The organism is Ancylobacter koreensis (assembly GCF_023016525.1).
Taxonomy (GTDB): domain Bacteria; phylum Pseudomonadota; class Alphaproteobacteria; order Rhizobiales; family Xanthobacteraceae; genus Ancylobacter; species Ancylobacter koreensis.
In genome coordinates this window covers 1-55562 of record NZ_JALKCG010000010.1, presented here as the reverse complement: position 1 = coordinate 55562, position 55562 = coordinate 1, and the positions used below count along the sequence as shown (strand labels likewise).

Below are 55562 nucleotides of genomic sequence, written 5' to 3'. Positions count from 1 at the left end.
CATGCTGGAGAGCATGGGCTTCGAGACCGGTATCGACCTCGACGGGCTTTTCCGCGCGCGGGAGGTGCTCAAGCGCGGCTTGCCGGGGGCGGCGCTGCTCGGCAATGTGAACAAGGCCGGCATTCCGCGCACCTACCGGCAGGCGGCGTGAGGCGTCCGCCCGGGCCGGCGACGCCTTTCGCGTCCGGGCGCATTCTCAGGAGGAATGCCCGTGCAGGCCACCATCGCTTATCTCACGACCATCGAGTTCGGGGAGGGCGCCAGCGCTCGCCTGGGCGAGCACCTCGCGGCGGCCGGCATCCGCCGCCCGCTCATCGTCTCCGACCGCGGGCTTGCCGCGACGGGGCTGGTGGAGCGCATCGCCGCGCTCTGCCCGCCGGGGACGTCGGTCGTCCTCGATGTTCCGTCGAATCCGACCGAGGCGGCCGTTCTAGCTGCCCTCGCCGCCTATCGCGACAGCGGCGCCGACGGCATCGTGGCGCTGGGCGGGGGATCGCCGATTGATCTCGCCAAGGGCGTCGCCCTGCTCGCCACCCATGAGGGCCCGCTGGAGCGCTACGCCGTCATCTATGGCGGGCTGGCGCGCATCACGCCGGCCGTGGCTCCTGTCATCGCTGTGCCGACGACGGCGGGAACCGGCGCCGAGGTCGGGCGCGCGGCGCTGCTGACGCTGGCCGATGGACGCAAGCTCGGCTTCATCAGCCCGCATCTCATTCCGCGCAAGGCGGTGTGCGATCCCGAACTGACCTATGGGCTGCCGCCCTTCCTCACCGCCGCGACCGCTCTCGACGCGCTGTCGCATTGCGTCGAAACCTTCCTGTCACCGCGCTACAACCCGCCCGCCGAGGCCATCGCCCTCGACGGTGCCGGGCGTATCTGGCGCCATATCGAGCGCGCCTTCCAGGACGGAGGCGACGCACAGGCGCGGCGCGAGCTAATGATGGGTTCGTTGCAGGGCGGGCTCAGCTTCCAGAAGGGGCTTGGCGCCGTGCATTCGCTGTCCCATGCGCTGGGCGGGCTCGGCGAGCCGAACCTGCATCATGGCACGCTCAACGCGCTGCTGATGCCCGAGGTGCTGCGCTTCAACCTGCCCCATGTCGGCGACAAGGCGGAGAGGCTGAACCGCGCGCTGGGGCTCGACCCGGCGGCCGATCTTGCCGGCGAACTGGACGCGCTGAACCGCCGGCTCGGCATCCCGGCCGACCTGACCTCGCTCGGCGTGAGGCGCGACAGCCATGACTGGATTGTCGAGCGCGCGCTCGCCGACCACAGCAGCGCGACCAACCCGCGCGCCCTGACGGCCGACGATCTCCATTCACTGCTTGAGCGCGTCTCGCGCGTGGAACAGCCCGCCGGAGCGCCGTAGCGCCCCGGCGGTAGGACCTCAGGCTCCGACGACGCCATCCTTCACGACGACGCGGTAGCCCTTCAGCTCGGTCTGCGCGAACAGGCCGGCCTTGCTGTAGGGGTCCTGCGCGACGAGCGCTTCCGCCGCCGCGCGGTCTTCCGCTTCATAGACCATCACCGAGCCGCAGGGCTTGCCGTCCTCGTCCAGCATCGGGCCGGCGAAGACGAGGCTGCCGGCGATGGCGCGCAGATAGTCGAGATGTGCCGGGCGGGTCTCCAGTCGCAGGGCAAGCGCGCCGGGGCGGTCATGGGCGGTGAGAACGAACTGCATCGGGAGGCGTCCTGAACGGGAAAGGGAGGGAACCGATAAGCCATCGTCCCGGCGAAGCCAACCGGCGCGCGGATCGCTTCGGCCGGCTCGCGTCCATCCCGGCGTTTTCGCTTGAGCGCGCGAAGTTCGTCTGCAACTCTTCCGTTGGTTGAGGAGGCGTTGGCATGGCTCGGCAGCTCAACTCCGAAGCATTGGCGAAGTCGATCGACGCGATCTACGAGGCCGTCCTGCTGCCGGATCGCTGGCGCTCCGCGCTGAAGGCGATGGCGGAGGCGACCGGCAGCGAGGGTGTCGGCCTGCTGCGCTTCGGCAACAACGGAAACGCCAGCCTGATCTCGGAGGGGTTGGACGTACATATCGAACCTTTCGCCCGCGACAGGTGGTTCGAGCGCAACGACCGGGCGAACCGCATCCTGCCTCTGAAACCCAAGGGTTTCATCACCGAGGCCGACGTGTTCACGCGGGAGGAACTGGACCGCCTGCCGATGTATCAGGAACTGCTGATACCGACGCGGTTCATGTGGTTCGCCGGAGCGGTCGCGGCCGGCCCCAATGGCAGCACCATCGCCATCACCTGCGAACGGCGGCTCGTCGACGAGCCCTTCACGCGCGCCGAGGTCACGGTGCTCGACGGCGTGCTGGCGCATCTGCGGCGCGCCATCGAGATTTCCGTGGCGCTGGAAGGCGAGCGCGACCTCGGCGGCCTTGACATGCTGGAGGCCATGGGCCGGGCGGCGGCGCTGGTCAGCCCGAAGGGACGGCTCGTCCGCTTCAATGCGCGCTTCGAGGCGCTCGTCGGAGCGGGTGTCCAGATTCGCGAAGGCCGGCTGGCGGCGACCGACAGGGCGAGCGACGACCGATTCCAGGCGCTCGTCCGGGCCGTAGCCGGCGGCACCTTGCCGCTGATGCGCGACGAGCCAGCGCGCATCGCGCTGAGCCGGGGCACCGGACGCCTGCCGCTGTTCGCCTCTGCCATACCGCTGCGGGGCGGCGGCGAGGAAATCTTCAGCGCCAGCGGCGCGCTCATCCTGTTCGAGGACCCGCAGGCCATCCGCCTGCCGGCCGAGGCGCTGCTGCAGGCCAGCTTTGCGCTGACCCTCGCGGAGGCGCGACTGGTGCTGGCCATCGTCGGCGGCGAAACCCCCGCCGAGGCGGCGCGAAGGCTCGGCTACCGCGCGGACACCGCCCGCAAATACCTGCAATCGGCCTTCGCCAAGACCGGCACGCGCCGTCAGGCGGAGCTGGCGGCGCTGGTGATGCGGCTCGCCTGAACGCAGGCGGGTTCGAACGCGATGTCCGGTGCCGTCTCCTGGTCCTCCGGCATGGCCCGGCGGATATCGGCCTCCATGATCTCGGCGAGGATGGAAACGGCGATGGCCTGCGCGCTGCGGGCGCCGTGGAACAGGCCGGCGGGACCGCGCAGGCGGGCGATCTGCGCCTCGTTCGTGCCGGCCTCGCGCAGCAGGCGCAGCCGGTTCGCCTGCGTGCGGCGGCTACCCAGCGCGCCGATATAGAAGGCGGGCGTTTCCAGCGCGGCGGGCAGCAGAAGGCGCTCCCATTCATGGTCATGGAACATGAAGGCGATGGCGGTGCGCGCATCCGCCGGAATGCCGTTTGCCGGTGCCGACATGCCGAGTGGGAGAAGGGCGACGCCTTCCGCCGCAGCGCGGGTGGCGGCATCGGGCGAGCCGAGCAGCGTGTCGAGCCCGGCGGCGCGGGCGAGCCGGGCGAGGCAGACCGCCGCCGGGCCGACACCGAGAACGACGAGACGCAGGCGTGGCGGATAGGCGCGCGGCTCGCCGGTCTCACAGGCGAGCGACGGCGCGCCGTCGGTTTCGAGGAAGGCCGTGTGCCGGTTACGCACGCGATGGTCGATGGCCTCCAGCGCGCGCTCGCCCAGCGTCACGTCGAAATCGAGCTCGATGGCGCTGCCGCAGGGCAGGCGGATGTCCATGTATTTCGAGCCGCGCCCGTAGCGCACGCGCCGGTTCTCGCCGGCGCGGATCGCTGCGATGGCCTCCTCCACCACCGCGCGCTCGACACAGCCGCCCGAGAGATAGCCCACCCATTCTCCGGCCTCGGTCACGGCCATCTGCGCGCCGAGCGGGCGCGGCGAGGAGCCCTCAATGGCGGCCAGCGTGACGAGGGCGACGCGCTGGCCGGCGCGCATGCGCTCCAGCGCGAAGTCGATGACATAGTCGTCGAAGGGATCCCAGCGTCCATCCGGCATCCGCATGCGTTCATCCTCGGCAAGTATGGAATGGAAGGAGAGCGCCGCCGCCTCGCGGCGGCGGCGCGGCTGGCGGCGAGCCGTCAGCTCATGTTGAGGTCGGCGTTCTTCAGCGGCAGGTTGCGCACCCGCTTGCCGGTGGCGGCAAACACCGCGTTGAGCACGGCGGGCGCCGCGACCGCGATGGTCGGCTCGCCGACGCCGCCCCAGAAGCCGCCGGACGGCATGGAGATGACCTCGACGTCAGGCATCTCGTCGAGCCGCATCACGGTGTAGCTGTCGAAGTTCTCCTGCTCGATGCGCCCGTCCTTCACCGTGCATTCTCCATGCAGCATCGCCGAGAGGCCGTAGACGAACGAGCCGGAAATCTGCGCGTCGACCTGCTGCGGGTTCACCACATAGCCGGGATTGGTCGCCGCCACGATGCGGTGGATGCGCAGCTCGCCGTTGGTGACGGACACCTCGGCGGCGGCAGCGACATAGCTGCCGAAGCCCATGATCTGGGCGAGGCCGCGCGCACGTCCCTTTTCGGGCGGCGTGTCCCAGCCGATGCCCTTGGCCGCCGCCTCCAGCACCGCGAGGTGCTTGGGGTGGTTCTTCATTAGCTTGCGCCGCAGGGCGAGCGGGTCCTGTCCCGTGGCGGCGGCGATCTCGTCGATGAAGCATTCGAGATAGACGGCGTTCTGGTTGAGGTTCACCCCGCGCCAGGGGCCGGGCCGCACATGCGGGTTGCGCATGGCGTGGTCGATCAGCAGGTTCGGGAAGCTGTAGCCGATCGCCATCTCGGCGCCGCCGGGCATCAGGCCCTGGAACATGATCGGATCGCCGTTCTCCGTCATGATGTTGGGGCGCATATAGGCCATGATCGACTGGCCGGAGATGCGCATGTGCAGTGCCTCCACCTCGCCGTCGGCGTCGAGCGCGGCGCGCAGGCGGCACTGCGTGACCGGGTGGAACCGGCCCTGCACCATGTCCTCCTCGCGGGTCCACATCATCTTCACGGGAGCGCCGGGCACCTGCTTGGCGATCAGCGTCGCCATGCGCACGTAGTCGGTGAAGAGGCGGCGGCCGAAGCTGCCGCCGATACGCATGACATGGACCTCGCACTTTTCAGGCGGCAGCCCGGCCGCGCTTGCCAGGGTGTCGAGCGCGGCGTCGGGCACCTGAGTCGGTCCCCACATCTCGCAGCGCTCGGGCGTCCAGCGGACGGTGGCCGAGAGCACCTCCATCGGTGCATGATTCTGATAGGGGAAGCTGTAATCCGCCTCGATCACCCGCGCCGCGCCGCCGAGGGTGGCCTTCGCGTCGCCGACGCGGTTGCCGACATAGGGCGTGTCGGCGGTCAGCCCCTCGCGCAGCATCTTTGCGATGTCCGCGCTGGAGACCCTGGCGTTCTCGCCCTCATCCCACTCGATGGGCAGCGCGTCGAGCGCGGTCTTCGCGCGCCAGAAGGTGTCGGCGACCACGGCGACGGTCTCGTCATCGACCTTGATGACGTGCTTCACCCCGCGCATGCCGGAGACGGCGGCGGCGTCGAAGCTCTTCAGCTTGCCGCCATGAACCGGGCAGGCCTTGGGTATGGCCACCAGCATGTCGGGCATGCTTATGTCCATGCCGTAGACGAGAGAGCCGTTCAGCTTGTCCATCGTGTCGATGCGCTTGAGCGGCTGGCCGGCGATGGTCCAGTCCTCCGGGTCCTTCAACGTGATGTCGGTGGGCGGGATGATGGCATTGGCCGCGCCGGCGACCGCGCCGTAGGTCGTGGAACGGCTGCTGGCGGGATGGCTGATCACGCCCTTCGAGACCCGGCACTCCGAGGCCGGCACGCCCCAGCCCTGCGCTGCCGCCTCCACGAGCATGGCGCGCGCGGTGGCGCCGCCCATGCGCACATAGTCCTGCGAGCCGCGAATGGCGCGCGAGCCGCCGGTCGACAGGTCCTTCCAGACCTTGTCGCGGCTGCGGTTGGCCATCGGCTTGACGAGCTCGAAGCGCACCTTGTCCCAGTCGCAGTCGAGTTCCTCGGCTGCGAGCTGGGCAAGGCCGGTGAGCGAGCCCTGACCCATCTCGACACGGGCAATGCGGATGATCACCGTCTCGTCGGGCTGGATCACCACCCAGGCATTGACCTCGCGGGCGGCTTGCTGCGCCACGGCGCGGCCGGGCAACGGAAAGGAAAAGCCGAAGGCGAAGGCGCCGGCCATGGCCGCGCCGCCGCCGAGAAAGCCGCGACGCGAAACGGCGGGGAGGGAAGAGATCGTGCTCATAGATGGGTCCCCCCTCAACCGCGCATGCGCTCGGCGGCGAGCTTCACGCCGGCCAGAACGCGCCCATAGGTGCCGCAGCGGCAGATGTTGGTCATCTCGGCGCGGATGTCCGCGTCGCTCGGATTCGGGTTCTGCGCGAGCAGGGAAGAGGCGGCCATGATCATGCCGACCTGGCAGTAGCCGCACTGCGCAACGTCGAGTTCAGCCCAGGCCTGCTGCACCGGATGCGGCTTCTCCGCCCCCAGCCCCTCGATGGTGACGATCTTCTCGCTTTCCTCGACCGCGCTGATCGGCAACACGCAGGAGCGGGTCGCCACGCCGTCGACATGCACGGTGCAGGCGCCGCACTGGGCGACACCGCAGCCATATTTGGTGCCGGTCAGGCCGACATGCTCCCTTATGACCCACAGAAGAGGCGTGTCGTCCTCGACATCCACCTCGACGATCCTGCCATTGATGTTCAGCTTGGCCATCTCGCGCTCCCGGCTTGAGGTTTCGGCTCGCGCGGGCGGCTCGGCACGGATGATCGCCGCCGTTCTTCGCCCGTCGCTCTTGGTGGTGGGACGCTAACGGTGGGTAAGAGCCGTGTTTACCGGCTCCCGGCCGCATGGGCTTATGTCGGTCATTCATGAATCGCGCGCCAGGGCGGGCGGCGGGCGCGGAAGGCCGGGAAAGGTTGGGTTTGTGCTATATTTCATGAGATATAGAACAAATGACGGGCGTCGTGCGCCGGTGTTTTCACACGCAGTCGTGATTCCGGCGCCGGCTATTCATGAATGTCGGGCATGAGGTTTCGGCGTCTGCACTCGCCCGTCCCCGCTCATCGCGCGGGCAAGGTCGAGGAAGGCGCGGATTGTCTTGGCCTCGCGGCGCTCGCTGAGGCAGATCAGCGTTTCCTCCATCAGCACCGGCTCGCCCCGGATCGGGATCGTGACCAGCCGGGGATCGAGCCCGAACTCGGCCTCGGAGACGAAGCCGACGCCGAGGCCGGAGGCGACGATCTCGCGCACCGCCTCGCGGCCCTCCGCCTCGATGACATAGGTCAGTTCCACGCCGACCTGCGCCGCGCTCTCTTCCAGCCGCCGCCGCGTCTTGGAGCCACCCTCCCGGCCGACCAGCGGGAGCCGCGCCAGCTCGGCCAGCGACAGCGGCGGCGACGCGGCGAGCGGGCTGTCGCGCCCGACAAAGGCGGTGATCGGCGTCGCGTTGAGCCGCATCACCTCGAACTCCCGACTCGGATTGGGATCGCCCAGCACGCCGATATCGGCGTCATAGCTCATGAGGTTCGCGACCACGCTCTCGGTGTTGCCGGCGCGGATCGAGATCGTGACTCCGGGATAGCGCTCGCGAAAGGCGTGCAGGATGTCGACGATGTGGTGGGCGGCGTCGGCGACGATGCGCAGCGTGCCGGAGCGCAGGGCGCGCGATTCCGCAAGGAACTCCAGCGCCTGACTCTCGGCGTCGAACAACCGCCGGGTGATCGCCAATAGCTTCTCGCCGTCGGGCGTCAGCGTCACCTGTCGGCGCTCGCGGCTGAACAGCAGGACGTCGTATTCGGCCTCCAACTTACGGACCTGATCGGAGATCGCCGGCTGGGTGAGGAAGAGCTCCGCCGCCGCGCGCGAGAAGCCGCCGGAGATTGCGACATGGTGGAAGGCGCGGAGCTGGACGTAGCGCATCCGTGGAGGCCTCTCTCGCCAAGCTATAAGTAGGAGCTATAGATAAATACGAAATAGCGATTTCTCAAATGGTTTGAACGGGCGTCTTATGCGGTGCGATCATCCCGTGAGGAACCCCATGCCAGCGCGAGAGAACGAGGCCTCCCCCTTGGGCTTCGAACGGCCCCTGCTCGGCGAGCCCTATCTGCTGACGCCGGGGCCGCTCACCACCTCGCTGGCGACCAAGCAGGCGATGCTGCGTGACTGGGGATCGTGGGACGCCGATTTCCGCGCCCTTACCGCCGAACTGCGCCGCCGGCTGCTGGCGATGATCGGCGATGTCGACGGCGCGTTCGAATGCGTACCCATGCAGGGCAGCGGCACCTTCTGCGTCGAGGCGATGCTGGGCACGCTGGTGCCGCGCCAGGGCAAGGTGCTGGTGCTCGCCAATGGCGCCTATGGCCTGCGGGCGGCGCAGACGCTGCGCGCGCTCGGCCGGGCTCATACGGTGATCGACAAGGGCGACTACCTGCCCCCGCGCGGCGAGGAAGTCGGCGCCGCCCTCGATGCCGACCCGGCGATCACCCATGTGTTGGCGATCCATTGCGAGACCAGCTCGGGTATTCTCAATCCGGTCGAGGAAATCGCGCAGGCGACGTACGCGCGCGGCCGCAAGCTGCTGATCGATTCGATGAGCGCGTTCGGCGCCGTGCCGACCGACCTGCGCACGCTGCGCTACGAGGCCATCGTTTCCTCGGCCAACAAGTGCATCGAAGGCGTGCCCGGCTTCGGCTTCGTGCTGGTCCGCCGCAGCGAGCTGGAGGCCGCGAAGGGCAACAGCCATTCGCTGAGCCTCGACCTGCACGACCAATGGACGGTGATGGAGAAGACCGGCCAGTGGCGCTTCACCCCGCCCACCCACGTGGTCGCCGCCTTCATCGAGGCCCTGCACCAGCACGCGGCCGAGGGCGGTGTCGCCGGGCGCGGCGCGCGCTACGCCAATAATCGCGACGTGCTGGTGGCCGGCATGCGCGCAGCGGGATTCGAGACGCTGCTGGACGAGCGCTGGCTGTCGCCGATCATCGTCACCTTCTTCTGCCCGGCCGATCCGAACTTCTCCTTCCCCGCCTTCTACGAGCTGATGAAGGAGAAGGGCTTCCTGATCTATCCCGGCAAGCTGACGGCGGTGGAGAGCTTCCGGGTCGGCTGCATCGGCCATCTCGACGCCGATGTGATGCGCGCCGTCGTCGCGGCGGCCACGCGTTCGCTTGCCGAGATGAAGGTCGCCTCGGCGGCGCCGGCGCCGCACGTTCTGGGCGAGCGGGCGAAGCTCGTCGCCTGAGGCGGGTTTTCCTCCGGTGGTGGCGCGGGTGTCATCCGCGCGTTGGATCACACGTTCATTGCCGGGCGATGCCTCGCCGGGAGACAGCCATGCCCGCCACATCGTCCATGCCGGTCCATACGGAAGGCGAATCCAACACCTCCGCCGCGCGTGCCGCCTGGGCGGCACGCCAGCCGGACGGTTTCACGCGCGAACTCCTTAAGCGCGACGCCGACGCCTTCCTGCACCAGAGCCTGTCCAGCCCCTGCCTCAGCGCCATCGCCAAGGCCGAGGGCATCTGGATCGAGGACACCACCGGCCGGCGCTGCATGGATTTCCATGGCAACAGCGTCCACCACATCGGCTACGGCCATCCCCGGCTGAAGGAGGCGATCAAGGCGCAGCTCGACGAACTCTGCTTCGCCCCGCGCCGCTTCACCTGCGAGCCGGCGGTGGAACTGGCCGAGACGCTCGGCCGTCTTGCGCCCGGGGCGCTCGACAAGGTGCTGTTCACCACCGGCGGCTCGGACGCGGTGGAGGTGGCGCTGAAGATCGCCCGTGCCGCCACCGGCCGCTTCAAGACGCTCTCCTTCTGGGACGCCTTCCACGGTGCCGGCTTCGGCGCGGCGAGCGTGGGCGGGGAGGCGACGTTCCGTTCCGGCATTGCCGGGCCGCTGCTTCCCGGCGCCGAGCATGTCGCGCCCTGGGCGCCGCATGGCTGCGCCTATGGGCAGGACAATCTGGAAGATTCCGCCCGCGCCTGCGCTGCCATGATCGCCTATGTGCTGGAGCGGGAAGGCGACTTCGCCGCCTTCATCGCCGAGCCGATGCGGGCGACGCCGCTGGTGCCGGCGCCGGGCTTCTGGCAATCCGTGCGCGCGGCCTGCGACCGTCACGGCACGCTGCTGATCTTCGACGAGATTCCGACCGGCCTCGGCAAGACCGGCCGTTTCTTCGCCAGCGAGCATGACGGGGTGACGCCGGACATCATCGTGCTCGGCAAGGCACTGGGCGGGGGCATACTTCCCATCGCCTCGGTCATCGCCCGGCACGACCTCGACGTCGCCGGCGACTACGCCATCGGCCATTACACGCATGAGAAGAACCCCGTCACCGCGCGCGCCGCGCTGACCACCATCGCCATCATCCGCGAGGAGGGACTTGCCGAGCGCGCCGCCGAGCTGGGCGCCCACGCCATGGGGCGTATGCGCGATCTGATGGCGCGCTCGCCCCATGTCGGCGACGTGCGCGGGCGCGGGCTGCTGTTCGGCGTCGAGATCGTCGCCGGCAGGGACGACCGCTCGCCGGACCGTGCGCGTGCCGAGACGGTATATTATCGCTGCCTCGAAGCCGGGCTGAGCTTCAAGATCAGCCAGGGCAACGTGCTCACCCTCTCGCCGCCGCTGGTCATCTCTCGCGAGGAGCTCGACCGGGCGCTCGATATCGTCGAAGCCGCGATCCTCGCCGGCTGAACCTCCGCCCCCCGAAACCGGATGAACGCCATGTCACTGTCTCACCTCAAGGCCGTCGTCTTCGACTGGGCCGGCACCGTGGTCGATTTCGGCTCGCTGGCGCCGATGGGCGCCTTCGTCGAGGCCTTCGCCGAATTCGATGTCGCCGTGACCATCGACGAGGCACGCGTGCCGATGGGCATGGCCAAGCGCCCGCATGTCGCCGCGCTCATGGCGATGCCGCGCATCGCCGCCGAATGGCAGCGCGTGCACGGCCACGCGCCGGACGAGGCGGATATCGACGCGGTGTATGACGTGTTCGTGCCGAAGAACATCGCGGTGGCCGAGAGCTTCGCCGACCTCATCCCCGGTGCCGCAGAAACCGCCGCCGCCCTGCGCGAGCGCGGGCTGAAGATCGGCAGCACCACCGGCTACACACGCGAGATCATGGCGAAGATCACCCCCCGCGCCGCCGAGCAGGGCTTCGTCGCCGACGCGATGGCCTGCACCGGCGACGTGCCGGACGGGCGCCCGACGCCCTTCCTGATGTGGAAGGTGCTGACCGAGCTGCAGATCCATCCCGCCTGGTCGGTGGTGAAGGTCGACGACACCGAGGTGGGCATCGGCGAAGGGCTGAACGGCGGCGCCTGGACCGTCGGCGTCGCCGTCACCGGCAATGTGTTCGGCCTGTCGCGCGCCGACACGGCGGCGCTGCCGGTGGACGCCTTCGCCGAGCGGCGCCGGCGCGCCGCCGAGAAGCTGGCGGCGGCGGGCGCGCATTATGTGATCGACGGCGTCGGGGACCTGCTTCCGGTGCTCGCCGCCATCAATGGCCGCCTCGCACGCGGCGAGCGTCCCTAGGGTGCACGAGCGGCGTGAGTCGTCGATAATAAAGGCATAGTTATGACTTCTGACCATGCTGACGTTGCGGCAGTCGGTGTCAAGTGTTCGTGCCGGCCGAGAAGTGGAATATCGTACCTCAGGCATGAAGTATTTATCAGGCGTGTCTTCCGATAAGGTATCATCGCGCTGAATGCATCTTCATATGTGGATTTGGCGCAATGAGATCCCGATGGTAGAGAATTTTACCATGGAACCACCATTGCGCGTTCCTTGTTGTCGGGGTGTCTGAGGGGCAAACCAATGGAGATGATGATGGCTAACGAGCAGCATCGTGGTGGTTCCGGCAACTTCGCCGATGATCGCCAGCGCGCCAGCGAAGCCGGCCGAAAGGGTGGTGAAAATTCCCGCGGCGAGCATTCTCACGGCGGTCAGCAGAACCAGTCCGGCGGCGAGAATCGCCAGCAGGCCGGCCAGCCCGGCCAGAACAACCCGGGCAATTTCGCCAACGACCCGGAGCGCGCTAGCGAAGCGGGCCGCAAGGGCGGCCAGCGATAGTCGGAATTCAGGCCCGCCTCGGATCATCCGGGGCGGGCCGGCCTTTCGACCGGCGGAAAAGCAGGGCGCGGCCCTGCTTTTTTGTCAGTTATTGGAGGTAATATGAAACCCCAGTCGGCCCGGGCCCGCGCGTCTTTACGGCTCCCTTATGCCCGGCGCCCGCATTCCGGATCGAACCCTTATCGGCACCGGCTTACATCCCGGCCAGCTCAACAAAAAGGAGCTGGTTATGCTCGATCTTCTCTATCTCGCCATCGCCCTCGGCTTCTTCCTGCTGATGGCGGTCTATGCGCGCGCCGTGTCGAAGGGGTGAGCCGATGTTCGACCTTCTTCTCGGCAGCACCGTAGCCCTCGCGCTCGCCGTCTATCTCGTCGCCGCGCTGCTGCGGCCCGAGCGGTTCTGACGCGCCCCGTCCCCTTCCTGAAAGCGATTTTGCCATGACCGTTCTCGGCTGGCTTCAGATAGCCATCATCCTCGCGCTCGTCCTCGCCGCGGCCGTGCCGCTCGGCGGCTACATGGCGCGCGTCTATGCCGGCGAGCGCACCGTGCTCTCGGCCGTTCTCGCTCCGGTGGAGCGGGGCCTCTATCGTCTGGCCGGCGTCGATCCGGCGCGCGAGCAGGGCGCGCTGGCCTATACGCTCGGCATGCTTGCCTTCAACCTTGCCGGCGTCGTGCTGCTCTACGCGCTGCTCCGGCTGCAGGGCCTGCTGCCGTTCAATCCGCTGGGCTTCGGCGCGCTCTCGCCCGATCTCGCCTTCAACACGGCGGTGAGCTTCGTCTCCAATACCAACTGGCAGTCCTATGGCGGCGAGACCACCATGAGCCTGTTCAGCCAGATGGCCGGGCTCACGGTGCAGAACTTCCTCTCCGCCGCCACCGGCCTTGCTTTGGCGGTGGCGCTGACGCGGGCCTTCGCCCGCTCGAACGCCTCGACCGTCGGCAATTTCTTCGTCGATATGACGCGCTCGGTGCTCTACGTGCTGTTGCCGCTCGCCATCCTCACCGCGCTGGTGCAGGTGGCGATGGGCGTGCCGCAAACGCTGGACGCCGCCGTCGCCGCCACCACTCTGGAAGGCGCCTCGCAGACCATCGCGGTCGGCCCGGTGGCGACGCAAATGGCGATCAAGCAGCTCGGCACCAATGGCGGCGGCTTCTTCAACGTGAACGCCGCGCACCCTTTCGAGAACCCCAGCCCGTTCGCCAATGCGCTGGAGATCTGGCAGATGCTGGTGATCTCCACCGCACTGGTGTTCGCCTTCGGCCGGATGATCGGCGACCGCCGGCAGGCCCGCGCGCTGCTCGCGGCCATCGCCGTCATCCTCGTTGCCGGCATCGCCGTCACCTACTGGGCGGAGGCGGCCGGTACGCCCTCGCTGCTGGCTGCCGGCATCGATCCGGCCGGCGGCAACATGGAAGGCAAGGAGGTCCGCTTCGGCCTCGCCGCCTCCTCGATGTTCGCGGCGGTGACGACGGGTCTGTCGGACGGCGCAGTGAACGCCATGCACGGTTCCTTCACGCCGCTGGGCGGCCTCGCGCCGATGTTCCTCATCCAGCTCGGCGAGATTCTTCCCGGCGGAAATGGCTCGGGCCTCTACGGCCTGCTGGTGATGGCCATCATCGCGGTCTTCGTCGCCGGGCTGATGGTCGGGCGCACGCCGGAATATCTCGGCAAGAAGATCGAGGTGGCCGAGGTGAAGATGGCGATCCTCGCCGTGCTGATCCTGCCCTGCGCGATCCTCGGTTTCTCGGCGGTGGCGGCCGTGCTGCCCGATGCGCTGGCCGGGCTCGGCAATGCCGGTCCGCACGGGCTGTCGGAGATCATCTACGCCTATTCCTCGGCCGCGGGTAACAACGGCTCGGCTTTCGGCGGCCTGTCCGCCAACTCGCCCTGGTGGAACACCACGCTGGGCCTCGCCATGCTGCTCGGCCGCTTCGCCTACATCGTTCCGATGATGGCGATTGCCGGCTCGCTCGCGGGCAAGACGCGGCTCACCGCCTCGTCCGGCACCTTCCCGACCCATGGCCTGCTCTTCGTCGGCCTGCTGGTCGGCGTCATCCTCATCCTCGGCGGTCTGCAGTTCTTCCCCGCTCTCGCCCTCGGCCCCATCGCCGAGCAGGTGCAGATGCTGGCGGGCAAGACCTTCTGAGCGCGCACGGGAGACACCTCCATGACCACCCATACCCCCGCCAGGAGCGGTTCCGCCTTCGCCTCGCCCGAGTTGATCGGCCGGGCGATCCGCGATGCCTTCCTCAAGCTCAACCCGGTGGCGCTGATGCGCAACCCGGTCATCTTCGTCACCGAGGTGGTGGCGGCGCTCGTCACCGTGCTGTTCGTGCGCGATTTCCTCGTCGGCAATCCGCTCGCCTTCACCGGCCAGATCATGGCCTGGCTGTGGTTCACTGTGCTGTTCGCCAATTTCGCCGAGGCGGTCGCGGAGGGCAGGGGGCGCGCGCAGGCGGATTCCCTGCGCAAGGCGCGCACCGACACGGTGGCCAAGCGCCTGAAGGACCCGGCGGCCCGCACCCGCTTCGAGCGCGTCTCGGCGCTCGACCTCAGGCTCGGCGATCATGTGCTCGTCGAGGCCGGCGACCTCATCCCCGGCGATGGTGAGATCGTCGAGGGCATCGCTTCGGTCAACGAGGCGGCGATCACCGGAGAGAGCGCGCCCGTCATCCGCGAATCCGGCGGCGACCGTTCCGCCGTGACGGGCGGCACCACGGTCATCTCCGACTGGCTCGTCGTGCGCATCACCGCGGCGCCCGGCTCCTCCTTTCTCGACCGCATGATCGCGTTGGTGGAAGGCGCCGAGCGGCAGAAGACGCCGAATGAGCTGGCGCTCTCCGTGCTGCTGGTCGGCATGACGCTGATCTTCCTGATCGCCGTCGTCTCGCTGGCCGGGCTGGGCCGCTATTCGGCCGCCGACGTGCCGGTGCCGATCCTCGTCGCGCTGCTGGTCACGCTGATCCCGACCACCATCGGCGGCCTGCTCTCGGCCATCGGCATCGCCGGCATGGACCGCCTCATCCGCCACAACGTGCTCGCCATGTCGGGCCGCGCGGTGGAGGCGGCGGGCGACGTTGACACGCTGCTGCTCGACAAGACCGGCACCATTACCTTCGGCAACCGCATGGCGAGCGAGATCATCCCCGTGCCGGGCATCACCGAGCACGAGGCGGCGCTGATCGCCGTGCAGGCGAGCCTTGCCGACGAGACTGCCGAGGGCCGCTCCATCCTGGCGCTGGCTCGCGACAAATACGGCATCGCCTCCGAGCGGGTCGGGCTGGAGGGGGCGAGCTTCGTGCCGTTCTCGGCCGCCACGCGCCTTTCCGGTGTCGATGTCGCCGGCCGGCGCATCCGCAAGGGTGCGGTGGACGCGGTGAAGCGCTTCGTCCATTCGGTCGATCCGCAGGCCAGCACCGGCATCGCCGCCTTCGACGCGGCGGTGGAGAAGATCGCCCGTTCCGGCGGCACGCCGCTCGGCCTTGCCGAGAACGGCCGCCTGCTCGGCGTCATCCAACTGAAGGATGTGGTGAAGCCGGACATCAAGGAGCGCTTCGCGGAGCTGCGCCGCATGGGCATCCGCACGGTCATGGTGACCGGCGACAACCCGGTGACCGCCGCCGCCATCGCCTCGGAGGCCGGCGTCGACGACTTCATCGCCGAGGCCACCCCGCAGGACAAGCTCGCCTATATCCGCACCGAGCAGCGCCAGGGCCGGCTGGTCGCCATGTGCGGCGACGGTACCAACGACGCGCCCGCTCTGGCGCAGGCCGATGTCGGCGTCGCCATGCAGTCCGGCACGCAGGCGGCGCGCGAGGCCGGCAACATGGTCGACCTCGACAGCGACCCGACCAAGCTCATCGAGATCGTCGGCATCGGCAAGCAGTTGCTGATGACCCGCGGCGCGCTGACGACCTTCTCCATCGCCAACGACGTCGCGAAGTATTTCGCCATCATCCCGGCGCTGTTCATCGCCGCCATCCCCGAGCTCGGCCTGCTCAACGTGATGGGGCTGTCGACGCCGCAGAGCGCCATCCTGTCGGCGGTGATCTTCAACGCGCTGATCATCATCGCGCTGATCCCGCTGGCGCTGCGCGGCGTGACGTACCGCGCGCAGGAGGCGGGGGCGGTGCTCGCCCGCAACCTGCTGATCTACGGCCTCGGCGGCATCGTGCTGCCCTTCGCCGGCATAAAGCTGATCGACCTCGCCATCACGGCGATGGGGCTCGCCTAGGACCCTCCGGCGTCATCCCGGCCAAGCGAAGCGCGAGCCGGGATCGTATGCCGAATTGGAAAGCGATCCCGGATCGGCCTCCGGCCGTCCGGGATGACGACGAACACACAGGGAATTCACCCATGCTCACTTTCCTCCGCCCGGCGGCGACCCTGCTCGTCGCCTTCACCCTGATCACCGGCATCGCCTATCCGCTGGCGATGACCGAACTGGCGCAGGCCCTCTTTCCCACGCAGGCGCGCGGCTCGCTCGTCGAGCGGGACGGGCAGGTGATAGGCTCGTCGCTGATCGGCCAGAACTTCGCCGCCGAGCGCTATTTCCATCCGCGCCCCTCGGCGGCCGGCAACGGTTACGACGCGGCCGCCTCGTCCGGCACCAACCTTGGTCCTACCAGCGCCAAGCTGGCCGACCGGCTGAAGGCCGACGCGGCGGCGCTGCGGGCGGCGGGCGTCACCGGGCCGATTCCCGCCGACGCGATCACCACCTCGGGCAGCGGGCTCGATCCCGACATCTCGCCGGCCAACGCGCTTGCCCAGGCGGCCCGCGTGGCCGGTGCGCGCGGGGTGGACGAGGCCCTTGTGCGCGATCTGATCGCGGCTCACATAAGCGGACCGCAGCTTCGCGTGTTCGGCGATGCGCGTGTCAACGTGCTTGCCCTGAACCTCGCGCTCGACGCGGCGGCGCCGGCCGCCACCGCGCCCGCGCCGGGTTCGTGACGGAAAGGCTCCATGAGCATAGACGACCCATCGCGGGCCGATCCGGAAGCCCTGCTGGCGGCGGCGGAACGCGAGACGCGCGGCCGGCTGCGCATCTATCTCGGCGCCGCTCCCGGCGTCGGCAAGACCTATGCGATGCTCTCCGCCGCCCGCGCCGTGAAGGCGTCGGGCGGCGACGTCGTGGCCGGCATCGTCGAGACGCACGGGCGCGCCGAAACCGAGGCGCTGGTCGCGGATCTGGAGATGCTGCCGCGCAAGGGCGTGCCGTATCGCGGCCGGCTGGTGCCCGAATTCGACCTGGAGGCGGCGCTTGTCCGCCGTCCGGGCCTCTTGCTGGTCGACGAATACGCCCATTCCAACGTCGACGGCAGCCGCCACCCAAAGCGGTGGCAGGACGTGCAGGAACTGCTCGCCGCCGGCATCGACGTGTGGACCACGCTCAACATTCAGCATGTCGAGAGCCTCAACGACGTCGTGCAGCGCATCACCGGCGTCAGGGTTCGCGAGACCGTGCCCGACACGGCGTTGCAGAAGGCCGACGAGATGATCCTCGTCGATCTGCCTTCGGACGAACTGATCAAGCGGTTGGCGGACGGCAAGGTCTATATCGAGGACACCGCGACGCGGGCGGTGCAGAGCTTCTTCAAGCCCTCCAACCTCACCGCGCTGCGCGAGCTGGCGCTGCGGCGGGTCGCGGCCCGGGTGGACAGCGACCTCGTCGAGCGCATGCAGGGGTCCGCCATCAAGGGGCCGTGGGCGGCCGGCGAGCGGCTGCTGGTCTGCGTCGGTCCCGACATCGCCGCCGAACGCGTCGTACGGGAAGCCAAGCGCCTCGCCGACCTGATGGGCGCCACCTGGTTTGCGGTGACGGTCGAGCGGCCCGGACACGTCATGTCGGGGCCAGACCGCAAGCGGCTGGAGGCCGGCATGAGGCTCGCACAGACGCTGGGTGCCGAGACGCGCTCGCTGGTCGCGCCCGACGTCGCCGCCGAGCTGCTGCGCTTCGCGCGCTTCGAGAACATCACCCAGATCATCATCGGCAAGGCCCGGCGGCGCCGTCCCGTGGCGTGGCTGCGCGGTTCGCTGGCCGATGCTCTGGTGACGGCGGCGGATGGCGTCGCCGTGCATGTGGTGACGGCGGAGGCGGACGAGGCCGGCGGCCGGCGGTTCGACCTGCCGCCGCTGGGCACGCTGCCCGGCTATGCGGCGGCGACGCTTGGCGTGGCGATCGCCACCGGCGTCGGCCTGTTCCTGTCGCGCTTCGTGGCGCTGCCCAACGTCTCGATGCTCTATCTGCTCGCCGTGCTGCTGCCGGCGCTGCTCTACGGCGTGTGGCCGGCCATCGCGGCCTCGGCCCTGTCCTTCCTGGCCTACAACTTCTTCTTCATCGATCCGGTGGACACCTTCACCGTGGCGCGCCCGCACGAATTGCTGGCGCTGCTGGTGTTCCTGATCGTCGCGGTGCTCATCTCGGCGCTGGCGGGGCGGGCGCGCGAGCAGACCCGCATCGCCGCCCAGCGCATGCGGGCGACGCGGCGGCTCTACGAATTCTCCCGCAAGCTCTCCGCGCTCGCCGACCGGGGCGCGGTGGCGGAAGCCGCCGCCGTCGAGTTGCACGCCACGCTGGGACGCCCGAGCGTGATCTTGCTCTCCGACCAGGGCGCGCTCTCCATCGGCGCCGCCTGGCCGCCGGAGGACCGGCTCGACACCGCCTCGATGACCGCCGCCGCCTGGGCCTTCGACCATGGCGAGCCGGCGGGCGCTGGCACCGGCACGCTGCCGAGCGTCGCCTGGCTGTTCCGCCCACTCGGAGGCAGCGAAGGCGGCGCGCGCATCGGCGTGGTCGGCGTCGAGCGCAGCCTCGATAGCCCGCTGCTGGACACCGAAAGCGAGCGTATCGTCGGCTCGCTCTGCGACCAGACCGCCGCCGCACTGGTGCGCACCATGCTTTCCGCCGAGGTGACGCGGGCGCGCACCGCCGCCGAGACCGAGCGCGTGCGCAACATATTGCTGGCCTCGATCAGCCATGACTTCCGCACCCCGCTCGCCTCCATCCTCGGCGCCGCCACCAGCCTGATCGACTACGGCCCGGAGATTCCCGCCGCGACGCGCCGCGACCTGCTGCTGCAGATGCGCGAGGAGGCGGAGAACCTCGACCAGATGGTGCGCAACCTGCTGTCCATGACGCGGCTGGAGTCCGGCGCGCTGGAGCTGCATCAGGACTGGGTGGACGTGGTCGAACTGATGAACCGCGCGGTCTCGGCGGTGCGCCGGCGCGGCGCCACGCAGCGCTTCGTCGTGACCTCGGCGCCGAGCCTGCCGCTGGTGAAGGCCGACCAGAGCCTTATGGACCAGGCGCTCGGCAACGTTGTGGCCAATGCCGTGCGCTATGCCGGGCGTGAGGCCCGCATCGGACTGTCCGCCACCGTCATCGACGGGCAACTGGTGATCGCCGTGACCGATGACGGGCCCGGCATTCCCGCCGAGGCGCTGCCTCATGTATTCGAGAAGTTCGTGCGCGCCTCGCGCGGCACGGGCGACGGCGGCGACGGCTCCGGGCTCGGCCTTGCCATCACGCGCGGTATCGTCGAGGCCCATGGCGGTAGCGTCTCGGCCCGCAGTCCGGCGCCGGGCCAGCGCAACGGCACGCGCGTCGCCCTGCGGCTCCCGCTGGCGCCCCAGCCTGAGACGGAACCGGCGGCGGAGGAGGGGGCATGACCGGAGTCAGCGTTCTGGTGGTCGACGACGAACCGGCGATCCACCGCTTCATGGCGCCGGCGCTCGCCGCCAACGGTTACACGGCGCTGAGGGCCGACACGGGCGCGCAGGCGCTGGCGCTGGCGGTGAACCGGCGGCCGGACATCGTCGTGCTCGACCTCGGCCTGCCCGACATGGACGGCAAGGAGGTCATCCGGCGACTGCGCGAATGGTCGGATATCCCGGTCGTGGTGCTGTCCGCGCGCGACCGCGAGATCGAGAAGATCGAGGCGCTGGACCTCGGCGCCGACGATTTCGTCAACAAGCCTTTCGGCATCGGCGAATTGATGGCGCGGCTGCGCGCGGCGCTGCGCCACCGCATGCAGGAAAAGGGCGAGACGCCGGTGCTGCGGCTTGGCCCCATCGAGATCGACATTCCCCGCCATCGCGTGCTGCGCGAGGGCGTGGAGATAAAGCTGACGCCGAAGGAGTTCGACCTCGTTGCCTTCCTCGTCCGCCATGCCGGGCGGGTGCTGACGCATCGCCAGATCCTGCGCGAGGTGTGGGGTCCCGCCCACGAACACGACACGCAGTATCTCAGGGTCTATGTCGGCCAGCTCCGCACCAAGCTGGAGGCCGATCCCGCCAATCCCGCGCTGATCCTCACCGAGCCCGGCATCGGCTACCGGGCCGGCGAGTAGGCGCGCTCACGCGTCGATGTCGACGTCGCGCGTCTCGTGGCCGAGCAGCAGCGCGATGAGCGTGAGCACGGCCATGGAGGAGAGATAGACGCCGACCCAGAACGGGCTTCCGGCACCGTAGCTCCACAAAGCCACGGCGATGAAGGGCGCGACGGCGGCGCCGAGGATCGAGGAGACGTTGTAGGCGATCCCCGAGCCGGTGTAGCGCACATTGGCCGGGAACAGCTCCGGCAGCAGCGCGCCCATCGGACCGAAGGTCATGCCCATCAGGCTGAATCCGAGGATCAGCCACGCCATGACGCCGACCGGCCCGGCGGCCAGCATCGGCACCCAGACGAGGCCGAAGGCGATGATGCCGAGCGTTACCGCGATCAGCGTGCGGCGGCGGCCCCACCGGTCCGCCCAGGGACCGGACAGCATGGTGAAGATGCCGAAGAACACCACGCCGATGATCATCATCAGCACGAAGGTCGTGTAGTCGTAGCCGAGCCCGGGCAGCTTCGCGGCGACGGCGGCGCGGCCATAGCTGAGCGAGAAGGTCGTCATCAGGTAGAACAGCACATAGGTCGCGAGCATGTAGAAGGTGCCGAGCACCAGCTCGCGGCCATGGGTGCGGAACACCGAGGCGAGCGGCAGCTTGCGCACCTTGCCGGACTTCACCGTCTTCTCGAAGGCGGCGCTTTCCACGAGGTTGAGCCGCACCCACAGGCCGATCGCCACCATCACGATGGAGAACAGGAAGGGGATGCGCCATCCCCAGTTCAGGAAGGCGTCGGAGGGCCGGCTCGGGTCCTCGGAGGGCATCAGCGCGGCGATGATGAGGAACAGGCCGTTGGCGAGAATGAAGCCGAGGGGCGCGCCGAGCTGCGGGAAGGTGCCGAACACGGCGCGCTTGCCGGGCGGGGCGTTCTCGGTCGCCACCAGCGCGGCGCCGCTCCATTCGCCGCCGAGCGCGAAGCCCTGCGCGAGCCGCATCACCACCAGCAGCGCCGGCGCCAGCCATCCCGCCTGATGGAAGGTCGGCAACACACCGATCAGGAAGGTCGCGATGCCCATGGTCAGCAGCGCGCCGACCAGCGTCACCTTGCGCCCGCTGCGGTCGCCGAGATGCCCGAAGAAGATCGCCCCGAGCGGACGGGCCACCATGGCGGCGCCGAAGATGGCAAAGGAGGCGAGCAGCGCCGCCGTGTCGTTGCCGGCCGGAAAGAACAGGTGCGGGAACACCAGCACGGCGGCGGTGGCGTAGACGTAGAAATCGTAGAACTCGATGGTCGTGCCGATCAGGCTGGCGAGGATGACGCGCGAGCGCGGATTGGCAACAGCGCCGGCGGGCGCGGCGGCGAGGGTGGAGGACATTGCGGGCTCCGAAACGGTCGGCCGGCCGGGCGCAGCGGGCGCGGGGCGGCGGATGTGGAGGCCCTTTTAGACCACGAGGCCGGCAAATGCAGCGTGCCGGCCTCATACTTTCGAAAGGACGTGCGTTTTCGCAACGGATCGGTGCCCCGGCTCAGCCCGGCGGATCGACCTTCACGCCCTGCGGACCCACCTCGATCTGCAGCGAGTTCCGGTCGCGCTCATAGGCCTGATAGGCGAAGAAGGCCGCGACGCCGGCGAGGACCAGCACGACGACGGTGAGCAAGGTGCGACTCATGGGTGTTCTCCTGCGTTCGATGTGCGCCGCTCCGGCCCGGGAAGCCGGGGGCGATGCTCTGTCGAGCGGTAACAGAACGCCGGGCGCGCCCGGCGGTTCCCTTGCACCGGAACGGCGGGGCGCCGCCTTACTCTGGGGATGACGCAGGATACCGCGTGGCCGGTCGACAGGCGCGAGCGCAGGACGTGGCTGAAGAGCGGCGGTAGAGCGGAAAAGCGCGGGACGGAACCGCTGCGTCAGATGTCGCGCTCCGCTGCGTCCCGCGCCACCGGTCGAACACGAAAGAAAGGCGCGCCGAGCAGACTTATTGTCGAAGTTGTCGCGACATCTTGATGGTTTGCCTGGTGGAAAATGTGTCGCGATAAGGTGTCGTTGCGTAAACATACCTTGGTATATTTCATATTGAACGGCAGAAAAGACATGTTATTTCTAATGTCCAAGTCGATAACGATGTATTCGCAGCATTGCACGAATGACGGAACGGCAAGTATTGACGTTCGGTAAGTAGGAATGAGGCGGAATTATCCGCTCTTCTTCCCGGCGCTGACGATGCACGGACTGCCGCGCCACGGCGCGGAACGCGACACCCGAAGCGGCCGGCAAGAGCTGCGCGGAATTCCAACAGGTCAAGGAAACGTCAATGGAAGCGAGCACCACGAGCACGCGCGCCTGGGAACCCTGGTTCCAGCTCGCCTGCGGCATCCTCTGCATGGCGATGATCGCCAATCTTCAATATGGCTGGACGCTGTTCGTCGATCCGATCGACCACGCCCATGGCTGGGGCCGGGCGGCGATCCAGACCGCCTTCACCCTCTTCGTGCTGACCGAGACCTGGCTGGTGCCGGTCGAGGCGTGGTTCGTGGATCGCTACGGCCCGCGCATCGTCCTGTCCTTCGGCGCGGTGATGATCGCGCTGGCGTGGATCATCAATTCCTACGCCGCCTCGCTCACCATGCTCTATGTCGGCGCGGTGTTCGGCGGCATCGGCGCCGGCTCGGTGTACGGCACCTGCGTCGGCAACGCGCTGAAGTGGTTCCCCTACCGCCGCGGCCTCGCCGCCGGCGCCACCGCCGCCGGATTCGGTGCCGGCGCGGCCCTGACCGTGGTGCCGATCGCCAACACCATCGCGGCGCACGGCTACCAGACGGCGTTCTTCTGGTTCGGCATCGGGCAGGGCATCGTCGTCCTGATCGCCGCGCAGTTCCTCTATCCCCCGAAGTTCAAGATCGCGGCGCCGAAGAAGGCGCTGGGCCTGCCGCAGAGCAAGGTCGACTACCAGCCCAACCAGACGCTGACCAAGCCGGTGTTCTGGCTGCTCTACCTCATGTTCGTCATGGTCGCCTCGGGTGGCCTGATGGCGGCGGCGCAGATCGGCCCCATCGCCCACGATCTCGGCGTCGCCGACACGCCGGTGAGCATCCTCGGCATCTCGGCGGCGGCGCTGACGTTCGCCATCTCGCTCGACCGCATCTTCGACGGCTTCGGCCGCCCGGTCTTCGGCTATGTCTCGGACCGTATCGGCCGCGAGAACACTATGTTCATCGCCTTCGGCACGGCAGCCGTCATGCTTCTGCTGCTCGTCTATCACGGCTCGAACCCGGTCGTGTTCGTGCTGGCGACGGCCTGCTTCTTCGGCGTGTTCGGCGAGATCTATTCGCTGTTCCCGGCGACCTGCGGCGACACCTTCGGCTCGAAGTTCGCCGCGACCAATGCGGGCATGCTCTACACCGCCAAGGGCACGGCGGCGCTGCTGGTGCCGCTCGCCAGCGTCGTCGCCGCCATCTACGGCTGGTACGCGGTGTTCGCCATCGCCGTCGGGCTCAATGCCACGGCGGCCTTCCTTGCCCTGTTCGTGCTGAAGCCGCTACGCGCGCGCTTCATCGCCCGCAGCGCGGTGGAAGCCGAGGCGCCGGTTGCGCTGGCCGGCGGGCGCCAGTCGCCTGCGCATTGAGGCTGACAGGACGGACGTCATCCCGGACGGCCGCAAGGCCGATCCGGGATCGCTTCGTGAAATGGAAAACGATCCCGGCTCGACGGCTTTGCCGTCGGCCGGGATGACGCTTAACGGTTCAGCCGTTCATAAACGTCCGGCCGGCGGTCCGGCACATGGGTGTTGATGGCGCGCGCCGCCTTCAACCGATCGGGCAGGAGATCGGCGAAGACCAGTTCCTCGCCCTCGCCGGCGAGCACCAGATTGCCGCCATTGGGATCGCCGACGCAGCTCAGCCCCATATAGTCGAGCTCGCCTTCCTGCCCGCAGCGATTGGCATAGGCGACGAACAGCTCGTTCTCGAAGGCGCGGGAGGGCACCACGAAGTGGGACACCGCGTCATAGGGCTTCATGTTGGCGGTCGGCACCAGCACGAGGTCGGCCCCGGCGAGCGCGAGGGCGCGCACCGCCTCGGGGAACTCGACATCGTAGCAGATCAGCATACCGACCTTGAAACCCTCCACCTCCGCGAGCGCCGCCGAGCCCTCGCCGGGCGCGAACATGGCGCGGTCCAGCGCGGCGAACAGGTGTGTCTTGCGGAAGTTGAGCAGCACTGTGCCGTCGCGGCCGACGAGCAGGCAGGAATTATAGACCGCGCCGCCTTCGCCCAGCTCGGGATAGCCGTAGCAGAGCCCGATGTCGTGGGCGCGCGCGATCTCGCGGGCGCGCTGCGCGGCCGGTCCGTCCGCCGGTTCGGCGACGGCGAGCGCCGCCTCGCGGCCGATATTGTAGCCGGAGAGAAACATCTCCGGCGCCAGCAGCAGGTCCGCGCCGCCCGCCTTTGCGCGGGCGGCGGCCGCTTCCAGCAGGTCGAGATTGGCAGCGGGACGGTTGGCGGAATCGCCCGCCGTCTGGAGCATGGCGAGCCGCATCACGCGCCCCGCCGCGCCTTGAGCGCCGTCACCGAAAGGCAGAAGATTTCGAACAGCACCTGCGCCGCCGCGTGGGCGGTGTTGGACGTTGCGTCGTACTGGGGTGCGATCTCCACCACGTCGCCGCCGATCACGTCGAGCCCGTTGAGGCCGCGGATGATCTCCAGTACTTCGCGCGTGGTCAGCCCGCCGATCTCCGGCGTGCCGGTGCCCGGCGCGAAGGCGGGGTCGAGGCTGTCGACGTCGAAGGACACATAGACCGGCCCGTCGCCCAGCACCTGCTTCGCCCGCTCGATGATCGCCGGCACGCCGAGGCCCGTGACCTCCTCGGCATGGATCACCGTCATGCCGCTCTCATAGGAGAATTCCCACAGGAACTCGGCGCCGCCGCGAATGCCGATCTGGATCGTGCGCGCGGGGTCGAGCACGCCGTCGAGCACCGCGTTGCGGAACGGCCCGCCATGGTGGAACTTGGCGCCCTCATAGGTGCCCGAGGTGTCGCAATGGGCGTCGATGTGCAGCATGCCGACCGGCCGCTTCTCGCCGACGGCGCGCAGGATCGAGCCGGTGATGGAATGATCGCCGCCGACCGAGAGCGGAATGACACCCGCCGCGACGATCTTCTTGTAGAAGGCCTCGATGTCCTCGTGGCAGCTGTCGAGGCTGAAGCGCGAGCGGAACGGCACGTCGCCGATATCGGCGGCCTTGACCTCGGCAGCAGGCACCATGTTCAGCACGTGCTCATAGGGTCCGATGCGCTCGATGGCGCGCACCGCGCGCGGTCCAAGGCGGCAGCCGGCCCGGTTGGTGACGCCGAGATCCATCGGAACGCCGATCAGCGCCATGTCGAGCCCGCCGAAATCGGCGAGTTCCTGTGCATCCGGACGATAGGGCGCGTCGAGCAGGGTCGCGGCGCCGGCCCATGGCCAGACGCGCTTCTCGCCGTCCTTGAACTGGAGCTCGGCGACGCGCTTGAAGGTTTCGTCATAGACGACGCCACCGCCGACGCCGGCATATTTCGCGCGCAGCTTCGCGAGCTTCTCGTGATCGGACATTCGTGCCTCGTGCTGGCCTTCTGGCTCTGGAAGAGCGGTCAGGCTAGCCGGTGCCGGCGCGGACGGGGAGGGGGCACGCGCCGCTCCTTCGTCGGATGCGGCGAGGTGTGGCGCTGCGGGCTCAGCGGATGTTCAACAATATCTCTGCCACCGCTTCCGGCGCGCTCAGGAAGGGCGAATGGCCGGTGTCGAGCTGGTGCACATGCGCGCCCGGCACCGCCGCCTGCATTTCGCGCTGCACGGCGAGCGGCAGGCCGCGATCCTGAAGGCACTCGATATAGTGCCGGCGCAGCCGGCCGAAGCGGTGCGGCGTGATGGCCGAGACGGCGGCGAAGGGCGCGTGCGGGGTGACGCGCACGAGATTCGGCAGGGCGCGCTCGATGTCATGCTCCGTGCAATCGGAATAGAGCGAACGGGCGATGAGGTCGCGGCGCGAGAGGTCGAGGCCCAGCCCTTCCTTGCCGAGCCGCAGCATGCCCTGCGTCTCCACGATGGCGGGGTCCTTCAGATAGGTCGGCGTCATGACGAAGTCGCGCGCGGTCTTGCCGGCGGGCGCCATAAAGCCGGTGAGATAGACCAGCGCCTCGACCCGCTCCGTCATCTCCTCGCCGAGCCAGGTGCAGGTCGCCCCGCCCACCGAATGGCCGACGAGGATCGCCTTGCCGTCCACCTCCTCCAGCGCAGCGCGCACCGGCGCGGCATAGATCGCGATATCCGTGACGGCGGCGGTCGGCGTGGTGTCGAAGCCGTGGCTGGCGAGGTCCGGCGCGATCACCGCATGGCCGGCGGCGCCGAGAATGTTCGCCACCTTCTGGAAGCAGCCGCCCCAGTGCCAGGAGCCGTGGATGAGAATGTAGGTGGCCATGGCGTGTCTCCCCTGCCGTCTGGCGCGGTCCTAGCCGCTGCGGCGGCGCCCGTCCAGCATTGGCATGGGGTCGACCATCGAGCCGAGCATTGCACGTCGCGCTTCCCGCCGCCGATGCGTCGGGATACATTTTGCCCATGGCGCCGAAACAAGCAGACTACGGCGCGAAAGGGTATCCATCATGCCGTATCGCCACGTCGTCGGGCCGCAGACCTACGCCTTCGCTGACCTGAAGGACCTGATGGCGAAGGCGACGCCGCTCCGCTCCGGCGACATGCTGGCCGGCGTCGCTGCCGCCTCGGCGGAGGAGAACGTCGCCGCCCGCATGTGTCTCGCCGAGGTGCCGCTCACCGCCTTCCTCAGTGAGGCGCTGGTGCCCTATGAGGCGGACGAGGTGACACGTCTGATCATCGACACGCACGACGCCGCCGCCTTCCGGCCGGTCTCCCACATGACGGTGGGCGACTTCCGCGATTTCCTGCTCTCGGCGTCCGCCACTTCGGAGGCGCTGGCGGCGCTGGCGCCCGGCGTGACGCCGGAGATGGCGGCAGCCGTCTCCAAGCTGATGCGCAACCAGGACCTGATCGCCGTCGCCCGCAAGTGTCGCGTCGTGACGAAGTTCCGCAACACCATCGGCCTGCCCGGCACCATGGCGGTGCGCTTGCAGCCCAACCACCCGACCGACGATGCGGCCGGCATTACCGCCTCCATACTCGACGGTCTGCTCTATGGCTGCGGCGACGCGGTGATCGGCATCAACCCGGCTTCGGACAGCATTCCTGCGCTGAGCGAACTGCTGAAGCTCACCGACGGCATCATCCAGCGCTTCGAGATTCCGACGCAGGCCTGCGTGCTCACCCATGTCACCACCTCGACGGAAGTGATCAATCGCGGCGTGCCGGTGGACCTCGTGTTCCAGTCCGTGGCAGGCACGCAAGCGGCCAACGCCTCCTTCGGCATCGACCTCGCCGTGCTGAAGGAGGGGCGTGAGGCGGCGCTTTCGCTCAAGCGCGGCACGCTGGGCGACAATGTGATGTATTTCGAGACCGGGCAGGGCTCGGCGCTCTCCGCCAACGCCCATCACGGGGTCGACCAGCAGACGCTGGAAGCGCGCGCCTATGCCGTGTGCCGGCCGTTCGAGCCGCTGCTGGTGAATACCGTCGTCGGCTTCATCGGGCCGGAATATCTCTATGACGGCAAGCAGATCATCCGCGCCGGGCTGGAGGACCATTTCTGCGGCAAGCTGATGGGCGTGCCGCTCGGCTGCGACGTCTGCTACACCAACCACGCCGAGGCCGACCAGGACGACATGGACACGCTGATGACGCTGCTCGGCGCGGCGGGCGTCACCTACATCATGGGCATTCCCGGCTCGGACGACGTGATGCTGAACTACCAGTCCACCTCCTTCCACGATCAGCTCTACCTGCGCGAGGTGCTCGGCCTGAAGCGGGCGCCGGAATTCGAGGCATGGCTCCAGCGCATGGGCATCACCGGGCCGGACGGGCGGCTGAAGGCGCATCGCGGCAACCATCCGCTGCTGGCTGCGGCGCCGGAGCTGGCGGCATGAGCGAAGACAAACCGACCCACGCGCACGCATCCGATTACGTGATCCACGACGTGTGGGAAAAGCTGGCCGGCATCACCCCCGCGCGCATCGCGCTCGGGCGCGCCGGCACCGGCCTGCCGACCCGCGAGGTGCTGCGCTTCGCGCTCGCCCATGCGCAGGCGCGCGACGCGGTGCATACCCCGTTCGATTCCGCGCAGGTGACGGCGGACATCGCCGCGCTCGGCTTCGAGACGGTCGAGGTCGCCTCGGCCGCGCCGGCGCGCGACGTTTATCTGCGCCGCCCCGATCTCGGCCGTCGGTTGTCGGAGGAGGGACGCGCGGCCCTGCGGGAGCGGGCGGGCGAGCCCGTCGACATCGCCATCGTGGTGGCGGACGGCCTGTCCTCCACCGCCATTCACGCGCAGGCGGTGCCTTTCCTCGCGGCCTTCAAGGCGCGCGTGGCGGAGGCGGGCTGGAGCCTCGCACCAGTCGTCGTCGCCAGCCAGGCGCGGGTGGCGTTGGGCGACGAGGCGGGCGAGATCCTGAAGGCGCAGGCCGTGGTGGTGCTGGTCGGCGAGCGGCCGGGTCTCTCCTCACCCGACAGCCTCGGCCTCTACCTTACCTTCGCGCCGCGCGTCGGGCGTTCGGACGCCGAGCGCAACTGCATCTCCAACGTGCGTGGCGAGGGTCTTTCGCACGAGCACGCCGCGTTCAAGCTGGCATGGCTGCTGAAGGAAGCGCTGGCGCGTCGCCTCACCGGCGTAAGCCTCAAGGACGAAAGCGACCTGCTGCTCGTCGCCGGCCACCCGCCGGCGCCGCGCTTGCGTTAGCGGCCCCGATCTCACGGCTTGAAAGTGAAAGTGCCGATCTCGCAGACATTGACCTTGCGCTTGATCGCGACGTCGCCGTCCGAAAACACCGCCTTGAAGTCGTAGATGCAGGCATCGGTGCCGTCGTCGATCTCGGCTTCCAGGGTCTCGCCGTCCTTCAGCGTGTCGTTGTCCAGCATGTCTTCCTCCCAGGTGTCTTCGTCGACGGCGGAGGCGTAGAAGCTGGTGATGGTGAAGCCGGACTCGTTCACGATGTCGACGTTGCGGTCCTTCGCCAGCGCGGGCGTCGCGACGAGGACGGCAAGCGAGGCGGCGACAAGCGAGGCGGCGGCGAGCATCGAGCGCGCGGCGAACATGGCGGAAATCCCCCCTGATGCAGCCGCAGGAGCGCGAGCCGCGCGCGAATCTATCGCGCCGCCCCCGAATGAAAGCAATCGGGCGGAAACGCCGTTCAGAGCTTTATGGCGCCTTGTCCGGAAACGTCAGTGCTTGCGGCCATATTCCGTGTCGAGCCAGCTGTCGGTCGCGACGAGACGCTGGAACACATAGGTGACGGCGCGCAGCCGGTTGACCCGCGGGCCCTTCTCCCAGATCTCGCCGTGCTCGAAGCCCATATAGATGGTGTAGCGCGGCAGGGAGAGGCCGAAGGGCAGGCGCAGTCGCGCCGACTTCACCACCACGAACTCCATATGGAGCTGCGACGCCACCATGTAGCAGAAGCCGTTCTCCGGCTCGAACTTGGCGGAGAGCTTGGGCGCCACGGCGGGCGTGGCCTGCCGGATCGCGGCGAGTTCGGCGGCGGTGAAGGGCAGGCGGGAAAGCCGGCCGACCTCCGCCTGCATCTGGTTCAAACTTACGCGCGCGGCCATCGTGTCCCGACCTGTTGTTTCCTCGCGGCCCTTGTGCCGCAAGCGGAAGGCGCGGGAAAGCCCCCCGCGCGCCGCCATGTGGGGAAACCGCGCTACGGCGTGTCCGTCTCGGGAGGCTCGTCGCCCTTGTAGGGGTCGGCGAGGGCGGCTTCGGGCGCGCTCACCGGCACCTTGTCGGCCGAAGTCATCGCGGCCAGCTTCTGCGGGCCGGAGCGGCGCAGGATGTCACGGAAGCTCGGATGCATGCCGCCGTCGACATAGGTCCATGTGGCCGCCCCGCGCGAGGCGGCGAGCTGCGCGATCGTCTGCTCGTCATTGGCCTGCTTGCTGGCCACCGCCTCGACCGCCGGATCGGGAGCCGCCATCGGGCAGGGCGCGAGCGGATCGCCGGCGGGCGGCGCCGGCTCGTTGCCCGGCGTGAATCGGTAGCGTCCCCCGCAGGCGGAGACGTTCGGCGGCACCTTCGTCACCGCGAACAGGTCCGTGCCCTGCTTCAGGTTGCGCCAGTACGGCATGTTGGGATCGTTGCGGTGTTCGGCGAAATTGGCCGGCGTCATGCGGAAGGGCAGTGACTGCACCTGGAAGCCCGGCTGCCCGGCGGCCAGCGCCTCGCGCGCCACCGCATAGACTTCGCCCACCCCGTCATTGGTCATGGCGAAGCAGCCGGCCGAGGTGCAGGCGCCGTGCACCATCAGCGCGCTGCCGCTGTAGCCGAGCGCCCGTTCCAGCTGGTTGGGGTAGCCGAGATTGAAGGAGAGGTAATATTGCGAGCGCGGGTTCATCTGCCCGCGCGTGATCGTGTAGAAGCCCTCGGGTGCCTGACGGTCGCCTTCGCGGGTCTTCGGCCCGAGCTTGCCGGACCAGCGGCACAGCGGATAGGTCTTGAGCAGGGCGTAGCGGCCGGAGCTGGTGCGCTTCCACACCTCCAGCTCGCTCTCCTTCTTGTAGATGCGCACCATGATCGGATCGTCGGGGCTCATGCCCTTCGCCGCCATCTCCTGCATGAGCTTGGCGGGGATCGGCAGCGAGCCGCGATCATCGTAGTCGCCGCCCGCGCAGCCGGCGAGCAGCGCCGCGAGGCAGGCAAGAATGGCGGTACGCAACAGATTCATCGCAAGGCGCCCTGGGTCTGCCGGGATTGTCGGTCGACCGACTGTCTTCCCGTGACGAACAAAGGTGGCGTGGTGGTGGCGCCGCCTGCGGCGGGACGGCGCAGCATCCACAGCTAGCGCCAACATGGTATCCAAAGCGTTACCCGGCCTATCCGCCGCCTGTCGGGATGTGCGCGGGCGGCGGCGGTGCTAGGAGAAGCGCGGCAATATTCGCGGGAGCCCGCCATGTCGAAGGCAACGCGCGCCACGCGGGCGCTTGAGGAGGCCGGCATCGCCTTCACGGTGCACAGTTACGACTATGATCCGGATGCCGAACATATCGGCCTTCAGGCGGCGGCCGCGCTCGGGGAGGACCCCGCCCGCGTGCTCAAGACGCTGATGACGCTGGTGGACGGCAGGCCCGCCTGCGTCATCGTGCCGTCCGACCGCGAGGTGTCGATGAAGAAGCTCGCGGCGGCGCTGGGGGCCAAGTCGGCGCAGATGATGAGGCCCGCCGATGCCGAGCGCGCCACCGGCTATAAGGTCGGCGGCATCAGCCCCTTCGGCCAGATGCGGAAAGTCCCGACGGTCATCGAGGCGGCCGCGCTGGAGCATGAGGCGGTCTACATCAATGGCGGCCAGCGCGGGCTGCAAGTCCGGCTCGCGCCGCGCGACGCGCAGGCCGCCCTCGCCGCCGTCGTCGCGCCGGTGGTGGCTTAAGGCGGCGCGCCCTATGGCGCCGGCGTGAACCACGGCCCAAGCATCATCTTCGGGACGATCAGACCCATGGTCATTCCGAGGACGATCAGCGCCGCCTGCGTCAGGTTCGCCGCCGCCGCGACGAGGAGCGCGGGCGGGGCGGACGGGCCGGCGGCGCAGAGCTCCACGAGCGCGGCGGCGCCGTCGAACAGGAACACGCCCGGCATCATCGAGACGACCGAGGCGAAGGCGAGCGCGGCAAAGGGATAGTGGAGGCGCTCGGCGACCGGCGTGGCGCAGATGCCGACCGCGAGGCACGCGGCGAAGCTCGCCAGCGGCTGGCTGAAGCCGAGCGACAGCAGCAGCCAGTGCAGGCTGTGCGCCAGCATGCCGGCGAGGATCGGAACCGGCAGCATGCGCCAGGGCATGTTGAAGAAGGTGCCATAGGCGGCTACGGCGACGCCGGCCGCCAGCACGTCCCATATCCATGGCACGGCGACAGGCGGCGTCGTCAGCGGCAGGTCGACCCGCGCCAGCGCGAGGCCGAGCAACAGGCCCGTGCTGATCGCCAGCACGACCATGCCGGCGAAGACAATCCGCGCGGCACCGATGGCGATGCGGCTGCGCACGAGGTCGATGGTGCCGTTAAGAACATGTGGGCCGGGTACCAACACCATGCAGGGGCACAGGAGCACCAGTCGCGTGTCGACGCCGAGGCCCATCCGGATGGCAAGTGGTCCGACCAGCCCGGCGAACGCCGCAGCCGCGAAGGGCTGGAGCAGCGCATTGCCGGAAATCCGCGCCGCCCCGCGCCGCAGCAGCGCGCCGCCTCCCGCGCTGAGGGCGATGACCGCGAGCGTGCCGAGATTGCCGGCGCCGAAGATGATGCCCAGCGCCGCCGCCCCCAGAGCGGCGAACAGTACGAGCCGCATCAGGGATACGGGCGGGACGCTGGCGATGGCATCGAGGGCGCGGGCCGCGCCGTGCCTGTCGAGCCTGCCGGCATGGACCTCTTCGACCAGCCCGAGGGTGGCCGTCACGCGGCTCATGTCCACGCCGGTCGGCGTGGCAGCGACAATGGTCGGTGCCTCGCGTACGCCGGTCAGCAGCACGATTTCGCCCCAGCGCGGCAGAATGCCGACCTCGACGCCCAGCCCACGACCCAGCCGGCGAAGTGCCGTCTCCGCGCTTTCCGAGGCGAGGCCGTTGACGAACATGAGGCGCGCCGCCGCAGACAGCAGTCCGGCGGCTGAGGGGCCGTTTTCGGGTGGGAAGGGCTGCAAGGCGGGTTCCTCGCGGCATGGCGGCTCAGCGCGATGGCCACGAAGATAGGCGCATCCGGGCGCGCGCGGAACAGGCCCATGCGGGGCGGCCGTGCCATCGCGGAACGGGCGACCAGTCGTTTCAGCGCCGGGCGCGCGTGAGGATCAGGAAGGGGCGGGGCGGGTCGGTGGCATCGCGCCGCCCGACCGGGAGATCGTGCCACAGGCCCGGCTCGCGCGCCTCGACCGGGAAGGGCGGCGCGTTCGTGCGCGCTTCCGGCGGAACGCGCGTAGGGACGACCACGCGGACGAGGGAATCGCCGGCCCCTCGCTCGAAGCCGAACCAGCGCCACGGCGAGGCGGGCAGGGAAAGCGGCGCATAGCCGCCTTCGACGAGAGCGGGCTCGCGGCGGCGCAAGCCCAGCAGCGCGCGGATGAGGTCGAAGGTCTCCCGGTCTCCCGTACCGACTTCGCCGCTGCCGGCCACTGCCGCGCGCCGCGCTGCCCAGTCGACCGGCCGGCGATTGTCCGGGTCCATCAGCGAGTAGTCGGGAAATTCGGTGCCCTGATAGATGTCCGGCGTGCCGGGCAGCGTGTGCTGGAGGACGATCTGGCACAGGCCGACAACCCGTTCGGCGGGCGCCAGCGCGGCAAGCAGGTGGCCGATCTCGTCGCGCAGGGGAGCGGCCTCGGCGCCGTTCAGTATGGCAGCGGCGAAGGCGAGGCTCGCCGCCTCATAGCCCTCGTCCGGCGTTTCCCAATTGGTGTGGCGCTTGGCCTCGCGAAGCGCCTTGGTGAGGCCAGCCGCGACGCGTTCCTCGTTGATCGGCCAGGCCGAGACGAGCATCTGCAGGATCATGAGCTGGTCGAGCGCGTCGGGCTGCATCGCGCCCTCGTGACGTTGCGCCAGCTCAGCACAGGGCTCGCGCGTATCGTCGAGAAAGCGCAGCCAGCGCTCCGGCTGGAAGCTCAAGCTCGTCAGCCGCGCGCGCGTGCCGGGGCCGCGCTTGGTGTCGTGCGTCGCCAGCGGGATGAGGTCGGCCGCGCGGGTCGCGCCGCGCGCGACGTTCACGGCATGGATGTCCTCGATGGTGCACGCGGGGTGCTGCACGCTGCCGCCGACCTCGTTGACGCTGAGCAGCACGGGGTAGCGGTACAGCTCGGTATCCTCGAAGCCCTTCGCCATGGCCGGCCCGCTGAGCTGCTGGAAGCGCAGGCGGAAGGCGCGGTCGCTGTCGAGCCGTGGCTGACGCAGCCGGTCCAGCAGCACGCCAGCGGCGGCCTGCGTCAGCGGGTCCTCGCTGGCGCCGATGGCGTCGCCGATGGCCTGCCAGATCGCCTCGTCGCGCGCGTCATGCGTGCTCGCCAGAGCGTAGGAGCGGTAGACGGGACAGTGGACGATGAGCGCGACGACGGCCTGCCGGATGGCCGGTTCCGTAAGGTCGCCGGCGCGTATGTCGGCATCCAGCCCGTCGCGGGCCAGCGCGGTGAGCGCATCGACCTCGGCGTTGAGGCTGGTGTCCAGCACCTGCCGCTTGGCGGCCGCGAGCCGGGCGGCCGGCGTGCCGGTCAGGAGGTGCCGCGACCTCAGATCCTCCTCGAAGGCGCCATAGGCTTCGGCGTCGAGGAAGAGCCCGTTGATGTCGTTCAGCCGCTCGTAGCCGGTGGTGCCGTCGATCGGCCAGTCGCGCAACGCCTCGCGCGGCTCCAGAATCTTCTCGACGAGAAGCGGTATGTCGGGGCCGACCGCCGCCCGCAGGCGTGCGCAGTAGCCGGCGGGGTCGGCGAGGCCGTCTATGTGGTCGATCCGCAGGCCGTGGATCAGGCCCCGCCGCAGGAGGTCGAGCGGCAGCCGGTGGATGAGTTCGAACGCCTCGGGCTCCTCGATCCGCACGCCGGCGAGATCGGTGATGTTGAAGAAGCGCCGGTAGTTGAGGTCATGGGCCGCCGTGCGCCACCAGGCGAGCCGCCAGTGCTGGGAGTCGACAAGGGAAGCGATGTCGGCTTTCGCCAGCACGTCGTCGAGCCGTGTCCGCGCGTCGCCGTCGAGGCCGGCCAGTTCCTGCACGCCGGCCGCCGCGCAGAGGTGCGCGACGCTTTCCGGCCGCAGTGGGAAACGGTGGTCAGCATAGACGAGCCAGATGCGCTCCGCCGGCGGATCGGCGCGAAGGGTCAGTGTCCCGGCCTCAATGCTCGCACGCAGGGGATCGCCGAGCACCGGGAGCAGAAGCTGGCCCTTGTCCCACGCCACGTCGAAGAGCCGCGCCGACGGCGAGGCCGGGCCGTGCTCCAGCATGTCCAGCCAGAACGGGTTATGCCCCGACGCCGCCATGTGGTTCGGCACGATGTCAAGCAGCACGCCCATGCCATGCTCGCCGAGGCGCCGGGCGAGTCGTTCGAAACCTTCTTCGCCGCCCAGTTCCGGGTTGATCCGAGTCGGATCGGCGACGTCATAACCATGAGTCGAGCCCGGCACAGCCATGGTGATCGGCGAGGCGTAGAGATGGCTGATGCCGAGATCGACGAGATAGGGCACCAGTGCCTCGGCATCGGCAAAGGTGAAGCCACGATGGAACTGCAGCCTGTAAGTGGCGCGAAGGGCAGGCGTCATGCGGTCTCCACGCTCCACACTGCGGCGGCGAAGGGGCCGAGCGCCAGGCGCCCGTCGGCCTCATGGGTCACATCGTGCAGGCTGGCGGCGGCGGGCATGCCGGGAATTCCGGTCGGCGCGTCGGTGACGATCGCCTTCTCGCCGGGGTTGAGCGCCATCACCAGTGTGCCCGCCTCGAAGCGCCAGAGAATATGCAGGGCGCTGCCGAAGCGGCGCGAAGAGGCTCCGACATAGCCGCTGGCGGCCAGCGGCCAGACCAGCCTCCGCCGCTGTTCGGCAAGGCGCCGAAAGGCGTCGAGCGCCCTCTGTGCGTCGGGCGTCGCCATGTCTTCCGGCCGCAATTTCGCGGCGAGGAAGGTGGCCTCGTCGAGCGGGTCGGGGAAGGTGGCGTCCCCGTGAGCCTCGAAGAACGCACCGAACTCCGAGCGCCTTCCCTCGCGCACGGCGGTCGCGAGATCACCTTCGAAATCACAGAAGAAGGGAAAGGGCGTGCGCGCGAGCGCCTCTTCCCCCATGAACAGCAACGGAATCTCCGGCGACAGCATCAGCACGAAGCGCAGGAAGGCCAGGCGCTCGGGCGCAAGCGAGGCGGCCAGCCGGTCGCCGAGGGGGCGGTTGCCGATATGGTCGTGGTTCTGCACGAAGCTGACGAAGGCGTCGGGAGGCAGATCGGCGCAGGAGGTGCCCCGGGGATGGCCGTGCGCGTCGGGATAGGGCTCGCCCTGAAAGACGAAGCCTTCCGTCAGCGCACGCGCGGCACTGACCACCGAGTCCTGCGCATAGGGCGCGTAATAGCCGGTACGCTCGCCGGTCGCCAGAACGTGGAAGACATGGTGCCAGTCATCGTTCCACTGCGCGGTGAACAGGTCCTCGTCACGCGTGAGCCAGCCGCCGATATTGTCGTGGTTCTCCAGCACGAGATACGCGTCGGGGCGCACGGCGCGGCAGGCGCCCGCGATTTCGCGCAGGAACGGTTCGGCGCCGTCGGTCGCGAGGGCGTGCACCGCGTCGAAGCGCAGCCCGTCAAAGCCGAAATCCGCCAGCCAATAGGCCGCGTTCTCGCTGAAGAAGGCCCGCACGGTCTCGTTTTCGAGATCGATCGCCGGCCCCCAGGGCGTCGCGACGTCCTCGCGGAAGAAGGATTTCGCGTAGAGCGGCAGGTAGTTCCCGCTCGGCCCGAAATGGTTGTAGACGACGTCGAGGAGCACCGCGATCCCGCGCTCGTGGGCGGCCGCGACCAGCGCGCGCAGATCGTCCGGCGTGCCGTAGGCGCGGTCGGGCGCGTAGAACAGCACACCGTCATAGCCCCAGTTCCGCCGACCGGGAAAGTCGGCGACCGGCATCAGCTCGATGGCGGTGAAGCCGGCGTCGCGGTAATGGTCCAGCCGCTCGATCAGCGCGTGGAACGTCCCCTCGGGGGTCGCCGTACCGACATGGATCTCGGCGATCACCGCCTCATGCCAGGGGCGCAGCCCCGCCGGGGCAGGGGCGTCGGCCACCGGGCCGGCGACCAGCACGCTCCATCCGTCCGAGTCCTGTGCCTGCAGGCGCGAGGCGGGGTCCGGCACGAGATGCTCGCCGACGCGAAATCGGTAGAGCGTGCCGGGCTGGGCGCCCGCCACATCCTGCCGGAAGAAGCCGTCGGGGTCGCGCGTCATCGCGATGGGCGCCTTGCCCTCGATGGTCAGATCGACCGCCGCCGCATCGGGGGCGTAGAGCCGGAATTGCGCGCCGCCGTCTGCCACCAGCGGGCCGAAGCGGCGCGGCGGGGGTGGCGGCGTGCTCATGCGCGCCATTCCCAGACGATGAGGGTGCGGCCCGGCACGTGGAACTGCCCGCGGCCCTCGACGGAGGAGCCTTCAAGGTCGTCACCGGTGGCAAGCACCGCCTCCCAACGGCCGGACTGAACGGCCGGAGCGATGAAATCCACGCCCACATGCGAGGCATTGAGCATGATGACGAGCGAGGGCTCGTCCGGCAGCACCGGGGCGAGGCGCAGGGTCAGACACTTGGAGTGCGGATCGGCCCAGTTCTCCTCGCTCATGCGTTCGCCGGAGGTGTTCAGCCAGGCGACGTCGGGCTGGCCCATCTCGTTGCGTACGCCGGTGAGGAATTCCGGCCGCGACAGGCAGGCGTGCTGCTTGCGCAGGGCGGACAGGCGGGCGACGAATTCCGGCAGTTCCGGGTCGTCGTCCGACCAGTCGACCCAGCCGATCTCGTTGTCCTGACAATAGGCGTTGTTGTTGCCGCCCTGCGAGTTCGAGCGCTCGTCGCCGGCCAGCAGCATCGGCACGCCCTGCGAGAGGAACAGCGTGGCGATCAAGTTGCGCTTCTGGCGCCGGCGCAGCGCGTTGATGCCCTCGTCGTCGGTCTCGCCCTCGACGCCGCAATTCCAGCTCTTGTTGTCGTCGTGGCCGTCGCGGTTGCCTTCGCCATTCGCCTCGTTGTGCTTGTCGTTGTAGGTCACGAGGTCGTGCAGGGTGAAGCCGTCATGGGCGGTGATGAAATTGAGGCTCGACCACGGCCGGCGCCGCCCTTCCGAGAAAATGTCCTGCGAGGCGGCGAAGCGCGTGGCGAAGCTCGGCATCAGCCCTTCCGAGCCGCACCAGAACTCGCGCACCTTGTCGCGATAGTCGCCGTTCCATTCGGAGAAGCCGGGCGGGAAGGCGCCGAGCTGGTAGCCGCCGGGGCCGACATCCCACGGTTCGGCGATGAGCTTCAAGCCACCGAGGGTGGGATCCTGAAGGATGGCGTTGAAGAAGGCATGTCCGGCGTCGAAGCCGTCCGGCCGGCGGCCGAGCGTGGTGGCGAGATCGAAGCGGAAGCCGTCAATGCCGTAGACCGAGGCCCACATGCGCAAGCTGTCCATCACCATCTGCAGCACGCGCGGATGGTCGGTGTTCACCGAGTTTCCGCAGCCGGTAAGGTCGTCGTAATAGCGGCCATTGCCGGGCAGCAGCCGGTAATAGGAAGCGTTGTCGATGCCCTTGAAGGAGAGCGTGGGCCCGAGATGATTGCCCTCGCAGGTGTGGTTGTAGACCACGTCGAGGATGATCTCGATGCCTGCCTGATGCAGCCGGTCCACCGCCTCGCCGATGGCGTCGAGCCCGTCTGCGCCGAGATAGCGCGGCTCAGGGGCGAAGAAGTTCAGCGTGTTGTAGCCCCAGTAATTGGCAAGCCCGCGGTCGAGCAGATGGCGGTCCTGGGTGAAGGCGTGCACCGGAAGCAGCTCCAGCGCGGTGACGCCGAGCTTGGCGAGATGGTCGATGAATTCCGGCTGGCCGAGCGCCGTGAAGGTGCCGCGAATAGAGTCGGGGATCAGCGGGTGGCGCATGGTCAGTCCGCGCACATGGCCCTCATAGATCACCGTCTTCGCCCAGGAGACGCGCGGATGGCTGGTCGCCGCCATCCGCGTGCCGGTGACCACGCGGGCTTTAGGCATGAAGCGAGCGCTGTCGCGCTCGTCCATGATGAGATCGGCATCGTCCCCGGAGCCGATCGTGTAGCCATAGAGAGCGTCGTCCCACACCAGATCGCCGACCAGCATGCGGGCATAGGGGTCGAGCAGCAGCTTGTTCGGGTTGAAGCGGTGCCCCGCATCCGGCGCCCACGGCCCGTGCACGCGCCAGCCATAGACCTGGCCGCGCCCGACGCCGGGCAGGTAGCAGTGCCAGACGCCGTTGGTGCATTCGTGGAGGTCGATGCGCTCCTGCTCCGTCTCGCCGTACCGGTCGAACAGACAGAGCGTGACGCCTGTCGCGTTGTCGGAGAAGAGCGCGAAATTGGTACCCCCTCCGTCCAGCGTCACGCCAATAGGAAACGCGGAACCCGGGAGCACCTTGCGCATGCGGCGGCCATCTTTCGCGGAAGAGGAAGGGTTGTTGGAACGGGCAACATGAGTTGGCGCGGCGGGGCCGTGGCTCGCCGCTGCTCATCTGCTCAGAACGAAAACGTCGAACGTATCGAACGTATCAAGTGGAGGCGAAAGCCTTGGGCGTCGTCGTCTTCGCGTCGTTCGCGGGAGTGCGGCCCAGACCTGCGGCCCGAACCGCGAGTTCACGGTGCGCCGCTTCCAGACGTTTCCACGACGCCTCGCCCGACCGCAGCAGCATCAGGCGGTCGTCATCCGACAACATCGGATTGCGGGCCTGCCCGATGGCGGAGGTGTAGTCCTCCAGTTCGATGTCCATGTTCAGGAGAATTTCGCGCAGCGATCGCATGTCGGCACCCGTTCCGCTCGATCGGCGACGTCGCATGACTGCGTCGTTGCCTTGATCGCCTAACGTGCGGGCGCCTTTCCCGGTTCCGCGTATGCGAACGGATTCGACGCGTGCCGTAACGGGATAGTCAGGACAGCGAGACGAGCCGTTTCAACAGGCCGCCGGCCTCGCTAACGGGCGTGCCGAGATCGGCCACGATGCTCATGTGATCCGCGCCCGCGAGGGTGCGCACGCGCGGCCTGGCGTCGGCGCGCGTGAGGTGGACCGCGAACGCGTTCGCCTGTTCGTGGAAGGGGGCGGTCTCATGGCTCCCCGTGACGATCTCGATCGGCGGGCAGGCATCATAGGCAAGGCGCAGGGGGCTGAAGCGCTCCACCTCGTCATCGGTTATGTCGATGAGGTCGCGCAGGAAGGAATGCTGCAACGGCGCGAGGTCGTAGACGCCGCTCAGGAGCAGCGCACCGGCGATGCCCGGGGACGGCTGGCCCACCTCGAACAGCAGCGCGCCGAGTTGGGCGCCCGCCGAATGGCCGCTGATCGTCAAACGGGCGGGATCGCCGCCATGCTCGGCTATGTGACGCTGACACCAGTCCCGCGCCCGGCGCACCTGGTCGACGACCGCCTCCATCCGCACCGAGGGCATGAGGGCGTAGTCGATGACGACCGCGATACCGCCGGCCGCGGTAACGGTATCGGCCACGAAGGAGAAATCCTCCTTGGCGAACATCCGCCAATAGCCGCCGTGGATGAACATGTGCACCGCCCCAGTCTGTCGGTCGGGTGGCGGGAGGAACAGATCGAGCCGTTCCCCGGGGCCAGAGCCGTAGGCGATGTCGGCACGCATCGGCAGGCGCGCCCGTGTCTGCGCGCTGCGGGCGCCATAGGCCATGACGTGCTGGTCGAAATCCGGCACGTGGTCGCGGGTGCGGAACGGGTCGGCCATGGCCGCGATCCCGTTCAGAGGATGGGGACGCATTTCGCCTCCGGGAGTTCCGGCACGCCCTGCGTGCCGCCCTCGCGACCGGGCCCGGACTCACGGGTGCCGCTGAAGGAAGCCGCCGGATCGATGCGCTCCGCCGCGAGCGGGATGGAGGGCATGGCGAGGGTCATGGCTGGACTTTCGATTCGAGGACGATGGCCGCCGCGCGGCGGTCGCCGGTATGGGTCGCGTCACGCACGCGGCGCATGTTCTTGGCGGCCGTGGGGCGCAGACCGTTCCTGATCAACCGCTCGAAGGCGAGCGGCATGCGCGTCGTAGCGATGCCGACGCCGGCGAGCCACCCCGTCACCTCGGGCGGGAGGCGGTCATGGACCCGGACCGCCAGCCCCGCCTGATACAGCGGCAGCCGCGCGGCGGAGGACAGTGTCACGGCGCTCTCCTCGTCTGGTATAACGTATATAGTAATAATAAATTCCAGTCTCCTGAGCGATATCCCTGTATAAAATCGTATAGGATATCGTATTGAGCGATTGAAAGGATCGTGCTAGCTGTTGATTGCTGTCAAGGGGCAACGCTATGCGCGGTTCGAAACCTAACGTTATTTCCCGCTATCTGCCTGAAGACGGCGGGTCTGGGCCGGCGGTGCATCGCGCCGCCAGCCTCTCCGAAGAAGTGTATGACGCGATCTTCGCGCGCCTGATGGCGCTCAAGATTCCTCCCGGCGCACGCATCACCGTCGACAACCTCGTGCGCGAGCTGGCGGTGTCGCAGACGCCGATCCGCGAAGCGCTCGGCCGGCTCGAAGGCGAAGGCCTCGTCATCAAGACCCACCTCGTCGGCTACAGCGCCGCGCCGCAGATCACCCGTGCGCGCTTCGAGGAGCTGTACGATCTGCGCCTCCTGCTTGAGCCCGAGATGGCGGGCCGCGCGGCAGCCGCCATGACGGACGAGGCGCTCAGCGCGCTCACCGGGGCCGCCGGCGTCAATCTGCGCGGTGCGGGAGCGGACGAGCGCGCGCGCTACCCCCAGTTCGCCCGGCAGGACGCGGTCTTCCACGACATGATCCTGGAGGTCGGCGGCAACGAACTCGTGCGGGAGACGCTGGCGCACCAGCACACCCATTTTCACATTTTCCGCCTGATGTTCCATGCCCTTGTGACCGAGGAGGCGCTCGACGAGCATGAGGCGCTCCTGGCGGCCTTTGCCGCCCGCGATGTCGAGGCGGCGCGCGTGGCGATGCGGGTGCATCTGGAGCGTTCGCGCGAACGCCTCTCACCGGCGTTCGACCTATGAGCGGCGCCTCCCTCGCCCTTGCTCCGGCCGGAGACACCGCCGAGCCCGTGCTGCGCGCCGAGCACCTCGCGAAGGAGTTCAGCGGGGTACGGGTGCTCTCCGACGTGTCGCTGGACATCCGCGCGGGCGAGATCCACGCGGTCATCGGGGAGAACGGCGCCGGCAAGTCGACGCTGATGCGTCTGCTCTCGGGCTACCTGAAGCCCAGCGAAGGTGCGCTCTTCATGGATGGCGCACCGGTCGACTTCCACGCGCCGGCGGATGCGCAGGCGGCCGGGATCGCCCTCGTCCATCAGGAGATTCTGCTCGCCGACGCGCTGACCGTCACCGAGAACATCTTCATCGGCCGCGAGATCGCCCGTTTCGGCCGGCTCGACGAGCGCGCCATGCGCGAGGCGGCCGCTGCCCAGCTTGCCGAAATCGGCTGCAAGGTGTCGCCGACCGCCCTCGTGCGGGACATCTCGCTGGCCAACCGCCAGCTGGTGCAGATCGCCAAGGCGCTGCTCGGCACCCGCCGCGTCGTCATCTTCGACGAGCCGACCGCCGTGCTGACCCACGACGAGGTCGATCCGCTGCTCGACATCATCGTCGAGCTGAAGCAGCGCGGCGTCGCCATCCTCTACATCAGCCACCGGCTGGACGAAGTGGAACGCCTCGCCGACCGGGTGACGGTGCTGCGCGACGGGCGGATGGTCGGCACCTACGACGCGCAGGGCCTCACGCCGCACCGCATGGCCAGCCTGATGGTCGGGCGCGAATTCGCCAGCCTCTATCCCGCGCGGCAGGACCCCGCGCGGCTCGCCGGCGGTGACGCCGCTCCCGCTCTGGAGATCGAGAACGCTCATGTCCCCGGATTCGTCCGGGAGGTGTCGCTGACCCTGCACAAGGGGGAAATCCTCGGGCTCGCCGGCATGATCGGCGCCGGTCGGACGGAGTTGTTCGAAGGATTGCTCGGCTTGCGGCCCGCCAGCTTCGGCGCGGTGCGCCTGCACGGGGAACTGGCCGCCTTCCGTTCCCCGGCCCATGCGGCGGAGCTGGGCATCGGCTATCTCACCGAGGACCGCAAGGGAAAAGGCCTGCTGCTGGAGGAGCGGCTGGCGCCGAACCTCACCCTTGCCGCGCTCGACCGCGTTCACCCGGCCGCCGGGCTCGATCTTGCGCGCGAGGCGCAGCTGCTCGACCGCGCCGTCGCGAGCTACGACATACGCCTGCGCAGCCGCGAGGCGAAAGCGGGCCAGCTCTCGGGCGGCAACCAGCAGAAGCTGCTGCTGGCCAAGGTGATGCTGAACGAGCCCTCGGTGCTCATCATCGACGAGCCCACGCGCGGCATCGACATCGCCAACAAGAGCCAGATCTACGCCTTCATCCATGCGCTGGTGCGCGAGGGGCGCTCCTGCATCGTCATCTCGTCCGAGATGCAGGAACTGATCGGCCTGTGCGACCGCATCCTCGTCATGCGCGCCGGCCGGATCAACGGCGAGCTCGCCGGCGAGGCCATGACCGAAAGCAATGTCGCGCTCTGCGCCACCAGCAGCGCGACCAATGAAAATATATCTGGGAGGACTTCAGATGGCTGACCTCGCCGCCGCGCCGCCGCGCGCCCAGCACGGCTGGTCCATTGGCTGGGGCGATGCGGGCCCGTTCCTGGCACTCGCCGCATTGGTGCTGATCGGCTTCCTGATCAATCCGGATTTTCTGTCGGCGAACAACATCGCCAACGTCGTCACACGCAGCGCCTTCATCGGCATCATCGCCATCGGCGCGACTTTCGTCATCTCGTCCGGCGGCCTCGACCTCTCGGTCGGCTCCATGGCGGCCTTCATCACCGGGGTGATGATCCTCGTGATGAACTGGGCGGCGCCGAGCGTCGGCACGGCAGCCATTCCGCTCGGCATGGCGGTCGCCCTCGTCACCGGCATTGCCTGCGGGCTACTGAACGGCACCATCGTCACCATCGGGCGCATCGAGCCGTTCATCGCCACGCTCGGCACGATGGGCATCTTTCGCGCCCTCATCACCTACATGACCGATGGCGGCACGGTGGCGATCGACCGCAGCCTGCGCGACGCCTACCGCCCGGTCTATTTCGGCGATGTGCTCGGCGTGCCGATCCCGATCCTGGTCTCGCTCGCCGTCGCGCTGGTCGCCGCCTATGTGCTCTACCGCACCCGCTATGGACGGCGCTGCGTGGCGGTGGGCGCGAATGAGGACGTGGCGCGCTATTCCGGCATATCGGTCGCGCGGGTGCGCACCATGGCCTTCGTCATCCAGGGCGCCTGCGTCGCCATCGCCGCCATCTGCTACGTGCCCCGTCTTGGCGCGGCGACCCCGACGACCGGCCTGCTGTGGGAACTGCAGGTCATCACCGCCGTCGTCATCGGCGGTACGGCGCTGCGCGGCGGGCGAGGGCGCGTCTGGGGCACCGTGGCGGGCGCGGTGATCCTCGAATTCATCGCCAACCTGATGGTGCTTTCCGACTTCGTCTCCGAGTACCTCGTCGCCGCGGTTCAGGGCGTGATCATCATCATCGCCATGCTGATCCAGCGCATGTCGAAGAGGTAGGCGGCACCGACGAGCCGGCGCGCGCGAGGCAGCCGCGATGTGCCGGACATCAACAAGACTGCCATACCTCGGAGGAAACACATGCTCAGAAATGCCCTGATCGCCGCCGGCGTCACGACGGCCCTGCTGGCCGCCGGCCCGGCCTCGGCCGCCGAGAAGAAGACCATCGCCGTCTCCATTCCGGCGGCGGACCATGGCTGGACGGCCGGCGTCGTCTACCATGCCAATGCTGCGGCCAAGGAAATCAACAAGGCCTTTCCCGATCTCGAAGTGATCGTGAAGACCTCGCCCTCGGCGAGCGCGCAGGTCAGCGCCATCGAGGACCTGTCGGCAACGCGCAAGCTCGACGCGCTGGTGATCCTGCCGCACAGCTCAGAGGAACTGACCACGCCGGTCAAAACCATCAAGGAGAAGGGCAGCTTCATCACCGTGGTCGATCGCGGCCTGAACGACCCCAACATCCAGGATCTCTACGTCGCCGGCGACAACATCGCGGTTGGCTTCAACACCGCGAAGTTCCTCGTCGAGAAGATGGGCGGCAAAGGCAACCTCGTGGTGCTGCGCGGCATCCCGACCGTCATCGACGACGAGCGCATCAAGGGCTTCCAGGACGGGATCAAGGGCTCCGACCTCAAGATCCTCGACATCCAGTACGCCAACTGGAACAGCGACGAAGCCTTCAAGCTGATGCAGGACTACCTCGCCAAATACCCGCAGATCGACGCGGTGTGGGCGAATGACGACGACATGCTCCTCGGCGTGCTGGAGGCGATCAAGCAGTCCGGGCGCAAGGACATCAAGTTCGCGCTCGGCGGCAACGGCATGAAGGAGATCATCGAGAAGGTCATGGCGGGCGACGCGATGACGCCGGTCGAGACGCCCTATCCGCCGTCCATGATCAAGACCGCCATCTATCTGACGGCCGCCCATTTCGCCGGCCATGCGCCGGTGCGCGGCTCCCTCAAGCTCGATGCGCCGCTGATCACCAAGGCGAATGCCGCCGAATACCACTTTCCGGATTCGCCGTTCTGATCACCAGGGGCGGTCCGGCGCCCCGCTACATCCCGACACAAGCGGAGAAACGACCATGCCAGGCAAGAAAATCCTGATGCTCACGGGTGAGTTCACCGAGGAATACGAGATCTTCGTGTTCCAGCAGGGAATGGAAGCCGTGGGCCACACCGTCCATGTCGTCTGCCCGGACAAGAAGGCCGGTGACAAGATTCAGACCTCGCTGCACGATTTCGAGGGACACCAAACCTATATCGAGCGCTACGGCCATCTCGCCGACATCAACAAGACCTTCGTCGAGGTGAAGCTCGACGAGTACGACGCGGTGTACTGCGCCGGCGGGCGCGGCCCGGAATATATCCGCACCGACAAGCGCATCCAGGCGATGGTTCGCCACTTCCATGAGACCGGCAAGCCGATCTTCACCATCTGCCACGGGGCACAGATCCTGATGGCGGTAGACGGGGTGCTGACCGGAAAGCGCGTCGGCGCGCTCGGTGCCTGCGAGCCGGAAGTGCGGCTGGCGGGTGGCACCTATGTCGACCTTTCGCCGACGGAAGCGCTGGTCGACGGCAATATGGTCTCGGCCAAGGGCTGGACGGCGCTGGCCGCCTTCATGCGCGAATGCCTGAAGGTGCTCGGCACCGAGATCCGCCATTCCGGCGATGCCCCGGCCGCCGCGACGCGCGCGGCGTGAACCGCCCGATTCCGGGCGGCCTTATGGGTCGCCCGGAATCGTGATGTGGCGACGAGCAGGGCACGTGGCCCCAGGTTAGTGGCTACGCGTCCCGCCTAGAAGTGCCAGGCGACGCTTAATGTCGGGCCGTGCATGGTGGTGTTGTAGCGGAAGGCGCCGCCCTGTGCGTTGCCGCTCTCGTAGTCCTCGTAGAGGTAGCGGTAGCCCACCGCGCTCGAGATCGACGGCGTCCACATATAGCCGAGGCCGACATAGCCCGAGCTCGACAGCTTCGAGCCGACGCCGAAGCCGCCAATGTCGGCAATCGCGTTCATGAACCAGCGCTCGTCGATCTTCCATTGTGCGGTCAGGCCGACGGTCGGGTCGAGCCACTCCTTGCTCTGGCTGGCGGCCAGCGCCAGCGGCATCACGTCGGGGGTCAGAGACAGGTCGCCGGAGATGCGCATGTAGCGCAGGCCGCCGGTGACGGCGATGTCGATATTTGAAAGCCCGAGCGGCAACCAGTAGCCCACCGCGCCGGTGGCGACCGTCTGCGAAAGCTCGGCATCGAGCGCCGTGCCGCCGAAAGTGCCGACATGGCTGTCATGCGAGAGCCGGGCGAGCACGAGGTCCGCCAGCACCATCCACTGGTCATTGCGGGCGAAGAAGCTGCCCATCACCGCGCCGTCGAGCTTTTCGAGCACATCCGGGATCGTGGCGTTCACGGGCACGGAGGGTAGCCGCCCGACACCGACATCGCCATTGATCGCGGTCGCCCAGCCATAGAGCGTCGCCTGGTATCGCCACTGTGAGGCGGAGGGGGCGGGGGCCTCCGCTGCCGGGGAGGGAGCCGCCGAGGGAAGGTCCGCCGCCTGCACCCGGCCGGCAGCGAGGGACGTCGCCAGAAGTACCGCCGCAAGCAGGCTCCGCCGCCCATAGATGCGGAAGAAGCGCCCGCTCGGGGCATGGGTCGTGAAACGCATGGCGGCGATCTCCGCTCGGCCGAAGAACTGATGCGATGCCGGCCGGGCGGCCGGCATCGCGTGGATGAAAACGGTGGGTGCCGTCAGGCGCCCTTGGTCACGGCCGGAATGACCCATGAACCGTCGAGAATCGACGGATCGTTCTCGTCCGGCCAGTAGAGGCGCAGCATGAGGTAGAACTGCCCCTTCGGCGCGGGCAGCCAGTTGGCCTCCTTGGCCGTGCCGGGGTTCTCGTTCTGCACATAGATGAGCAGCGAACCGTCGGCCTCGAAGGTCGGGTTGGTCCGCACGCTCATCGAGTAGCGGTTGATCGGGTTGGCGACGAAGAAATAGTTCTCGTCATACATGGTCAGCGACCAGAACCCCTTCACCGGCGGCAGCTGGCCGGGAGCGAAGCGCAGCGCGTACTTGTCCGCGCCGCTGTAGTCCCGGCCATCCTTGTCCTTGAGCGAGGTCGGGTAGACCGCGTCCTGCGGCCGGTTGGCGCCGAGGCCGATGGCGGTGATGAGCGCGCGCTGGAGGTAGTCGGTGCCATAGGTGCCGGTCTTGGTGGTGTAGCCCCAGCCGTTCACGTCCTTGACGTCGCCGTCGCTGAACTTGAAGTGCAGCATGATGCGGTCGAAGGAGAGCGCCGGCAGGCGCTTGTCCCAGCGCGCGTCGACGGCCTTGGCATCGAAGCTCTGGCCCGCCGTGAGCCCGATGGACGCGAACCGCTCCAGGGCCGGCGCGTCCTTGGGCGAGGGCGGATTGCGCTTCATCAGTTCGGCGAGCAGCGTGAAATACTCGACGGTGGAGAGCGCGTTCACCTGCTCGCGCACCGGCGTCTTCATGTCGATCGTCGAATCCACCTTGCCAGGCGGCGGCGTGAAGGGCTTGCCGAGCGAACTGAGCGGGAACAGCTTGAACTGGTCTTGCAGCGCATGCACGGCCGCGTAATCCTCCGGCGTGCCGGTGCAGTAGATGCGCCCCAGCATCCAGACGAGGCTGGTCGGCGACTTGAGCTGCGTCATGCCCGCCGGCACCGTGCCGTTCCAGCCCGGGCCGGTGACGAGGAAGGTCTGCGCGCCGGTGCCCGTGGTGCGCGAGCCCGGCACCTGGAACACATTGGTCCAGCCGTCGAGGAAGGGCAGCAGGAAGTAGCGGCCCTTCATGTCCGGGATGCTGACCACCCACGGCTCGTCGCCGACGTCGAAGAAGGCGGTGGTGTAGAGCGTGTCGGCGTTGGGCGCGGTCACGTCGCGGAACGAGGCGTCGGGATAGGAGCGCGCCTTCATGATGGTGCCCATCGGCGCGCGCGTGCCTGCCGCGGTGGCGACATTGGTCATCACCCGGCGGGTGTATTCCATGGTGACGAGCGGGTAGCCGAAGACATAGGCGTCCGAGGCGACCTTGAAGTCCTCAGCACCCTCGACGACGTCGAAGAGAGGGCCGTCCCAGGCGAGGGCATCGTGCGGCCGGCCGGCCACCGCGAGTCCGAAGGCGGTGCCGCCGAGCAGCAGCATGCGGCGCGAAACGTTCATGGAAGTCTCCGTGGGGGGTGATGCAGCTCCGCGTCCGGCGCGGGTTCGCGCGCGACGGCTTGCCGAGAAAAAGGGTAAGGGCGCGTCGCTCGCCGATGGCACGAACGCATCGGCCGCCAGCGTGCACCTGGAGGAAACGTGCGTCAGCGCGCTCCGGTCGGCCGGGTGTCGCAAACCCGGCGGCTCGGCACGTTGGATGAAGGCGAATGCTTGCACACATGCAACTCGAAAGTAGAGCCGGACGAGTCTCGAAGTTCGCGCGAAATCTAAATTCCGCTGCGACAACAAGACAGATCGGAAAACTCCTGACTGCGACGCTGCGAGGCAGGACATCTTGCCGTCCAGCGGAGACATAGCTTATGAAGGTCATGTCCGCTTGCTATTTCAGGACAGGAACCGGTAATTTTGAATCATGTTCCCCTCCAGAGGGTGGGTCCGCTCGCGTGCTTGCCGGAGGTGCTCAAGGACCTTTGCGTCAGCCCCGAGGCGGCGTTCGCCGGCTCCGGTATCGCGCCCGACGCGCTGCAGCCCGACGCGCGCCTCGCCTACACCGCGCTGATCGGCCTGCTGGAGCGTTCCGCCGTGGTCGCCCGCTGCCCGCATCTCGGCCTTTTGGTCGGCGGGCGCAGCGATCACCGCGCCCTCGGCCAGGTCGGCGAGATGATGGCCAGCGCGCCGACGCTCGGCGACGCCTTCCGCGACTATGTCGGCGTCCAGATCGGCTATTCGCGCGGCGCGGTGGTCTATCTCCAGCGGTCCGGTGATGACTGCCTCATCGGCTACGGCCTTTACGCCGCCAGCGGCGGCCGCCAGGTCCACGATCTGGTCGCGGCGATGGGCGTCAATCTCGTGCGCTCGCTCACGGGCGGGCAGGTGCAGGCGCGGCATGTTCTCATTGGGGCCGGGCGGCCCTCTCAACTTGCGCATCACCGCAAGATCCTGCGCGCGCCCATTCTCTTCGATCAGGAGCATACCGGCGTCGTCATCGCCGGGGGCGACATGGACCACCCGCTGCCGGGCGCGCATGCCGGGTGACGTTGCCCCCTGAAGCGCCCTCGGTTTGAATTGGACTCCGTCGGAAGGAGACGGAGATGAAGAAGAGCCGGTTCAGCGAAGAGCAGATCATTGCGGTGCTGAAGGAGCATCAGGCGGGGATTGCGGTGGCGGATATCTTCCGCAAGCACGGGATCAGCGACGCGACCTTCTACAACTGGCGCAATCGCTACGGCGGGATGGATGTGTCGGACGCGCGCCGGCTGAAGGCGCTCGACGACGAGAACCGCAAGCTCAAGAAGCTTCTGGCCGAGTCGATGCTGGACGTCGCGACGCTGCGCGAGGCACTCGGAAAAAACTTCTGAAGCCCGGATCGCGGAGAGCGTTCGTGAACTGGGCGATCGAAGAGAAGAGCTATTCGCAGCGTCGGGCCTGCGGTCTGATCGGGCTCGACCCGAAGACCTATCGCTATGCCTCGCGGCGGTCCGACGACGTGGAGATCCGGGAGCGGCTGAAGGCCGGTCAGCGTCGGCGGTTCGGCTATCGGCGCCTGCACATCCTGCTGCGGCGGGACGGCATCGCGCTGAACCACAAGAAGCTGTTCCGGCTCTATCGGGAGGAGCGGCTAACGGTGCACCGGCGTGGCGGGCGCAAGCGCGCGCTCGGGACACGGGCGCCGATGACCATGCCACAGGGGCCGAACCAGCGCTGGAGCCTCGACTTTATCGCGGACCAGCTCGTCGATGGCCGCCGCTTCCGCGTCCTGGTCATCGTCGACGACTTTACGCGAGAGTGCCTGGCGCTCGTCGTCGATATTTCGCTCTCCGGCCAGCGCGTTGTCCGGGAGCTCGATGCACTCATCGCCCTTCGCGGCCGGCCGCTCATGGTGGTCAGCGACAACGGCACCGAACTGACCTCGCGCGCGATCCTGCAATGGCAGGAAGACAGCCGGGTCGAGTGGCACTACATCGCACCAGGCAAGCCCATGCAAAACGGCTTCGTCGAGAGCCTGAACGGCCGCTTCCGGGACGAATGCCTGAACGAGCACATGTTCCGAAACCTGCCGAGCGCTCGCCGGCTGATCGAGGAATGGAGAACGGACTACAACGCCCACAGGCCGCATACGAGCCTTGGCGGCCTCACCCCGAACGAGTTTGCAACCCGATCCAGAACGGACCACAGCGAGAACAGAGTCCAGTTATGAACGAGGGCAAACAAGGGGCAACGTCACGGGCGCCACCAGCGGCTGCGCGCGGCGATCCAGTCGACGCTGAGCGGCGATCTCAACGACGTCGCCGCGCAGGTCCGTCACCTGCTGCGGCCACGCCTGATGACGGGCGAGGCCGACCGCGAGGCGGTGGCGCGGGAGATGGGCATGGGGCCGCGCACCCTGGCCCGGCACCTCGCGCGCTCTGGCACCAGCTTCGAGGCGATCAAGGACGAGGTACGCTTCGCCATCGCCCGCGAACTGCTGACCCTGACGCGTCTGCCGGTCGGACGGATCGCGGAGGCGCTCTCCTATTCCGCGAACAGCGCCTTCGACCACGCGTTCAGGAGATGGGCCGACATGGCACCGACGGACTTCCGCCGCGCCGCGAGCGGGACGGGGCAACCCGACCGCGATCGGGGCGCGTAGGGAGCACCCTCCCGAAGTGGTGAATCAGCCGATCTGCTCGATGACGATGGCGCGGATCTGTTCGCGCGTGAGGCCGCAGGGTTCGGGTTTCCAATCAGGGCTGGAGCGGACGATGGAAGGCGCGAGCGGGGTGAGCTTGTGGTTACGCATATATCCTCTTGGCCGCTTCGACCCGTGGTCGGCGGCTGACGCTGGTGCGTCCATGTGTGAGTGAGAAGAGCCCGGCATCATGGGATGGGGCTTAGGCCGCAGCTGCGACGCCCGAATGACTACCGTACCAATACGTTGCGATTGAGGCGTGCTGGCAACCGGCAAGCGGGGCTCGGGCGGGACTGCCGAGGCGGAAGCGCCGGAGGAAAGGAAGTTAATCGAACGCGGCTCGGGTCGAAGGCAGGCAGCAGCCCGGCGTGCATGTCCGTTCTTGGGTCGCTGAATCAATGCGATCAGCAACATGCAGACATGAAAATAGAAAAAGCCTGGCGCGCCGACCAAAGTGAAACCGCGAACACCTATGTTATTGAAATTGTGGCGGTTTAGAAAGTGCCAAGGAATGGGCTTGGGCGAAGTTTCGAAGTCAAGGGGCGCCGGAATGCACGGCAAAACATGTCAGCGCGGAACGTGCGTTTCATCCACGTTCGCATCCCTCACGCTCCGGAGTAAGCCGCAGCAGAGTGGTGCGCTCGGCTTAGCAGCCGTGTCGAATACCGCAACGACGGCAAATACGAGCTTGACGATTGCTTCCGCCGCGATCGGCGCCATGTACGACCTCTGGGAGAAGGCAAAAGCTGCCGCCGGTGGAACCGAACCTTCAGGCTCGAGGCATGTCGCCGCGCCCCATGCCCTTTCCTGATGTTCCCGAGGCCATCCGTCGCCGGATGTCACGCATCCGCAAAACTGGCAGCAAGCCGGAGATGCAGGTTCGCCGACTCGCGCACATGCTCGGATACAGATTTCGAATCAATCGTCGAGATCTGCCCGGCACCCCTGACATTGTGTTCCCCGGCCGCCGGAAGGTGATCTTCGTTCACGGGTGTTTTTGGCACCAGCATGATGCCTGCCGCCTCGCAAACAAGCCCCAGATTAGAACCGATTATTGGCTGCCTAAACTGACGCGTAACGTGGAACGAGATAGGAAGATCAATGTCTCGCTTCGAGAGCTAGGCTGGGATGTGCTGGTGATCTGGGAATGTGAGATCAATGATCGTGATGCTTTGGCGCAGCGACTGAGAGAGTTTCTCGAGCCTTCTCCTGTTCGAGATTGAGACAGGCACCAGTCTGGTGCAATGATCATGTACGCACCCGCTCCAGCTTGCCTCACCTGTGAAACCAATTGCCCATTCCCCCTCCCATCTCGCCTGCGTTTGTTCTTGTTTCGTTCATACAATCCCATTAGGGTTCCGAATCGCAATAAAGTGGGGGAGCCATAAGGCGGTGATTCTCGAATCGTCGCCAGATCGCTAATGTCGCCGAATGAACCCGTTTGATGCCCATAAGAACATCCTCTCCGCTTTGGAGTGGAAAAGCTACGCGGTAAGCCGCTCCGATAAAGAGCCGCTACTTGCCTTCCTGCTGCGGGCGCTGGAAATGCGGGACTGTCGCATCGTTCACGCAAGTGAACCCAACCGGGCTCCATTCTACATCGTATTCGATACGCCGTCCGGTGAGCGCCAGGGCGTGCTCGTTTATGCATTCTTCGCTAACTCTAACCACATAAAGAATCGCCCTTCTGACGAACACCGATTCCAGATCAAGTATGGCGGCAACCTGAAGGGTATTTTGGAGGTCGCGGTCGACCCTCAGAACCTGGTTACAACGCTGTTCCTCGGTATCGATACCGCCCAGGGTGTGTTCGTCGCGGCCGACCCGTTGATGAACACGCCAGCCCCTATGTCGCGCTCAATCGAGTTCAAGCGCGACCATGTCGACCTCATTCAAAGTGATGGATGGGCCGTGTGGGAACGCGATCGGCGACCGGGCAAATCCAAGGATCGCCCTACCGCTGATCTTGAAGATTTCCGCACCGAAGTGCTCGTCGGTGGCAAGCAAGATCGACTACTTGACCTTGTTGCGCTGGAGCGGATCGCTCGTGGATTGGACCCCGGCGAACGTCACCTCGTAGCCGACAAGCTAAAGGAGCTGAAACCGAACCCGAAGGCGGTGTCGCACGCTGTCCTGAAAGAATTTGGGATCGCACCTGAAGCCCTCTTCGACCTCATCGAGGGTGCGAGCCGGTTGAAGATGGCGGTGCGGGGTTGGGTTGCCGAGCGGCACCTTTTTGACGCACTCCAGAGTCTAGACGGTGTATCCGAGTGTATTCGATTGGAGGCGGACGGTAAGCCCGACCTGTCGCTCAGATGGAAGGGCGGAGCCCCAATTTTGATCGAGTGCAAGAACACGCTGCGCACCACCTACGCTGACGGCAGACCGAAGGTCGATTTCCAGAAGACACGGGCGTCGAAGGGAGACCCTTGTTCTCGCTACTATCGGCCACAGGATTTTCCAGTTCTCGCTGCTTGCCTTCACGCCGTGACGGAAAACTGGGAGTTCCGGTTTGCACTTACCTCTGACTTGGAGCCGCACAAGACCTGCGATGGCAGATTGGCCAACATGATTGGTGTCGCCGAGCCGACTTTCTCAGCGAACGCTGGAAATGTGTTTGATATGTACTATGCAAGGGCGGCGTGAGGTGTCTGTGAAACTCAAAGCAATTTCCTTGTTCACTGGCATCGGAGGGCTCGACTTTGGATTCGAAGCTGCAGGCTATGAGACGCGTGTTGCGCTCGATTTTGATCCCGTCGCTTGCGCCACGGTTCGTCTGAACCGTGATTGGCCGGTATTGGAAGGACCAATAGGTGAAATCTCCTCCGAACTGATATTAAAGACGGCTCGATTGGAGCCTGGCGAGGCTGATATCCTAATTGGAGGACCGCCCTGCCAGCCGTTCAGCAAATCCGGATATTGGGCGCGTGGCGACTCTCGGCGACTTTCCGATCCCCGAGCAGATACCTTGACCGAATATCTTCGGGTGCTTCGCGATACACGCCCTAAGGCGTTCCTATTGGAGAACGTTCCCGGCCTTGCCTATCGGGGTAAGAGTGAGGGCATTGAAGCTTTGAAGGCTGGCGTCGAGGAGATCAATCGTGATCTCGGAACCAACTATGCCTTGGAGTTCCGTGCTCTCAATTCTGCCGATTATGGTGTCCCGCAATTGCGTGAGAGGGTGTTCATCATCGGGTCGAGCGAGGGGAAGCGATTCAAGTTTCCTGCCCAAACTCATTTCCGCCCCGATAGCGAGGAAGCCCTAGCTGGAGGTGAGGCCCATCGGACGACATGGGATGCACTCGCGGACCTCGCCCCTGTAAAAGACAACGCGTCCCTTCGAGTCAAAGGCAAATGGGCTGACTTACTTCCATCGATCCCAGAGGGACACAACTATCTGTGGCATACGGATCGTGGCGGAGGCGTCCCGCTCTTTGGATGGCGTCGGCGCTATTGGAATTTCCTTTTGAAGCTTGCAAAGGATAAGCCGTCTTGGACGATCCAAGCTCAGCCGGGACCGGCAACCGGTCCTTTTCATTGGGAAAATCGTAGACTGTCTGCCGAAGAGCTTTGTCGTCTCCAAACGTTCCCTGATGGGTTGCGATTTGAATGCGGGCATGCCGACATTCAGAAGATGGTCGGCAACGCCGTGCCGTCTGCCTTGGCCGAGACATTAGCGCGCGAGGTTGCCGCACAATTCTTCGGAGTTCGTGGCGTGCTTCGTCCCGCCACACTGATTCCTGCTGTGCAAGGATCTATTCCCAGCCCAGCGCGGCGACTCCCCGTAGCCAAGAAGTTCCTTCATCTCGTGGATAGTGACTCCGCTCATCCGGGCACCGGGTTGGGCCGTGGAGCAATCTTCCGGGACAGCGAAGCGGCTTAATTTAGAAGAATGACGGCTGCTGCGATGCAGTTGGCGGTGACGTTGCCCCCAACTTCTATCCAGCTGTGAGTTCGCCCTGACGGTTGGATTTTCCCTCTCGGGCGTGCGGAGC

At 67.6% G+C, this 55562-nt stretch carries 53 protein-coding genes (1 of these 53 running past the window's edge); 29 read left to right on the top strand and 24 right to left on the bottom strand.

Features of this window, described 5'->3' with window-relative positions:
- On the top strand, window positions 1-151 hold the final stretch of the coding sequence (locus MWN33_RS18040) for a hydroxymethylglutaryl-CoA lyase (protein ID WP_247202443.1). It extends 770 nt beyond the left edge of the window; 151 of the gene's 921 nt are visible here — the last part of the coding sequence; its start codon lies beyond the left edge, outside the window; its stop codon occupies window positions 149-151.
- A 60-nt stretch (window positions 152-211) separates the two neighbouring features.
- Entirely contained in the window at window positions 212-1366 is a 1155-nt protein-coding gene (locus tag MWN33_RS18035; protein WP_247202442.1) for an iron-containing alcohol dehydrogenase, read from the top strand.
- 18 nt (window positions 1367-1384) lie between these two features.
- Here the strand turns inward: MWN33_RS18035 and MWN33_RS18030 are convergent, their stop codons facing one another.
- Entirely contained in the window at window positions 1385-1678 is a 294-nt protein-coding gene (locus MWN33_RS18030) for a YciI family protein (RefSeq protein WP_247202441.1), read from the bottom strand.
- A gap of 164 nt (window positions 1679-1842) precedes the next feature.
- On the opposite strand from MWN33_RS18030, the gene MWN33_RS18025 reads away from it, so the two are divergent.
- Window positions 1843-2949, top strand: a complete 1107-nt coding sequence (locus MWN33_RS18025; RefSeq protein ID WP_247202440.1) for a helix-turn-helix transcriptional regulator — start codon at window positions 1843-1845, stop codon at window positions 2947-2949.
- Here MWN33_RS18025 and MWN33_RS18020 read toward each other — a convergent pair.
- From MWN33_RS18020 to MWN33_RS18005, 4 genes are all read right to left on the bottom strand, one after another.
- The gene (locus tag MWN33_RS18020) at window positions 2910-3914 is read right to left on the bottom strand and encodes an XdhC family protein (RefSeq protein ID WP_247202439.1); all 1005 of its coding nucleotides are present in this window, start codon (window positions 3912-3914) and stop codon (window positions 2910-2912) included. The two genes, MWN33_RS18025 and MWN33_RS18020, sit on opposite strands and share 40 nt — an antisense overlap.
- A 77-nt stretch (window positions 3915-3991) precedes the next feature.
- Complete coding sequence (locus MWN33_RS18015) at window positions 3992-6172, bottom strand: xanthine dehydrogenase family protein molybdopterin-binding subunit (protein WP_247202437.1); 2181 nt, start codon at window positions 6170-6172, stop codon at window positions 3992-3994.
- 14 nt (window positions 6173-6186) lie between these two features.
- A complete protein-coding gene (locus MWN33_RS18010; protein WP_247202436.1) occupies window positions 6187-6645 on the bottom strand; it encodes a (2Fe-2S)-binding protein in 459 nt (152 codons plus the stop codon).
- Between the two features lie 297 nt (window positions 6646-6942).
- Window positions 6943-7851 carry a LysR substrate-binding domain-containing protein gene (locus MWN33_RS18005; RefSeq protein WP_247202435.1) on the bottom strand — a complete coding sequence of 303 codons (909 nt, stop codon included), beginning with the start codon at window positions 7849-7851 and terminating at the stop codon, window positions 6943-6945.
- 118 nt (window positions 7852-7969) lie between these two features.
- On the opposite strand from MWN33_RS18005, the gene MWN33_RS18000 reads away from it, so the two are divergent.
- From MWN33_RS18000 to MWN33_RS17955, 11 genes are all read left to right on the top strand, one after another.
- Complete coding sequence (locus MWN33_RS18000) at window positions 7970-9172, top strand: 2-aminoethylphosphonate--pyruvate transaminase (protein ID WP_425532026.1); 1203 nt, start codon at window positions 7970-7972, stop codon at window positions 9170-9172.
- A gap of 89 nt (window positions 9173-9261) precedes the next feature.
- Window positions 9262-10623: a (R)-1-hydroxy-2-aminoethylphosphonate ammonia-lyase gene (pbfA, locus tag MWN33_RS17995; protein ID WP_247202433.1), complete on the top strand. Its 1362-nt coding sequence runs from the start codon at window positions 9262-9264 to the stop codon at window positions 10621-10623.
- A gap of 21 nt (window positions 10624-10644) precedes the next feature.
- On the top strand, window positions 10645-11463 hold the full coding sequence (phnX, locus tag MWN33_RS17990; protein ID WP_247202432.1) for a phosphonoacetaldehyde hydrolase: 819 nt from the start codon (window positions 10645-10647) through the stop codon (window positions 11461-11463).
- Window positions 11464-11745: 282 nt separating this feature from the next.
- A complete protein-coding gene (locus tag MWN33_RS17985) occupies window positions 11746-12000 on the top strand; it encodes a con-10 family general stress protein (RefSeq protein ID WP_425532025.1) in 255 nt (84 codons plus the stop codon).
- A 148-nt stretch (window positions 12001-12148) separates the two neighbouring features.
- A complete protein-coding gene (locus MWN33_RS17980) occupies window positions 12149-12313 on the top strand; it encodes a hypothetical protein (RefSeq protein ID WP_247202431.1) in 165 nt (54 codons plus the stop codon).
- On the top strand, window positions 12288-12404 hold the full coding sequence (gene kdpF / locus MWN33_RS19225; RefSeq protein ID WP_425532024.1) for a K(+)-transporting ATPase subunit F: 117 nt from the start codon (window positions 12288-12290) through the stop codon (window positions 12402-12404). The genes MWN33_RS17980 and kdpF overlap by 26 nt, the downstream gene beginning before the upstream one ends.
- A gap of 34 nt (window positions 12405-12438) precedes the next feature.
- Complete coding sequence (kdpA, locus tag MWN33_RS17975; RefSeq protein WP_247202430.1) at window positions 12439-14148, top strand: potassium-transporting ATPase subunit KdpA; 1710 nt, start codon at window positions 12439-12441, stop codon at window positions 14146-14148.
- Window positions 14149-14169: 21 nt separating this feature from the next.
- Window positions 14170-16236 (top strand): potassium-transporting ATPase subunit KdpB, encoded by a 2067-nt coding sequence (kdpB, locus tag MWN33_RS17970; RefSeq protein WP_247202429.1) that lies wholly within the window; start codon window positions 14170-14172, stop codon window positions 16234-16236.
- Between the two features lie 122 nt (window positions 16237-16358).
- Complete coding sequence (gene kdpC / locus MWN33_RS17965) at window positions 16359-16952, top strand: potassium-transporting ATPase subunit KdpC (protein ID WP_247202428.1); 594 nt, start codon at window positions 16359-16361, stop codon at window positions 16950-16952.
- 12 nt (window positions 16953-16964) lie between these two features.
- Window positions 16965-19670 carry a sensor histidine kinase gene (locus MWN33_RS17960; protein ID WP_247202427.1) on the top strand — a complete coding sequence of 902 codons (2706 nt, stop codon included), beginning with the start codon at window positions 16965-16967 and terminating at the stop codon, window positions 19668-19670.
- Entirely contained in the window at window positions 19667-20350 is a 684-nt protein-coding gene (locus MWN33_RS17955; RefSeq protein ID WP_247202426.1) for a response regulator, read from the top strand. The genes MWN33_RS17960 and MWN33_RS17955 overlap by 4 nt, the downstream gene beginning before the upstream one ends.
- A gap of 6 nt (window positions 20351-20356) precedes the next feature.
- Here the strand turns inward: MWN33_RS17955 and MWN33_RS17950 are convergent, their stop codons facing one another.
- The gene (locus MWN33_RS17950; protein WP_247202425.1) at window positions 20357-21706 is read right to left on the bottom strand and encodes an MFS transporter; all 1350 of its coding nucleotides are present in this window, start codon (window positions 21704-21706) and stop codon (window positions 20357-20359) included.
- A gap of 151 nt (window positions 21707-21857) precedes the next feature.
- Window positions 21858-22001, bottom strand: a complete 144-nt coding sequence (locus MWN33_RS17945; RefSeq protein ID WP_247202424.1) for a hypothetical protein — start codon at window positions 21999-22001, stop codon at window positions 21858-21860.
- 640 nt (window positions 22002-22641) lie between these two features.
- Here MWN33_RS17945 and oxlT point away from each other — a divergent pair.
- On the top strand, window positions 22642-23952 hold the full coding sequence (oxlT, locus tag MWN33_RS17940) for an oxalate/formate MFS antiporter (protein ID WP_247202423.1): 1311 nt from the start codon (window positions 22642-22644) through the stop codon (window positions 23950-23952).
- A 110-nt stretch (window positions 23953-24062) separates the two neighbouring features.
- Here oxlT and MWN33_RS17935 read toward each other — a convergent pair whose 3' ends face one another.
- The 3 genes from MWN33_RS17935 to MWN33_RS17925 all read right to left on the bottom strand — a co-directional run bounded on the left by MWN33_RS17935 (window position 24063) and on the right by MWN33_RS17925 (window position 26783).
- Window positions 24063-24863, bottom strand: coding sequence for a carbon-nitrogen hydrolase family protein (locus MWN33_RS17935; RefSeq protein ID WP_247202422.1), 801 nt, complete (start codon window positions 24861-24863; stop codon window positions 24063-24065).
- Window positions 24863-25918, bottom strand: coding sequence for an agmatinase (speB, locus tag MWN33_RS17930; protein ID WP_247202421.1), 1056 nt, complete (start codon window positions 25916-25918; stop codon window positions 24863-24865). The genes MWN33_RS17935 and speB overlap by 1 nt, the downstream gene beginning before the upstream one ends.
- A gap of 121 nt (window positions 25919-26039) precedes the next feature.
- A complete protein-coding gene (locus MWN33_RS17925; RefSeq protein ID WP_247202420.1) occupies window positions 26040-26783 on the bottom strand; it encodes an alpha/beta fold hydrolase in 744 nt (247 codons plus the stop codon).
- A gap of 181 nt (window positions 26784-26964) precedes the next feature.
- Here MWN33_RS17925 and MWN33_RS17920 point away from each other — a divergent pair, with 181 nt between their 5' ends.
- Both MWN33_RS17920 and eutC read left to right on the top strand, forming a co-directional pair.
- A complete protein-coding gene (locus MWN33_RS17920) occupies window positions 26965-28353 on the top strand; it encodes an ethanolamine ammonia-lyase subunit EutB (RefSeq protein ID WP_247202419.1) in 1389 nt (462 codons plus the stop codon).
- Window positions 28350-29162: an ethanolamine ammonia-lyase subunit EutC gene (gene eutC, locus MWN33_RS17915; protein WP_247202418.1), complete on the top strand. Its 813-nt coding sequence runs from the start codon at window positions 28350-28352 to the stop codon at window positions 29160-29162. The genes MWN33_RS17920 and eutC overlap by 4 nt, the downstream gene beginning before the upstream one ends.
- Window positions 29163-29173: 11 nt before the next feature.
- Here eutC and MWN33_RS17910 read toward each other — a convergent pair whose 3' ends face one another.
- The 3 genes from MWN33_RS17910 to MWN33_RS17900 form a co-directional block, all read right to left on the bottom strand.
- On the bottom strand, window positions 29174-29518 hold the full coding sequence (locus MWN33_RS17910) for a hypothetical protein (protein ID WP_247202417.1): 345 nt from the start codon (window positions 29516-29518) through the stop codon (window positions 29174-29176).
- Between the two features lie 126 nt (window positions 29519-29644).
- Window positions 29645-30031 carry a hypothetical protein gene (locus MWN33_RS17905; protein ID WP_247202416.1) on the bottom strand — a complete coding sequence of 129 codons (387 nt, stop codon included), beginning with the start codon at window positions 30029-30031 and terminating at the stop codon, window positions 29645-29647.
- A 92-nt stretch (window positions 30032-30123) separates the two neighbouring features.
- The gene (locus tag MWN33_RS17900; protein WP_247202415.1) at window positions 30124-31143 is read right to left on the bottom strand and encodes a L,D-transpeptidase family protein; all 1020 of its coding nucleotides are present in this window, start codon (window positions 31141-31143) and stop codon (window positions 30124-30126) included.
- A 225-nt stretch (window positions 31144-31368) separates the two neighbouring features.
- On the opposite strand from MWN33_RS17900, the gene ybaK reads away from it, so the two are divergent.
- Window positions 31369-31842, top strand: coding sequence for a Cys-tRNA(Pro) deacylase (ybaK, locus tag MWN33_RS17895; protein WP_247202414.1), 474 nt, complete (start codon window positions 31369-31371; stop codon window positions 31840-31842).
- Window positions 31843-31853: 11 nt separating this feature from the next.
- On the opposite strand, the gene MWN33_RS17890 is transcribed toward ybaK, so the two are convergent.
- The 8 genes from MWN33_RS17890 to MWN33_RS17855 all read right to left on the bottom strand — a co-directional run bounded on the left by MWN33_RS17890 (window position 31854) and on the right by MWN33_RS17855 (window position 41284).
- Window positions 31854-33104, bottom strand: coding sequence for a threonine/serine exporter family protein (locus MWN33_RS17890; protein WP_281493857.1), 1251 nt, complete (start codon window positions 33102-33104; stop codon window positions 31854-31856).
- A 121-nt stretch (window positions 33105-33225) separates the two neighbouring features.
- Window positions 33226-35694, bottom strand: coding sequence for a malto-oligosyltrehalose synthase (gene treY / locus MWN33_RS17885; protein WP_247202412.1), 2469 nt, complete (start codon window positions 35692-35694; stop codon window positions 33226-33228).
- Window positions 35691-37481 (bottom strand): malto-oligosyltrehalose trehalohydrolase, encoded by a 1791-nt coding sequence (gene treZ, locus MWN33_RS17880; RefSeq protein ID WP_247202411.1) that lies wholly within the window; start codon window positions 37479-37481, stop codon window positions 35691-35693. The genes treY and treZ overlap by 4 nt, the downstream gene beginning before the upstream one ends.
- Complete coding sequence (glgX, locus tag MWN33_RS17875) at window positions 37478-39541, bottom strand: glycogen debranching protein GlgX (RefSeq protein ID WP_247202410.1); 2064 nt, start codon at window positions 39539-39541, stop codon at window positions 37478-37480. The genes treZ and glgX overlap by 4 nt, the downstream gene beginning before the upstream one ends.
- Before the next feature lie 124 nt (window positions 39542-39665).
- Complete coding sequence (locus MWN33_RS17870; RefSeq protein WP_247202409.1) at window positions 39666-39914, bottom strand: hypothetical protein; 249 nt, start codon at window positions 39912-39914, stop codon at window positions 39666-39668.
- A 127-nt stretch (window positions 39915-40041) separates the two neighbouring features.
- On the bottom strand, window positions 40042-40857 hold the full coding sequence (locus MWN33_RS17865; protein ID WP_247202408.1) for an alpha/beta hydrolase: 816 nt from the start codon (window positions 40855-40857) through the stop codon (window positions 40042-40044).
- 14 nt (window positions 40858-40871) lie between these two features.
- The gene (locus MWN33_RS17860) at window positions 40872-41024 is read right to left on the bottom strand and encodes a hypothetical protein (protein ID WP_247202407.1); all 153 of its coding nucleotides are present in this window, start codon (window positions 41022-41024) and stop codon (window positions 40872-40874) included.
- Window positions 41021-41284, bottom strand: a complete 264-nt coding sequence (locus tag MWN33_RS17855) for a hypothetical protein (protein WP_247202406.1) — start codon at window positions 41282-41284, stop codon at window positions 41021-41023. The genes MWN33_RS17860 and MWN33_RS17855 overlap by 4 nt, the downstream gene beginning before the upstream one ends.
- A 212-nt stretch (window positions 41285-41496) precedes the next feature.
- On the opposite strand from MWN33_RS17855, the gene MWN33_RS17850 reads away from it, so the two are divergent.
- From MWN33_RS17850 to MWN33_RS17830, 5 genes are all read left to right on the top strand, one after another.
- A complete protein-coding gene (locus MWN33_RS17850; protein WP_247202405.1) occupies window positions 41497-42147 on the top strand; it encodes a GntR family transcriptional regulator in 651 nt (216 codons plus the stop codon).
- Window positions 42144-43724: a sugar ABC transporter ATP-binding protein gene (locus MWN33_RS17845; RefSeq protein ID WP_247202404.1), complete on the top strand. Its 1581-nt coding sequence runs from the start codon at window positions 42144-42146 to the stop codon at window positions 43722-43724. The genes MWN33_RS17850 and MWN33_RS17845 overlap by 4 nt, the downstream gene beginning before the upstream one ends.
- The gene (locus tag MWN33_RS17840) at window positions 43717-44709 is read left to right on the top strand and encodes an ABC transporter permease (RefSeq protein WP_247202403.1); all 993 of its coding nucleotides are present in this window, start codon (window positions 43717-43719) and stop codon (window positions 44707-44709) included. The genes MWN33_RS17845 and MWN33_RS17840 overlap by 8 nt, the downstream gene beginning before the upstream one ends.
- Before the next feature lie 81 nt (window positions 44710-44790).
- Window positions 44791-45741 (top strand): substrate-binding domain-containing protein, encoded by a 951-nt coding sequence (locus MWN33_RS17835; protein ID WP_247202402.1) that lies wholly within the window; start codon window positions 44791-44793, stop codon window positions 45739-45741.
- Window positions 45742-45796: 55 nt separating this feature from the next.
- Window positions 45797-46417 (top strand): DJ-1/PfpI family protein, encoded by a 621-nt coding sequence (locus tag MWN33_RS17830; RefSeq protein ID WP_247202401.1) that lies wholly within the window; start codon window positions 45797-45799, stop codon window positions 46415-46417.
- 95 nt (window positions 46418-46512) lie between these two features.
- Here MWN33_RS17830 and MWN33_RS17825 read toward each other — a convergent pair whose 3' ends face one another.
- Together MWN33_RS17825 and MWN33_RS17820 are read right to left on the bottom strand one after the other, a co-directional pair.
- The gene (locus MWN33_RS17825) at window positions 46513-47379 is read right to left on the bottom strand and encodes a hypothetical protein (RefSeq protein WP_247202400.1); all 867 of its coding nucleotides are present in this window, start codon (window positions 47377-47379) and stop codon (window positions 46513-46515) included.
- A gap of 83 nt (window positions 47380-47462) precedes the next feature.
- Window positions 47463-48899: a DUF1254 domain-containing protein gene (locus tag MWN33_RS17820; RefSeq protein ID WP_247202399.1), complete on the bottom strand. Its 1437-nt coding sequence runs from the start codon at window positions 48897-48899 to the stop codon at window positions 47463-47465.
- A gap of 405 nt (window positions 48900-49304) precedes the next feature.
- Between MWN33_RS17820 and MWN33_RS17815 the strand changes: the two genes are divergently transcribed.
- The 3 genes from MWN33_RS17815 to MWN33_RS17805 all read left to right on the top strand — a co-directional run bounded on the left by MWN33_RS17815 (window position 49305) and on the right by MWN33_RS17805 (window position 51528).
- Complete coding sequence (locus tag MWN33_RS17815; protein WP_247202398.1) at window positions 49305-49934, top strand: AraC family transcriptional regulator ligand-binding domain-containing protein; 630 nt, start codon at window positions 49305-49307, stop codon at window positions 49932-49934.
- Between the two features lie 56 nt (window positions 49935-49990).
- Window positions 49991-51096 (top strand): IS3 family transposase gene (locus MWN33_RS17810; protein ID WP_247202397.1). Its coding sequence is split into 2 segments (ribosomal slippage): window positions 49991-50246 and window positions 50246-51096, totalling 1107 coding nucleotides; the frame shifts between segments, so codons are not numbered across the junction.
- Window positions 51097-51222: 126 nt separating this feature from the next.
- Window positions 51223-51528 carry a helix-turn-helix domain-containing protein gene (locus MWN33_RS17805; RefSeq protein ID WP_247202396.1) on the top strand — a complete coding sequence of 102 codons (306 nt, stop codon included), beginning with the start codon at window positions 51223-51225 and terminating at the stop codon, window positions 51526-51528.
- A 24-nt stretch (window positions 51529-51552) separates the two neighbouring features.
- Here the strand turns inward: MWN33_RS17805 and MWN33_RS19110 are convergent, their stop codons facing one another.
- Entirely contained in the window at window positions 51553-51678 is a 126-nt protein-coding gene (locus MWN33_RS19110) for a hypothetical protein (protein WP_281493855.1), read from the bottom strand.
- A gap of 671 nt (window positions 51679-52349) precedes the next feature.
- On the opposite strand from MWN33_RS19110, the gene MWN33_RS17800 reads away from it, so the two are divergent.
- From MWN33_RS17800 to MWN33_RS17790, 3 genes are all read left to right on the top strand, one after another.
- A complete protein-coding gene (locus MWN33_RS17800) occupies window positions 52350-52790 on the top strand; it encodes a very short patch repair endonuclease (RefSeq protein ID WP_247202395.1) in 441 nt (146 codons plus the stop codon).
- A gap of 208 nt (window positions 52791-52998) precedes the next feature.
- Window positions 52999-54213 (top strand): hypothetical protein, encoded by a 1215-nt coding sequence (locus MWN33_RS17795; protein WP_247202394.1) that lies wholly within the window; start codon window positions 52999-53001, stop codon window positions 54211-54213.
- Between the two features lie 7 nt (window positions 54214-54220).
- Window positions 54221-55450, top strand: coding sequence for a DNA cytosine methyltransferase (locus MWN33_RS17790; protein ID WP_247202393.1), 1230 nt, complete (start codon window positions 54221-54223; stop codon window positions 55448-55450).
- Window positions 55451-55562: the final 112 nt, after the last annotated feature.

Excerpts from the sequence above, each read along its gene's own strand:
- MWN33_RS18030 (WP_247202441.1), bottom strand. The coding sequence starts at position 1,678 with ATGCAGTTCGTTCTCACCGCCCATGACCGCCCCGGCGCGCTTGCCCTG.
- MWN33_RS18025 (WP_247202440.1), top strand. The coding sequence starts at position 1,843 with ATGGCTCGGCAGCTCAACTCCGAAGCATTGGCGAAGTCGATCGACGCG.
- MWN33_RS18020 (WP_247202439.1), bottom strand. The coding sequence starts at position 3,914 with ATGCGGATGCCGGATGGACGCTGGGATCCCTTCGACGACTATGTCATC.
- MWN33_RS18015 (WP_247202437.1), bottom strand. The coding sequence starts at position 6,172 with ATGAGCACGATCTCTTCCCTCCCCGCCGTTTCGCGTCGCGGCTTTCTC.
- MWN33_RS18010 (WP_247202436.1), bottom strand. The coding sequence starts at position 6,645 with ATGGCCAAGCTGAACATCAATGGCAGGATCGTCGAGGTGGATGTCGAG.
- MWN33_RS18005 (WP_247202435.1), bottom strand. The coding sequence starts at position 7,851 with ATGCGCTACGTCCAGCTCCGCGCCTTCCACCATGTCGCAATCTCCGGC.
- MWN33_RS18000 (WP_425532026.1), top strand. The coding sequence starts at position 7,970 with ATGCCAGCGCGAGAGAACGAGGCCTCCCCCTTGGGCTTCGAACGGCCC.
- pbfA (WP_247202433.1), top strand. The coding sequence starts at position 9,262 with ATGCCCGCCACATCGTCCATGCCGGTCCATACGGAAGGCGAATCCAAC.
- phnX (WP_247202432.1), top strand. The coding sequence starts at position 10,645 with ATGAACGCCATGTCACTGTCTCACCTCAAGGCCGTCGTCTTCGACTGG.
- MWN33_RS17985 (WP_425532025.1), top strand. The coding sequence starts at position 11,746 with ATGGAGATGATGATGGCTAACGAGCAGCATCGTGGTGGTTCCGGCAAC.
- MWN33_RS17980 (WP_247202431.1), top strand. The coding sequence starts at position 12,149 with ATGCCCGGCGCCCGCATTCCGGATCGAACCCTTATCGGCACCGGCTTA.
- kdpF (WP_425532024.1), top strand. The coding sequence starts at position 12,288 with ATGCGCGCGCCGTGTCGAAGGGGTGAGCCGATGTTCGACCTTCTTCTC.
- kdpA (WP_247202430.1), top strand. The coding sequence starts at position 12,439 with ATGACCGTTCTCGGCTGGCTTCAGATAGCCATCATCCTCGCGCTCGTC.
- kdpB (WP_247202429.1), top strand. The coding sequence starts at position 14,170 with ATGACCACCCATACCCCCGCCAGGAGCGGTTCCGCCTTCGCCTCGCCC.
- kdpC (WP_247202428.1), top strand. The coding sequence starts at position 16,359 with ATGCTCACTTTCCTCCGCCCGGCGGCGACCCTGCTCGTCGCCTTCACC.
- MWN33_RS17960 (WP_247202427.1), top strand. The coding sequence starts at position 16,965 with ATGAGCATAGACGACCCATCGCGGGCCGATCCGGAAGCCCTGCTGGCG.
- MWN33_RS17955 (WP_247202426.1), top strand. The coding sequence starts at position 19,667 with ATGACCGGAGTCAGCGTTCTGGTGGTCGACGACGAACCGGCGATCCAC.
- MWN33_RS17950 (WP_247202425.1), bottom strand. The coding sequence starts at position 21,706 with ATGTCCTCCACCCTCGCCGCCGCGCCCGCCGGCGCTGTTGCCAATCCG.
- MWN33_RS17945 (WP_247202424.1), bottom strand. The coding sequence starts at position 22,001 with ATGAGTCGCACCTTGCTCACCGTCGTCGTGCTGGTCCTCGCCGGCGTC.
- oxlT (WP_247202423.1), top strand. The coding sequence starts at position 22,642 with ATGGAAGCGAGCACCACGAGCACGCGCGCCTGGGAACCCTGGTTCCAG.
- MWN33_RS17935 (WP_247202422.1), bottom strand. The coding sequence starts at position 24,863 with ATGCGGCTCGCCATGCTCCAGACGGCGGGCGATTCCGCCAACCGTCCC.
- speB (WP_247202421.1), bottom strand. The coding sequence starts at position 25,918 with ATGTCCGATCACGAGAAGCTCGCGAAGCTGCGCGCGAAATATGCCGGC.
- MWN33_RS17925 (WP_247202420.1), bottom strand. The coding sequence starts at position 26,783 with ATGGCCACCTACATTCTCATCCACGGCTCCTGGCACTGGGGCGGCTGC.
- MWN33_RS17920 (WP_247202419.1), top strand. The coding sequence starts at position 26,965 with ATGCCGTATCGCCACGTCGTCGGGCCGCAGACCTACGCCTTCGCTGAC.
- eutC (WP_247202418.1), top strand. The coding sequence starts at position 28,350 with ATGAGCGAAGACAAACCGACCCACGCGCACGCATCCGATTACGTGATC.
- MWN33_RS17910 (WP_247202417.1), bottom strand. The coding sequence starts at position 29,518 with ATGTTCGCCGCGCGCTCGATGCTCGCCGCCGCCTCGCTTGTCGCCGCC.
- MWN33_RS17905 (WP_247202416.1), bottom strand. The coding sequence starts at position 30,031 with ATGGCCGCGCGCGTAAGTTTGAACCAGATGCAGGCGGAGGTCGGCCGG.
- MWN33_RS17900 (WP_247202415.1), bottom strand. The coding sequence starts at position 31,143 with ATGAATCTGTTGCGTACCGCCATTCTTGCCTGCCTCGCGGCGCTGCTC.
- ybaK (WP_247202414.1), top strand. The coding sequence starts at position 31,369 with ATGTCGAAGGCAACGCGCGCCACGCGGGCGCTTGAGGAGGCCGGCATC.
- treY (WP_247202412.1), bottom strand. The coding sequence starts at position 35,694 with ATGACGCCTGCCCTTCGCGCCACTTACAGGCTGCAGTTCCATCGTGGC.
- treZ (WP_247202411.1), bottom strand. The coding sequence starts at position 37,481 with ATGAGCACGCCGCCACCCCCGCCGCGCCGCTTCGGCCCGCTGGTGGCA.
- glgX (WP_247202410.1), bottom strand. The coding sequence starts at position 39,541 with ATGCGCAAGGTGCTCCCGGGTTCCGCGTTTCCTATTGGCGTGACGCTG.
- MWN33_RS17870 (WP_247202409.1), bottom strand. The coding sequence starts at position 39,914 with ATGCGATCGCTGCGCGAAATTCTCCTGAACATGGACATCGAACTGGAG.
- MWN33_RS17865 (WP_247202408.1), bottom strand. The coding sequence starts at position 40,857 with ATGGCCGACCCGTTCCGCACCCGCGACCACGTGCCGGATTTCGACCAG.
- MWN33_RS17860 (WP_247202407.1), bottom strand. The coding sequence starts at position 41,024 with ATGACCCTCGCCATGCCCTCCATCCCGCTCGCGGCGGAGCGCATCGAT.
- MWN33_RS17845 (WP_247202404.1), top strand. The coding sequence starts at position 42,144 with ATGAGCGGCGCCTCCCTCGCCCTTGCTCCGGCCGGAGACACCGCCGAG.
- MWN33_RS17840 (WP_247202403.1), top strand. The coding sequence starts at position 43,717 with ATGGCTGACCTCGCCGCCGCGCCGCCGCGCGCCCAGCACGGCTGGTCC.
- MWN33_RS17835 (WP_247202402.1), top strand. The coding sequence starts at position 44,791 with ATGCTCAGAAATGCCCTGATCGCCGCCGGCGTCACGACGGCCCTGCTG.
- MWN33_RS17830 (WP_247202401.1), top strand. The coding sequence starts at position 45,797 with ATGCCAGGCAAGAAAATCCTGATGCTCACGGGTGAGTTCACCGAGGAA.
- MWN33_RS17825 (WP_247202400.1), bottom strand. The coding sequence starts at position 47,379 with ATGCGTTTCACGACCCATGCCCCGAGCGGGCGCTTCTTCCGCATCTAT.
- MWN33_RS17820 (WP_247202399.1), bottom strand. The coding sequence starts at position 48,899 with ATGAACGTTTCGCGCCGCATGCTGCTGCTCGGCGGCACCGCCTTCGGA.
- MWN33_RS17805 (WP_247202396.1), top strand. The coding sequence starts at position 51,223 with ATGACGGGCGAGGCCGACCGCGAGGCGGTGGCGCGGGAGATGGGCATG.
- MWN33_RS19110 (WP_281493855.1), bottom strand. The coding sequence starts at position 51,678 with ATGCGTAACCACAAGCTCACCCCGCTCGCGCCTTCCATCGTCCGCTCC.
- MWN33_RS17800 (WP_247202395.1), top strand. The coding sequence starts at position 52,350 with ATGTCGCCGCGCCCCATGCCCTTTCCTGATGTTCCCGAGGCCATCCGT.
- MWN33_RS17795 (WP_247202394.1), top strand. The coding sequence starts at position 52,999 with ATGAACCCGTTTGATGCCCATAAGAACATCCTCTCCGCTTTGGAGTGG.